Here is a 57,671-nt window from a genome sequence, read left to right as displayed (position 1 = left end):
CTTCACCTGTGCTCACGAGGAGTACACCAGTGCAGCAAACCGTTCAACGTTGGGTATTGGTCAACGTCCTGTGCGAATACACGGGATACACGGACGACGCCGTTCGCGCAAAGATTCGGCGTGGAGACTGGGCGCACGGGGCCTATTGGAAGAAGGCGCCGGACGGCCGTCTCGTTTTCAACTTGACGCGCATTCAGCAGTGGATGAGCGGCGAGTTGCCTGTTGTATAATGGTTGAGCTGCCGAGGCCCCCGGGAAGCCTGTCGCAAGCCCAGACGCAACGTCTGGATGGCAAATCCGTAATGTACGCAGCGACCCCCTTCAAGAAAGCGTTCGGCAACGCTCGCCCCGACGCTCCTGCGCCGCCTAGCGGCAGGAGCTCGTCATGGCGAAAGCCAAGCGTGCGCCTTCGGAAATCTTGCCGATTGGCGCTACCCATTTCCCCGCAAAGGGGAATGCTGACCCGCAGCCGCTGCCAGCGGGCATCACGATTCGCAGCAAGCGCAGCGTCCAAATCGAATTCATGTGGCAGGGGCGACGGTCCACGGAATCGCTGCCGGGCGCGCCTGATGTCGAGGCGGTGGCGCGCGCGGTTACCAAACGGCAGTCAGTCGTGGACGAAATCGCGCTGGGCGTATTCGACTACGCACGCCACTTTCCAAACAGCAGAAAGGTAAGGCGAGCCGAGGAACGCCAAGCGCGAGCCGAGGCGGCTACCAGCTGCACCATGGGCGAGCTGCTCGAGGAGTGGCTGCAACGGTACGCGCTCGACAACCCGCATAACCGGAACACGCTCGACACCCACAAAGAAGTGGTCGCGTCGCGGCTCGCACCATCGTTGGGATTCCTGGCTCCCAAGGACATCACCGTCGACAAGTACGTTCAATACCGAGCGTCATTGCGCGCCGAAGGCCTTTCCGATTCGCGCATCAGCAACATTCTCACGCCCCTGCGCGGCGCCCTGTCCATGGCGGTGGAACGAGGTCTCATCGCCTCCAGCCCAGCTCACAGCAGCGCCCCGACCAAGCAGAGGCGGTCCAAGAAGGTCGAGCTCAATGACAGGGGAGAGCCGTCGTTTTCCGAGCCGCTGCCGACGACGCTTGACCCGGCTTACCAGCACGCTGCAAAGAGCGCGGACCCGCTCAACGACAGCGAGCGTGCGTCAGTGCTCGCCAAGCTCGTTGGGCAGGTCAGGAACTTGTTTCTGTTTGCGTTCTGGTCCGGGCTGAGGACCGGAGAACTCATTGCACTCAGGTGGTGTGACGTCTCTGCGGACCGCAAGCGCATTCTTGTGCGGCTTTCGTACTCGAAGAGGCACTTCACGACCACCAAGGGCAGGCGCGCGCGCTGGGTCGACCTCACGCCGCCCGCCGTTGCTGCCCTGAACGCCCAGTGGGCATTGACAGGTGACGCGGGGCGATGGGTATTCAACAACCCTCGCACACGTCAGAGATGGCAGAACTCGCAGCGCCTTCGGGTTCACTGGATTCGGGCACTGGAGGCTGCCGGCGTGCGCTATCGCAAACCCTACCAGACTCGCCACACGTACGCCTCGCTGATGGTGTCGGCCGGGGAGTCCCCCGAATGGGTGGCCGAGCAAATGGGACACCTTGATGGGCGACTGGTCGCGCACGTGTACGGCCGTTGGATGGCGCCCGGCAAGGCCGTGCCCGGTCAAGCCGCAGCCGCGGTGTATCAGCAGGAATGGGCGGCCGCCGAAGGCCTGGTCGCCCGTGTCGACGAGGTCGAGTTGGCCGAAGTCGGCGAGCGCGAGGTCGAGGCGGGCGGCCCTGAGGAGGATGACGAGGAGGACTTCTGAAATTGCGACAGAAATGCGACAAATCGCCGGAACGGGCCGCAAACCCGCGCCAATCCTAGAGGCGCATGCGAGTTCGAATCCCGCCACGCCGACCAAGAGTATGAAAGCCCGTACCTGCAAAGGTACGGGCTTTTTGCTTGATGCTGTGGTGTGCATGAGGCAGCGCGTCCACGTTGTCACGGGATGCCGAAGCGCGCGCTTGGCGGTCGGGAGTTGTGCCAGCAAGCAGGCCTTCTCGCATTGGTAGTTTCGAATGGCGCCTGCTATACCAGCGCGGAACTACATGGCGGGGAGGTGACTCCGTGCAACGCGGTGCGATTCGGGTGCGACTCCTGGGATGGTGTGCGGCGCTTCTTGCGGGCGTCGCGCCGGCATCCCTGGGCCAGGCCGCCGAGGCCTGGGTCGTCCAGGAAGGAACCTCCGGCTCCGTGCGCGTGGAGCAGGCGGCGGCCGTGCAAGGCCAGGTCAGCATCCAGCAGTCCGGCAACAACCAGCGCGCGGACGCGCGCCAGTCCGGCGGGCAGGGCAACACCTTGTCCGTGCAGCAGTCCGGCTCATCCAACGTGGCGAACGCCTTGCAGTCCGGCGGCGAAGCGCAGCGGCTCGAAGTCACGCAGCAAGGCAGCGGCAACACCGTCTTCGCCACGCAAACCGGCGTGCCGCACGGCGCGTCGGCCTTGCTTTCGGTGCAGCAAGCGGGCCTCTCGGGCACCGCCACCGCCAGCCAGACCGGCTCCGGCGCGACCGGCGTGGTGCTGCAATCGGCCTCGGCCTCGCTGGCGCGAGCGAGCCTGCAGCAGACCGGTGTCGGCTCCACGGCCCTCATCGAGCAGGGCGTGGATGCGACGGACACGCGGTCGCTCACCATCGCCGCCCGCATCGCCGAAGCGCGCAGCGGCCAGGCCGTGGCCAGCCCCGCGCAGCAGGCCGTCGCCACCATCCTGCAGTTCGGCGGCGCCGGCCTGTCGGCGCTGGTCATGCAATCCGGGGCGGGCGCGAGTGCGACGGTGATGCAGACGGGCGCCTACCTCGAGGCCGAGATCCAGCAAAGCGGCGGCGCGCACAGCGCGTCCCTGTCGCAAACGGGCAGCGGCACGGCCGCGGCGCCGTACCGCGCTTCGATCTACCAGGCCGGCGCGCAGCCGCTGACGGTCAACGTGCAGCAGGTCGTGGGCAGCAGCCCGCGCGTGATCCGGGTCGTGCAGCAATGAACGCGCAGCGCGCCATCGCTGCCTGCTTCGCGGCCGTCGCGGTGCTCTGCGCGCACGGCCAGCTGGTGCGCGAGAACGAGCAGCCGATCGAACGGCACGGCCCCGTGGACCTGGCCGGCGGGCTGGTGCTGGACGCCACCGTCACGGTGCTCGGGCACGAATTCTTCAGCGCCTTCGCCGATGCCTGGCGCGAGCTCGACAGCCTGCAGCGTTACAGCGTCACCGTGCAGGAGTCGCCGACCGCGCGCTTCGGCTCGACGATCCGCATCCAGGCACAGGGGCGCACCGTCTACCAGGCCTTGCTCGGGCCCAACCGGCAGCAGGCGCGCGAGCTCGCGCCGAACCTGGCCGGCGACATCTTCCAGCAGCTGCTGCGCACCGAGGCGGAGCAGGCATTGACACGCGACCTCGACCTCGGACCGGAGGAGCTCCCATGAGACTCGCATTCCGCCTGCTGTCCATCGCGCTCGCCGCCAGCGCGAGCGGCGCGGCGCAGGCCAACCCGCTCGTCTACACGCCGGTGAACCCGACCTTCGGCGGCAGTCCGCTGAACGGGCCCTTCCTGCTCAATCGCGCCGATGCGCAGAACCAGCACAAGGACCCCAATGCGCCGACGGCCGTCAACCCGTTTTCCGCGCAGTCGCAGCTGGACCAGTTCAACAGCGCGCTGCAGCAGGCCATCCTCTCGCGCATTTCGGCGGCGGTCTCCTCCAGCGTCGTCGGAGCGGACGGCAAGCTGATCCCGGGAACGGTGCAGACGCAGAACTTCACCATCTCGATCTCCGACCTGGGCGGCGGCAAGCTGCGCATCGTCACCACGGACAAGCTCTCCGGCAGCAGTACCAGCTTCGAGATCAGCCAATGAGAGCCGCGCGCCTGGTCCTGCCGTTGGCGCTATTGCTGCTGGCGGGCTGCGCCAGCGTGCCGCCGGTGGGAACCACCACGCCGGCCGCGCCGACCCCGCGCAGCGCCGCGGCCCGCGACCTTTCGCGCCTGCCGGCGCCCAAGGGCCGCATCACCGTGGCGGTCTACAACCTGCGCGACCAGACCGGCCAATACAAGCCGGTGCCGGACAGCTCCTTCTCCACCGCCGTCACGCAAGGCGGCGCCGCTTTCCTGATCCGCGCGCTGGCCGACTCCGGCTGGTTCACGCCGGTGGAGCGCGAAGGCCTGCAGAACCTGCTGACCGAGCGGCGCATCGTGCGGTCCATCGAGAGTCCGGCCGACAAGGGCTCGCCGGCCGTGCAACTTCCCTCGCTGACGCCGGCCAGCGTGCTGGTGGAAGGCGGCATCGTGGGCTACGAGACCGACCTGCGCACCGGCGGCGCGGGCGTGGCCTACCTCGGCGTGAGCGCTTCGACCCAGTACCGCACCGACCAGGTCACCGTGATCCTGCGCGCCGTCGACGTGCGCACCGGCGCCGTGCTGGTGAGCGCGTCCACCACGAAGACGGTGCTGTCCTACCAGTTCCAGACCGGCATCTTCAAGTACGTGAGCTTCAAGAAGCTGCTGGAGTTCGAGGCCGGCTTCACGCGCAACGAGCCGATCCAGCTGTGCGTGAGCGAAGCGATCGAAGCCGCGGTGATCCAGCTGATCGGGCGCGGGCTGCAGGCCCGCGTGTGGGCCGGGTCGGCGGACGGCGCGTCCGACGACCCGGTGTTCGCTCCCTACCTATCCACGGCCGGCGAAGAACCGGCTGACGTCCCAGGCAGTTCCCATCAACCTTACGCAGCGAAAGCAGACCTATGAAAACGCACCTTCTTCCAGTCGCGATCGGTGTCCTCGCCCTTGCGGCGGCCGGCGTCGCCCGGGCGGACCATGGCGACATCACGCAGACGGGCACCGGCGACACGGCCAGCATCGACCAGGCCTCCAACGGCGGCTACTTCTACGGCAGCATCAGCCAGACCGGCGGCTCGGGCAACACGGCCACCATCGCGCAGTCGACCGGCGACTCGCCGTCCTATGCCACCGCCTATGTCACCCAGGCCGACACGTCGAACAGCACCGCGTCCGTGACCCAGTCCGGCAACGTCGACGCCACCTATGCCTACGTCACGCAGAACCCCGGCTCGTACCTGCGCAGCTACGTCACGCAGGGCCAGCTGTCGGGATATTCGCGCACCGAGATCTGGCAGGGCGGCAACAACAACGAGCTGCACTCGACCCAGAACGCCGCACACGACGCCCGGCTGTTCCTCAACCAGGGCTCCACGGCGACCTACGTGGGCTATTACTTCGACGGCTACAACTACCAGGGCGTGGACCCGTCGATGGCGACGCCCGACACGGTGAACTCGTACGCGCAGGCCGAACAGACCGGCACCGGCCTGACGGGCTACATCCTGCAGTACGGCGCGAACCAGCAGGCCTACCTGCACCAGGAAGGCAGCTACAACCTCGGCGGCATCCTGCAGACGGGCTCCTCCGACACGGCCTACGTGTCCCAGTACGGCACGAACGGGCAGGCGAGGGTGGCGCAGTACGGCGCGAACCACTACGCGTCGATCTCGCAGTACGGCGTGAACAACGTGGCGAGCATCGTCCAGCACTGATGCGCTTTGCGGTGGACCAAGGTCCAATGGGCCTTGCGTCCACCCGCCGTTACACCGGGAGCCTTCGCTTACGGAGGCTTGGATGACCGCCGAACACGACCGCCTGCAGGATGCCCGCGACCGCGCCGTGCCCTGGAGGAAGTGGGGGCCGTACCTGAGCGAGCGGCAATGGGGCACCGTGCGCGAGGACTACAGCGCCGACGGCAACGCCTGGAACTACTTCAGCCACGACCAGGCGCGCTCGCGCGCCTACCACTGGGGCGAGGACGGCCTGGCCGGCGTGTCCGACGACCAGCAGCTCCTGTGCTTCGCGCTGGCGCTGTGGAACGGCAAGGACCCCATCCTCAAGGAACGCCTGTTCGGCCTCACCAACAGCGAGGGCAACCACGGCGAGGACGTGAAGGAGTACTACTTCTACCTCGACTCGACGCCGACGCACTCGTACATGAAGTACCTGTACAAGTATCCGCAGGCCGAGTACCCGTATGCCGGGCTGGTGCAGACCAATGGCCGGCGCGGCCGCCATGATTTCGAATACGAGCTGCTCGACACCGGCGTGTTCGACGAGGACCGCTACTTCGACGTGTTCGTGGAGTACGCCAAGGGCGGGCCGGAGGACCTGCTGGTGCAGGTGACGGTGGCCAACCGCGGCCCCGAGGCCGCGGAGCTGCACGTGCTGCCCACGCTCTGGTTCCGCAACACCTGGTCCTGGGGCGGCGAGGCCGTGCAGCGGCCGCAGCTGCGCGCCACCGGCCCCGGCACGGTCACCGCGATGCATCCGGACCTGGGCACGCGCGTGCTCGAGTGCGAAGGCGCGCAGGAGCTGCTGTTCACCGAGAACGAGAGCAACGCCGAGCGCCTGTGGGGCACGCCGAGTCGCACGCCCCACGTCAAGGACGCCTTCCACGCCAGCGTGGTGGAAGGCCGCGGCGCCGCCGTGAACCCCGACCGGACCGGCACCAAGGCCGCGGCGCACTACGTCTTCGTCGTCGGCCCGGGCGAGACGCGCACGCTGCGGCTGCGCCTGCACGACGGCGCGCCCGGCGACGCCTTCACGGCGTTCGACGGGGTGCTGCGCACGCGCCAGCAGGAGGCGGACGAGTTCTATGCCACGGTGATCCCGAAGGTGCTGGACGCCGACCAGCGCAACGTGATGCGGCAGGCGCTGGCCGGCATGCTGTGGTCCAAGCAGTTCTACTACTACGACGTCGACCGCTGGCTGGACGAGCGCGGCGCCGACCCCTTCGGCCCCAATGCCGCCAAGGCGCCGCGCAACGGGCAGTGGTCGCACATGATGAACGCCGACGTCATCTCGATGCCGGACAAGTGGGAGTACCCCTGGTACGCAGCCTGGGACCTGGCCTTCCACGTGATCGCGCTGACCCTGGTCGACGAGGAATTCGGCAAGCACCAGCTGGACCTGATGCTGCAGGCGCAGTACCTGCATCCCAGCGGCCAGATTCCCGCCTACGAGTGGAACTTCGGCGACGTGAACCCGCCGGTGCATGCCTGGTCGACGGTCTTCACCTACGGGCTGCTCGCGCACAACAAGGCGCCGGACCTGGACTGGCTGGAGCGCAGCTTCCAGAAGCTGTCGCTCAACTTCGCGTGGTGGGTCAACCGCAAGGACCGCTCCGGCAGCAACGTGTTCGAGGGCGGTTTCCTGGGCCTGGACAACATCGGCGTGTTCGACCGCAGCGCGCCGCTGCCCACCGGCGGCTACCTGGAGCAGGCCGACGGCACCGCCTGGGTGGCGCTGTTCTGCCAGAACATGCTGGAAATGGCTATCACGCTGGCGCTGGAGCGGCCCGCGTACGTGGACATGGCGCTCAAGTACATCCAGCACTTCCTGTTGATCGGCACCTCGATGCTCCACACCGGCCCCGACACCGGCATGTGGGACGAGGAGGACGGCTTCTTCTACGACGTGCTGCGGCTGCCGGACGGCCGCGCCCAACGCCTGAAGGTCCGCTCGATGGTCGGCCTGCTGCCGCTGTGCGCGGTGACGGTCTTCGACGGCCAGCTGCTGGAGCGCTACCCGGACGTCGGCCCGCGGATCAAGCGCTTCATGCTTGCCCGGCCCGAGCTGAGCGAGTTCATCCACGACCCTTCGCAGGTCGGCAAGGAAGGACGGCGGCTGGCCTCGCTGCTGAATCAGGACAAGCTGCGGCGCGTGCTGGCCAAGATGCTGGACGAAAACGAGTTCTTCGGTCCCTTCGGCATCCGCTCGCTCTCGCGCTGGCATGAGCGACATCCCTACGTGCTGAACGTCGGCGGCCAGGAATACCGCGTGGACTACCTGCCCGCCGAGTCCGACAGCGGCATGTTCGGCGGCAACTCCAACTGGCGCGGGCCGGTGTGGCTGCCGGTCAACGGCCTGATCGTGCGGGCCCTGCTGCAGTACTTCCAGTTCTACGGCGACGACTTCCAGGTCGAATGCCCCACCGGCTCCGGCCGCCTGATGAACCTGTACCAGGTGGCGGAGGAGCTGTCGCGGCGCCTCTGCAGCATCTTCCTGCGCGATGCCCAGGGGCAGCGGCCGGTCTACGGCGGCACCCGCAAGTTCCAGGACGACCCGCACTGGCGCGACCTGGTCCTCTTCTACGAATACTTCCACGGCGACAACGGCGCCGGGTTGGGCGCCAGCCACCAGACCGGCTGGACCGGGCTCGTTGCGCGCGCGCTGCACCTGTTCGCGACGTCGACCGCCGAGGAGTTCATGGAACTGGGCAAGGCGGCGGCCGTCGCCGAACTCGAACCGGCGTGAGCCACATGGCCGCTGCCTTCGCCGCATACAATGGCCGTGCATGGCCTCCGTCGTATTCGCCGACCTGGTGGGAAGCACCGGGATCTTCGAGCGGCTCGGGGACGAGACCGCCGGGCGCTTCGTCACCCAGCTGACGACGGCACTCGCGAAGATCTTCGAACAGCACAATGGCCGGGTGGTCAAGCTGCTGGGGGACGGCCTGTTCGTCTTGTTTCCGCAGGAAAGCCAGGCCGTCACGGCCTGCGTCGCCATCCAGGAAAGGCTGGTCGAAAAGCCCGTGCACGCCGGCGGCACCGGCAGCCCCGTGCAGATGCAGATGGGGATCGAATCCGGCGAGGTGGTGGAGATCGAGGGCGACTGCTACGGCGACGCCGTCAACAGCGCCGCCCGCCTCGCGGACCTCGCGGGCGCCGACCAGATCCTCGCCACCCAGCGCGTGCGCGACGCCCTGCCGCAGGACCTGCAGCGCAAGCTGCGCAGCCTCGGCCCCATGTACCTGCGCGGCAAGCAGGACGTGACCGAGGTGTTCCGGGTCGAATGGCAGCCGCAGCGCGACGTCGAAGCCACCGTGATGGGCGTGTCGATGTTCAAGCCGTCCACCGAAGCCTCGCTGGTGATCACGGCCGCCGGCCACAGCATCGAATTGAAGCCGCATGGCGAGCGCCTGACGCTCGGGCGCGGCACCACCGCCAACCTCGCCATCAACGACGGCCGCGTGTCGCGCATCCACGCCACGGTGGAATGGAAGGGCGGGCACTTCATCCTCGGCGACGTCTCGAGCTTCGGCACCTGGGTCTACTTCGGCAACCAGGGCGAGCCGGTGGTGCTGCGGCGCACCGAGTGCTACCTGGTGGGCAGCGGGCAGATCGCCCTGGGCTGCGACCGCCATGCCGATGACGCGCCGCTCGCGAGCTTCGCCGTCACCGTTTAGTGCCGCTTGACCTCTTCATCGCAGGACCCGGGCTGCAAGCCAGCCGCCGCCTGGCCGTGGGCGAGCCGGCCCTGATCCTGGGCCGCGACGCCGACTGCTCCGTCTGCCTGCCCGATCCCGAGCGCAATGTTTCGCGGCGCCACCTGAGTGCGTGGAACGAAGGCGAGGCGCTGCACTTCCTCGTGGTCTCGGTGGTCAACGGCGTCGAGGTCGAGGGCGTGGAAGTGCCGCCGGCCGGCCGCGGCGTGCTGCGGCCCGGCGAGGTGCTGGCGCTGGCCGATTACCGCATCACGGTGCAGCCGGTGGCAGCCGCACCCGCGCCCGAGTCCGATCCCTGGGCCGATTTCGAGAAGGAAGCGGCGCGCCTGGTGGCCTCGGTGGCGATGCCGGCCGCGCCGGCGGAAGACGACCCGTTCGGCGACTGGGGCTTCCAGAGCACCTTCGGCCCGGGCGCCGTCAACGGCGCGCTGGAGGCCGGTGCGCTGGAGCCGGGCGGCGACCTCGAGTCCTTCTTCATCGGGCTGGGCGTGGAGCGCCGGGGCGGCTTCACCCGCGGCGAACTGGAAACCATGGGGCGCCTCACGCGCGCCGCGCTGCGGGGCCTGCTGCAGGCCCAGCGCGCCAGCGGCGGCAACCGCGAAGCCCTGCGTTCGGACGATCGCACCGTGCTGGAGCCGCGCGAAACGAACCCGCTGCGCATGGACACGCCGCTGGAAAGCAAGCTTTGGTACCTGTTCGGCGGCCAGGCCGCGGCCGCCGGCAGCATCCCGGCGGACCGCGCGGTGGGCGAGGTGGTGAACCAGCTGCTGGCCCACCAGGAGGCGCTGGCCGAGGCCGTGCGCCAGACTGTGGCGGCGGTGCTGCAGGACTTCGCGCCCGAGGCGCTGAAGGCGCGGCTGCTCGGCCCCAGCCCGAAACTGTTCGAATCGGCCCGGGCCTGGGACGCTTTTGCCAAGGATTACACGGAAAAGGGCCAGGACCTCGACGGCTGGGTGCGGCAACTGCTCGACCGGCATTTCGCCGAGGCCTATGCGCAGGCGCTGCTTCGGGCGAAACGCCACAGCGAGGGCCCGCCGCGCGGATGACTTCACTGCTGCCGAGCAGGCCCAAGGCTAGAATGTGTTTCATTGTGAACGACGGCGTGTGCTGAAGTGACTCTCAAGAAGCTGGGCCGGTACGAGCTGCTCCGGGTGCTCGGCAAGGGCGCCATGGGAGTCGTCTACGAGGGCCGCGACCCCAACCTCGACCGCCGCGTCGCCATCAAGACCGTCAAGGTGGAAAACCTGTCGGAAGAGGCGGCCGCGGAATACGAGCACCGCTTCCGGACCGAGGCGCGCTCGGCTGCGCGCCTGCAGCACCCCAACATCGTCAGCGTCTACGACTCCGACCGCGACGGCGACGTCGCCTTCCTGGTCATGGAGTACATCCAGGGCGACGACCTGAAGCACCACCTGGACCGGGGGGTTCGTTACTCGCTGGAACAATCGCTCAAGATGATCCGCGACCTGCTCAGCGCGCTCGACTACGCGCACAAGCAGGGCATCGTCCACCGCGACATCAAACCGGCCAACCTGCTGCTGGAGCCGGGCGGGCGGGTCAAGCTCACCGACTTCGGCGTGGCGCGCATCCAGGACTCGGGAGAAGCGACGCGAACCCAGGGCAGCATGGTCGGGACGCTGAAGTACATGGCGCCCGAACAGGTGCAGGGCCAGAAGATCGACGCCCGCGCCGACCTGTTCTCGGTGGGCGTGGTGCTGTACCAGTTGCTGACGGACAAGCGGCCGTTCGACGGCGACAACGACTTTTCCATCATCCACCAGATCATCGGCCACGAGCCGCCGCCGCCCAGCTCCGTCAACGGGCGGTTGCCGGGCGCGCTGGACGCGGTGGTGGCGCGGGCGCTGGCCAAGCAGCGCGAGGACCGCTTTGCCACCGCGCGCGATTTCGCCGTAGCCTTGCAGGCAGCGATCCGGCGCGCCGAGGACCAGACTGTGGTGCCGCCGGCGAACCCGTCGCGGCGCGTGGAGCAGCTCTCGCGGCCGCTCACCACGCCCGGCACGCTGCCGCCCGGCACCGTCCCCGGTGGCATGACGAATCCCAGCACCGGCTCGGGCACCTCCGTCACCCAGGAACTCGAACTGGTTTACTGGAAGGACGTCAAGGACACGACCGATCCCGAGGACCTGCACCTGTTCCTGGAGAAGTTCCCGACCGGGATCTATGCGGACCTGGCGCGCAGGCGCCTGCGCAAGCTGGCGGGCGATGGCACCAACCTCACGCAGCCGGGCGATCCCAAGCTGCTGAGCGGCAACGGCACCAGCACGCTGTTCCCCGACTACGACGCGACCCGCGTGCGGACCGAGCCTTCGCGCCCGTCGACGCCGGGCACGGAGCCGGCCAGGCTGCAGCCGTCCGACTGGGTGGACCAGGAGTACACCCGCACCGAGACCCAGGGCGGCGACACCGGTTTTGCGAAGACGCTGCCCGAGCCCTTCACGCCGAAGGCGCCGGAGCGCTACACGCCGGCGGCCGTGAAGGCGGCCGGTGAAGCGGCGGCAGCCGCGGCGGCTGCGCGCGCGCAGATGTCCGCGCCCGAGCCCACCAAGGGCTCGGCCGACGAACGCGCCGCCAACGACTCGGTGCTGGTGGAATCGACCTTCGAGCCGCCGCCCAAGCGGCGCCGTTCGAAGACGCCGCTGCTGGTTGGCGTCGGTGCGCTGGCCGCGGTCGGCCTCGTGCTGGCGATGACGATGGGGCGCGGCGACCGCAAGGCGGCCGTCGTCGAATCGCAGCCGGCAGCCTCGGCCCCGGTGGCGCAGGCGAACAAGGCGCCCGCCGCGGCGCCGGCCGACGTGCCGCCCGCACCGGTCGTTGCGGCGGCGCCTGTCGCCGCGCCGGCAGCCGCTCCCACGCTCCCGCCGGCCCCGGCCGAAGCCGTGCCTCCGGGCACGCCCACCGCGGCCGAACCGGTGCACAAGCGCAAGGAAGCGTCCAAGCCCAACGCGACGCGGACAGCGAAGAACAACGCGCAGGTCGCGCCCGAGGCGCCGCACTCGGCGAACACGTTGCCGCCGCCGGTGGTGGCGCCGGAGCCGGCCAAGCCGCCGGCAGCGCCGGTCGTGGCCGCCAACAACCCGAACTACCAGGCGGTGGACGCCTGCCGCGACCGCCTGTTCCTGGCCAAGGAAATCTGCCTCGCCGAGCACTGCGACAAGGCCGGAGCACGCAACCATCCGCTGTGCGTGAAGCGGCGCGACGAAGCACGCATGCGCGAGGAAAGCAAGGGCATGCGCGGGCCGCAACAATAAGGCGCGGCAATCGCGCCGCACGCCGGGTGCGCCGCGCGTTAGACGATGTCGAAGTTGTGCACGCCGAACTCCCCGCGTGCCCGATCCCGGAAGAAGTGCTCCAGCGTCTCCTTCACCGTGCGGAAGGCGATCTCCTCCCACGGGATCTCGTGCTCGGCGAACATGCGGGCTTCCAGCGTCTCGAAGCCGGGGTCGAACACCTCGCTCAATAGCCGTGCCCGGTAGAACAGGTGGACCTGGCCCACGCGCGGCACGCTGATCACGGTGAACAGGCCGTCGACCGCGATCTGCGCTCCGGCTTCTTCGGTGGTCTCGCGCACCGCGCCCTGCTCGGTGCTTTCACCCAGCTCCATGAAGCCGGCGGGCAGCGTCCACTTGCCCCAGCGCGGTTCGATGTTGCGCTTGCACAGCAACACCTTGTCGCCGAGGTAGGCCACGGTGCCCACCACGTTCAGGGGATTCTCGTAGTGGATGGTGTCGCACGCCGGGCAGACGGCACGCTCGTGCGTGTCGCCGTCGTCCGGAATGCGGTACACGACCGCGGTGCCGCAGTTGCGGCAATGCTTGATGGGAGTGCGGAACAAGCTGCCAGTTTACCGGCTAGGCGATCTTGACCTTCAGCTCGCCAACGCCGGCCACGCCGCCCACCAGCGTGTCGCCGGCGACCACCGCCGCCACGCCTTCGGGCGTGCCGGAGAAGATCAGGTCGCCGGGCTGCAGTTCCCAGGCGGCCGACAGGTGCTCGATGGTTTCGGCGATGTTCCAGATCAGCTTGCTGACCGTGCTGCGCTGGCGGTCCTGGCCATTGACCTGCAGCCAGATCTCGGCGTTCTCGACGTCGCCGGCCTTGGCCGCTTCGACGATCGGGCCGATGGGCGCGGAGTGGTCGAAGCCCTTGCCGATGCACCAGGGGCGGCCCTGCTTCTTCATCTCGCCCTGCAGGTCGCGGCGCGTCATGTCCAGGCCCACGGCGTAGCCGTAGATGTGGCTCTTGGCGTCGGCGGCCTTGATGTTCTTGCCGCCCTTGCCGATGCAGACCACCAGCTCGATCTCGTGGTGCAGGTCCTTGGTGAGGCTGGGGTATGGCATGGTGCCGGATTCGCCGGTGGGTACGACCAGCGCGGCGTCGGCCGGCTTCAGGAAGAAGAAGGGCGGTTCGCGGCCGGTGAAGCCCATCTCCTTGGCATGCTCCACGTAGTTGCGCCCGACGCAGTAGATGCGGTGGATCGGGAAACGCTCGGCGCGGCCGACCACCGGCACGCTGGCGGCCGGGGCGGGTTGGAAGACGTAGCTCATGACAACCTTTCTTCGGTGTGGATGCCCAGGGCCTGGTGGACCGGGCGATCGGAAAAACTGAACAGCACGCAGCCGGGGCCGGATGCCAGCCGGGCAGTGTGCCACGACGGCACCACGAAATGATCGCGCGGGCCAAAGGCGTAGCGCCATTCCTCCCCGCCGTGCGTGATGAGCACTTCGCCCGAACCTTCGACCACGCTGTAGACCGCGCCATCGGTCTGGCGCCAGGGCTTGCCGCTGAAGCCCTTGGGCAGCTTCTGCAGGAAGGTCGCCATCGTCGGCATCGGCGAGCCGCCGGTCAGCGGATTCACGTAGCGCAGCTTGACGCCATCCCATTCGTCCACCGGAGCCTGCCGCTCCAGCTGCTCCAGTGCTTCGCGGCTGCGCTCGTAGGGATAGCTGAAGATCGGCGAGGTGGCGCCATAAGGCGCCTCGTGCCGCACCGGCGCCATGTTGTGGCCGAAGCGGGAGAAGCTGGTGCCCTCGGGCCGCGCCACCTGCTGCGAGCGGCCCACGCTGTTCTGCGCGAAGCCGGCATCGAAGAAGCGGACCATCGGGATGTCCAGGCCATCGAGCCAGACCACCGGGCCGTCGGCCTCGCTGCCGTGGTCGTGCCAGGTCCACGAAGGCGTGATGATGAAGTCGCCCGGGCGCATCGTCGTGCGCTCGCCGTCCACCGCGGTCCAGGCGCCCGAGCCTTCGACGATGAAGCGCAAGGCGCTTTGCGTGTGGCGATGGCTGGGTGCGATCTCGCCCGGCAGGATCAGCTGCAGGCCGGCGTAAAGCGACTGCGTGGCGGCCGACTGGCCGCGCAGCTTCGGGTTCTCGAGGATCAGGACACGCCGCACGGCTTCTTCCGCCGTGATCGCTGCGCCGGCGCGCAGCAGGAAAGGCCGCACCTCGTCGTACTTCCACAGCGCCGGAATGCAGGGCGTGTTCGGCCGCGGCGGCACCAGGGCATGCAGCACCTCCCACAGCGGCGTGAGGTTGTGCGGGTCCATGTCGCGATACAGCTGCTGGCGCGTGTCCATCGTGTTTCCTCTTACCAGGTCCGACCGAGGTAGGCGCCTTCCTTTTCCAGGCGCTGCTGCAGCTTCGCGACGTCGATGCCGGCCGCGGTCTGCTGGTTGGCGAGCGCCAGGTCGGCGGCGATGCCGGCGGCTTCGCCCATGACGAAGCAGGCGCCGGTGACGCGCGCGGCCGATTGCGCCTCGTGGCTCATCGAAGCGCAGCGGCCCGCGACCCAGACGTTGTCCAGGCCCTGCGGTACGACCATGCGATAGGGCAGCTGGTTGAAGCCGCGGCTGCCCGGCGGGGTCCAGCGGAACTCCACGTCGCCCTTCAGGTGCAGCTCCAGCGGCCAGCCGTTGACGCCGATGGTGTCGTCGAAGTCGGCGCAACCGAGCACGTCGGCTTCGGTCAGTTCGTACAGGCCGGTGATGCGCCGCGTCTCCCGAATGCCCACCTGCGGCGCGATGTCGACGATGTAGGCGCTCTCGAAGCCGGGCACCTCGCGCAGGAAGCCGGCCACTTCGGCGATCTGCCGGCGGCCCAGGATCTCGGCGTCGGTGAGCTCGCGCGCGTCGGTGCCGTCCATGGCGTTGCCTTCGCGGTTGGCGAGCTGCGTGAGGTTGACGCGCCATTCGATGCCGCTCTTCTGCGGCCGCACGATGGGCGTCTTGCGCGGGAACTTGTAGCGGCCCTCGGCTTCGGCCTGCAGCATCAGCTTGGGAATCACTTCCCAGGCCTTGCCGGCACGCTCGGGGTTGATGCCGTTCAGACGGAACATCGTCGACGGGTACAGCATGTTGCCGTGGCCGTCGCCCTTGGCGTAGGGCGCGCCGGCCCAGGCGGCGAGGTCGCCGTCGCCGGAGGCGTCGACGAAGGCGCGCCCCAGCACCGCTTGCCGGCCGGACTTGGTTTCCACCAGCAGGCCGGTGACGCGAGGCCCGTCCATCAGCACGCCGGCGCCGAGCGCGTGGAACAGGATGTCCACGCCCGCCGACAGCATCAGGTCGTCGGCCGCGATCTTGTAGGCCGCGGTGTCGTAGGCCTGGGCCACGGTCTTGCCGAACAGGCCGTGCGGCTGGTTGAGGCCGCCGAGGCGGTCTATGCGCTGCAGCAGCTGGTCGGCCACGCCGTGCACCACCTGGCGGATGTTGCCTTCGACGTTGGCGTGCAGGCCGCAGAAGTTGGTGACGCCGGCGGCGGTGCCCATGCCGCCGAGGAAGCCGTAACGTTCCACCAGCAGGGTCTTGCGGCCGGCGCGGGCCGCGGCAACGGCGGCGGCGATGCCGGCCGGTCCGCCTCCGAGCACGACGACGTCGTACTCGCCATACACCGGCAGCTGCCGGCTGGGTTCAGTGATGTAGGTGTGGGTCATGCGAGATGCTAAGCATACATAGAAATTTGCGGGGGGCAAGCTACACTGGACTGCATGACGAAGAGCTTCGATTTCCGGACCGCGCCCGGCCACCTGATCCGGCGCGCGCACCAGCTGTCGTGGGCGATCTTCATGGAGGAAACCTCCGGCTTCGACGTGACGCCCGTGCAGTTTTCCATCCTCAACGCGCTGCTGGAAGACCCGGGCGAGGACCAGGTCACGCTGGCGCGCAAGGTGGCCTTCGATCCTGCCACCTTCGGCTCGGTGATCGGGCGGCTGGAAGCCCGCGGCTGGGTGCGGCGCGAACCGGACGCGGCCGACCGCCGCCGCAAGCTGCTGTGGGTGACGCCGCTCGGCGCGGAGACGGCGCAGAAGATGCGCCGGCCCGTGGCCAAGGTGCAGCAGCGCATCCTGGACCCGCTCGATGCGGGCGAGCGCGAACAGCTGATGGCGCTGCTCGATCGCCTGGTCGCGGGCCACCAGGAGGAGCCGGCCCCCGACGCCTGACAGCTCAGCACGGGAAAGCCCCATGCCTGCCCATTCGTGTGATCGTATGATGAATTGGCAGCCTGCCGTCCGGAGATGCGCGGGGTGCGCGGCGTAGTTCCAGCCCATGGCCGGAAGTGCCATGGAGCACATCCCACCAAGGAGACAGCATGAGCTCACGCACTGGCATCGCGGCCGCGGTTGCGGCATTCCTTGCGTCTTCGGCCGCCCTGGCGGCCGGCCCCAACGTGGTCTCCGGTCCCGGCGAGAACCCGTCCTGCTTCAAGCCCTGGGACGCCAGCACCAAGTACTTCCAGTGGCCCGCCAAGAAGGGCCCGTACCGCATCGCCCTGGCCAACGGCTTCGTCGGCAACACGTGGCGCATCCAGATGATCAAGATGGCCAAGGCCTACGCGGCCACGCCGGAGATGGCCTCGCAGATCAAGGAGTTCAAGATCGTCTCCACCGGCACCGACGTGGCGGCGCAGATCGCGGCGATCGACAACTTCATCAATTCCGGCTACGACGCCATCGTCACCATCGCGGTGAACCCCACCGCCTTCGCGCCGGTGATCAAGCGCGCCAATGCCAAGGGCGTGGTGCTGGTGCCCTTCGACAACGTCCTGGACAGCAACGAGGTGATGATGGTCAACGAGGACCAGCTCGCCATGGGCCAGCAGTCGGGCGAGTGGGTCGTGAAGAACATCCCGTCCAAGAGCGGCAAGCTGCTGGAAGTGCGCGGCGTGCCGGGCAACTCGGTGGACCGCGACCGCCACCTGGGCTTCCGCAAGGTGGTGGAGGCGCCGGGCAACAAGTTCGAGGTGGTCGAAGTGGTGGGCAACTGGGACGACGGCACGGCGCAGAAGGCCGTGGCCGACGCGGTGGCCGTGCACAAGAGCTTCGACGGCATGTTCGTGCAGGGCGGTTCCACCGGAGCGGTGCGGGCGCTGATCGACGCCAAGCACAAGATGATCCCGGTGGCGGGCGAGGCCGAGAACGGCTTCCGCAAGCTGTGCGCCGAGCGCGCCAAGGAGGGCCTGGTCTGCGCTTCGCTGGGGCAGTCGCCAGGGCTGGTGGCCATCTCGATGAAGGCCGCGGTGACGGCGCTGCAGGGCAAGGTGATGCCGCAGATGATCTCGGTGCCCATCCCGACGGCGACGCACCCGGACTTCAAGGCGGACGTCAACTACTTCCCCAAGCTCACCGACAACTTCTTCACCACCAACGATTTCCCGCCTTGCGGCGTGAACCTCAAGGCCACCGACATCATGTCGAAGGACGAGAAGAACAACTGAGGCGGGCCGGCCCTTGCAACCGGTCCTGCAGCTGGTCGAAGTCTCCAAGCGCTATGGCGGGGTCCGCGCGCTGGAGCGCGCGAGCTTCGCCTGCGACAGCGGGCGCATCCACGCGCTGCTGGGCGAGAACGGCGCCGGCAAGTCGACGCTGATCAAGGTGATGGCCGGCGTGGTGCAGCCGGACGAAGGGCGCCTCGTGCTGCAGGGGCAGGAGCGGCGCTTCGCGCATCCGCAGGATGCGGTGGCGGCGGGCATCGCCACGATCTTCCAGGAGCTTTCGCTGCTGCCGGACCTGAGCGTGGCGGACAACATCTGCATCACCAATGCGCCGCGCCGTTTCGGGCTGATCGATAGACGCGCCCAACGACGCATGGCCGAGGCGGCGCTGGCGCGCGCCGGCGCGGAGGACATCCACCCGCTGGCGCCGGTGGCTACCTTGCCGCTGTCGCGGCGGCAGCTGGTGGAGATCGCCAAGGCGCTGGCGCGCGACCCGCGCATCCTGGTGCTCGATGAAGCGACGTCCGCGCTGGCGGCCGCCGACGTTGCACGGGTGTTCGCGCTGCTGCGGCGCCTGCGTTCCGAGGGCCTGGCCATCGTCTACATCTCGCACCGCATGCACGAGATCGCGGAACTGGCCGACGACTGCTCGGTGTTCCGCAACGGCACGCGCGTCGCGACCTTCGAAGCGGGCACGCGCAGCGATGCGCAGGTGGTGGAGATGATGATCGGCCGCGACATCGCCCATGCCTTCCCGCCCAAGCCCGCGGCACCGCCGGCGGATCTGAAGCCGGCGCTCGAAACGCGAGCGCTGTCGTGGGCCGGACGGCTGCACGCCATCGACCTGGCCGTGCGGCCCGGCGAGATCGTCGGCCTGGGCGGCCTCGACGGGCAGGGCCAGCGTGAATTGTTCCTCGCCCTGTTCGGCGTGTTGCGCGGCGTGGCTGGCGAAGTGCGGGTGGCTGGCGCGCCCGTGCGCGTGCGCGGTCCCCGGCGCGCGAAATCGCGCGAACTGGGCATCGCGCTGGTGCCGGAAGACCGCAAGACCGACGGCCTGCTGCTGCCGATGTCGGTGAACGACAACCTCAGCCTGGCGGCGCTGGACCGCCTGAGCCGCGCCGGCGTGCTGGTCGCCAGCGCGGAGCGGGACGCGGTGGCCGGCATGGTGCGGCGGCTGGGCATCAAGGTGGCGGACGTGGATGACGCCGTCGGCACGCTGTCCGGCGGCAACCAGCAGAAGGTGGTGATCGGCAAGTGGCTGCTGGCCGCGCCGCGCATCCTGCTGCTGAACGATCCCACGCGCGGCATCGACGTCGGCACCAAGCAGGAGATCTATGCGCTGGTGCGCGAGCTGGCGGCGGAAGGTGCGGCAGTGCTGCTGTATTCGACCGACTACGCCGAGCTGATCGGCTGCTGCGACCGCGTCGCGGTGTTCTACGGCGGGCGCATCGTCCGCTGGCTGGAAGGCACAGCACTGACCGAACGTGCGCTCGTGGCCAGCGCGCTCAATCTGGAGGAGGCGGCCGCATGATGCAAGGCGACTGGGGGTGGCGGCTGCGAGAACAGCGCGGCACGCTGGGTGCGGTGGCGCTGTTCACCGCGCTGTTCTCGCTGTACATCGCCAAGCACCCGGTCGGCTGGGACGCCGCCGTGCTGTCGACGGCTGCGAACAAGGGCGTGTTGCTGGCGATCGTGGCCATGGCGCAGACGCTGGCGGTGCTGACCGGTGGCATCGATCTGTCCGCCGGCATGGTGTTCGTGCTGGCCAACTGCCTGGCTTCGCACCTCGTGGTGGGCAGCGGGCTGCACGCCACGCTGGGCGTCGTGGTGGTGCTGGCGGCCGGCGCGCTGTGCGGGCTGGTCAACGGCGTCATCATCGTCTACGGGCGGCTGCAGCCGATCATCACGACCCTGGCGACCGGCATCGTCTACTTCGGGCTGGCGCTGGGCCTGCGGCCGGTGCCCGGCGGCGAGGTGCATGCGGGCCTGGCCGATGCGCTGACCGGGTCCTTGCCCGGCGGCGCACCGGCGATGCTGCTGGTGCTGCTGGTCGTGGTGCTGCTGGTGTGGGTGCCGTTCCGGCGCAGCGTGACGGGCAGGGCGGCGCTGGCGATCGGCTCCTCGGAAACGGCCAGCTACATGTCCGGTGTCGCCATGGGGCGCACGATCCTCGTCACCTACACGCTGGCCGGCTTGCTGTCCGCGATCGGCGGCTTGCTGCTGACCTTCGTCACTTACTCGGGCGAGGCTTCATCGGCCATCGGCGGCGTCTACACGCTCAATTCGATCGCCGCCGTCGTCATCGGCGGCACGGCGCTGGCCGGTGGCAGCGGCAGCGCCATCGGATCGATCTTCGGCGCCTTCGTGTTGCGCACCATCGGTGACCTGCTGTTCGTGTTCGACCTGGAGCCGCTGTGGCAGCCGCTGTTCCAGGGCGTGATCCTGCTGGTGGCCGTGAGCTTCGGCTCGATCGGGCTGCTGCGCGTGGGCAACCGGCTCGCGCTGTTCCGCTGAGGCCCGCATGACCGCCATTGCTCTGAGAGTGCGAGCCTCCCGCCACCTGCCGGTCCTGGCCGGCGCACTGTGCACGCTGGCGCTGCTGCTCGTCGGCAGCCTCTATTCGCGCAACTTCCTCTCGCCGGAATACCTGCTGCTGCAACTGCAGATTGCGTCCTTCCTCGGCATCATCGCCACCGGCGCGATGCTGGTGATCCTGCTGGGCGGCATCGACCTCTCGGTGCCCTGGCTGGTGACCGTGGGCGGCATGATGTCGGCGGCCGCCGCGGGCTGGTGGCAGGGTGCGGGGGCGGCGTTTGCCATTCCCTTCGGCATCTTGTGCGGGGCGGTCTTCGGGCTGGTCAACGGCATCGGCGTGGCCTACCTGCGCGTGCCCTCGATGATCTTCACGCTGGGCATCAACGCGGTGGCGCAGGGGCTGATCGTGGTGCACACCGGTGGCTTCGCGCCGCAGGACCGCGCCACGCCGGTGATGCACCTCATCGCCACCGGCCGCTCTTTCCTGGGGATTCCCAATGCGTTGCTGGTGTGGGCCGTGGTCGGCGCGGCGACGCTGTTCCTGCTGCATCGCACGGCCTTCGGAAGGGCGGTCTATGCGGTGGGCAACCGCGAGCGGGCCGCCTACCTTTCCGGCATCGCCACGCGGCGCGTCACGATGCTGTGCTTCGTGATCGCCGGCGCCTGTTCGGCCGCGGCCGGCGTGTTGCTGACCGGCTATTCGACCAAGGCTTACCAGGCCATGGGCGATGCTTACCAGCTGCCGGCGATCGCCGCGGTGGTGCTGGGCGGCACGCACATCCTGGGCGGCCGTGGTTCCTATCCCGGCACGGTGGTTGGCGTCGTGCTGATCACGCTGCTGCAGTCCATCCTGTCCGTGATGCAGATCCCGGAGATGGGCCGCCAGGTCGCCTACGGCGTGGTGATCATCGCGATGCTGCTGGTGTACGGGCGCGGCCAGCGCCATTCCGCCTGAGGAGGTCCCCATGGCCATCGAACTCTCCGCCAGCTTCGAGGTGCTCGACGAACGCTTCGCGCGCCTGGCCTTCGGCAACGTGCACCTGGAAAAGCTCTTCACCGGCTGCCGCTGGGCCGAAGGACCGGCGTGGTTCGCGGCCGGCCGCTACCTGGTGTGGTCCGACATTCCCAATGACCGCATGCTGCGCTGGGACGAGACCGACGGCTCGGTGTCGGTGTTCCGGCAGCCGGCGATGAACACCAACGGGCACACGGTGGACCAGCAGGGCCGGCTGGTGTCCTGCGAGCACCGGGGCCGCTGCGTGTCGCGCACCGGGCACGATGGCAAGCGGGTCGTGCTGGCCGACCGCTTCGAGGGCAAGCGCTTCAATTCGCCGAACGATCTGGTGGTGAAGTCGGATGGCAGCATCTGGTTCTCCGACCCCAGCTACGGCATCGACAGCGACTATGAAGGCGACGCCGCGCCCAGTGAGCTGGGCGAGTGCTGCGTCTACCGCATCGACGGCGATTCCGGCGCGGTGAGCCGGGTGGCGAGCGGCTTCGTGCAGCCCAATGGCCTGGCCTTCTCGCCGGACGAACAGTGGCTGTACGTGGCCGACACCGGCGCGACGCACGTGGCGAACGGGCCGCGGCACATCCGCCGCTTCCGGGTGCAGGAGGGCGGACGCACGGTGGCGGGTGGGGAGCTGTGGGCGGAGTGCACGGCCGGCCTGTTCGACGGCTTCCGCGTCGACGTCGACGGCCGCGTGTGGACCAGCGCAGGCGATGGCGTGCACTGCTACGCGCCGGACGGCGCGCTGATCGGGAAGGTGAGGGTGCCGGAGACCGTGGCGAACGTCTGCTTCGGCGGGCCGAAGCTGAACCGCCTGTTCATCTGCGCGACGACGTCGCTCTACTCGGTGTTCCTGAACACCCGGGGACTCAGGACTTCGCCACCAGCGTGAAGTGTTCCACCTGCGGCGGCTGCGCGAAGAAGGGGCCCACGATGGCGCGCCAGTCGGCGAAGGCGGGGCTCTGGCGGAAGTCCACGGTGTGGTTCTCCAGCGTCTCCCAGAAGATCTGCAGGATGTAGCGCTCGGGCGACTCGACGCCCTTGTTCACCTTGAAGCCCTGGAAGCCCTTGGCCTTGGCGATGACGGTGCGCACGCCGCGCTCGATGGCTTCGTCGAAAGCGGCCTGCTGGCCGGGCTGGATGCGGATGTCGGCAAGTTCGAGAATCATGGCCGGCATCATGCCAGAGCGTTCTTGAGCTGCTGCGCGCACAGCCGCACCGCATCGTTCGCTTCGTCCAGCACCCGACCCATCAAGAGGAAGCCGTGGACCTGGCGCTCGAAGTTGACCAGCGTCGCGCGGGTGCCGGCGGCCGACAGCGCGTGCGCGTATTGCAGGCCCTCGTCGCGCAGCGGGTCGTAGCCGGCGGTGAGCACGAAGGCGGGCGGCAGGTTCGCGTGGCTCGCGGCGAGCAGCGGGGAGGCGCGCCAATCGAGATCGTGCTCGGCATCCACGAGGTAGTGGTCGTGGTAGTAGTCCATGCTGTCCTTCGTCAGCAGGTAGCCCTGGCCGTTGGTGGTGTGCGAGGGCCAGCCACGGCGCTGGTCGGTCGCGGGGTAGATCAAGAGCTGGAAGGCGAGGGGCAGGTCGCCCGCAGCGCGCGCGGCCAGCGCCACCGCGGCAGCCAGGTTGCCGCCGGCGCTGTCGCCGCCGACCGCGATGCGCTTCGGGTCGATGTTCAACGCGGCGGCGTTCTGCCGCACCCAGCGCGTGGCGGCGAACGCGTCGTCGAAGGCGGCGGGGAAGCGGTGCTCGGGCGCCAGCCGGTAGTCCACCGCGATGACGGCGCAGCCGGACAGGTTGCTCAGCTCGCGGCAAAGGACATCGTGGGTCGTGAGGTCGCCGATCACCCAGCCGCCGCCGTGGAAGTACATCAGGACGCCGAGCACGTCGCTGGCCGCGCTGCCGGCAGGCCGGTAGCTGCGCAGCGGGATCGGCCCGGCGGGGCCGCGCGCTTCCAGGTCGCGCACCGCGGCCACGGCAGGCGCGTCGGGCTGGGTGAAGGTGCGCCGCTCCAGGTAGTAGGCGCGTGCCTGGGCTGGCGTGAGGCTGTGGGTGGGCGGAACGCCCTTTTCCTCGATCAGTCGCAGCAGCGCCTGGGCCTGGGGATGCAGCATCTTGGTCTCCTGCCGTTGTCGGAAAGATTATCCTTGCAGGATCATGAAGCTGTACAACTACTTCCGCTCCTCCGCTTCGTTCCGGGTGCGCATCGCGCTCGCGCTCAAGGGCCTGTCCTATGACTACCTGCCCGTGCACCTGGTGAAGGGCGAGCACAAGCAGGAGTCGTACGCCGCCATCGCGCCATCGCGCCTGGTGCCGACCTTGGAGCTGGACGACGGCCGCCACCTGTCGCAGTCGATGGCCATCATCGAATACCTGGACGAGATGCACCCGCAGCCGCGCCTGCTGCCGCTGGACCCGTTCCGCCGCGCGCAGGTCCGCTCGCTGGCGCAGCTCATCGCCTGCGAGATCCATCCGCTGAACAACCTGCGCGTCCTGAAGTACCTGGTGCGCGACCTGAAGGTGGATGAAGAAGCCAAGAACGCCTGGTACCGGCACTGGGTGCGCGACGGGCTGGAAGCCTTCGAGCGCGAGCTGCAGCAGCTGCCGGCCTCCACCTATTGCTACGGCGACCAGCCCACGCTGGCGGACTGCTGCCTGGTGCCGCAGATCTTCAACGGGCAGCGTTTCAACGTCGACTTCGGTGGGCTCACGCGCACGATGGCTGCCTTCGACGCCTGCATGAAGCACCCGGCCTTCCAGCAGGCGCAGCCCTCCGCCTGCCCCGACAACGAGGCCTGAGTTGCTGATCCCCGACTGGCCCGCGCCACAAGGCGTGCGCGCCGCCTGCAGCACGCGCGTGGGCGGCGTCTCGCTGGCGCCTTATGACACGCTGAACCTCGGTGGCCATGTGGGCGACCGTGAGGAGGCCGTCGCCGAGAACCGTGCGCGCTATGCGCAGGAGTTGCGGGCGAAGCCGGTGTTCCTGAACCAGGTGCACGGGCAGAGCGTGGTGCGGCTGGATGCGCAGACGCCGCACGGCGCCGAGGCCGATGCTTGCTGGACCACCGAGCGCGGCCTCGCCTGCACGATGATGGTGGCCGACTGCCTGCCGGTGCTGCTGGCCGATGCGCGGGGCCGCGTGGTCGGCGCCGCGCATTGCGGCTGGCGCGGGTTGGCGGGCGGCGTGCTGGAAGCGTTGTGGCGCGCGATGGCTTCGCAAGTGCAGAGCGACCCGCAACGCATGCTCGCATGGCTGGGCCCCTGCATCGGACCCGATGCATTCGAAGTGGGACAAGAGGTGCGCAATGCCTTTCTCACGCAGGATGCCGGTGCCGGCGCCTGCTTCCGGCCGCACGCGTCACCGGGCAAGTTGCTGGCGGACCTGCCGGCTCTCGCGCGGCGGCGCTTGCAAGCGCTCGGCATCACGGCCGCGCACGGCAATGACGGCAGCACCGAATGGTGCACCGTCACGAATCCTTCAAGGTTCTTTTCGCACCGGCGCGACCGGGTCAGCGGCCGCTTCGCTGCCAGTGCCTGGCTCGCCTGAGGCGGCCTGAGCTTCGCGCTCGCGCCGCTCGCGCGCCTTGCGGCGTGCCGGCCGTCCCATCAGGTAGGCAACTAAAGCCACAGGTCCCGCGCCATAGAGTAAAAATGTGACGATGGCGCCGAGCAGGCTGCCTCGCGGACCGCTCGCTTCGGCCACCGCCATCATGAGCGCGACGTAGAGCCAGCCGACGATGGTAATCAGCAGTACCACGGCCGCTCCAGTTTCATGTTGCAGTGCAACATTTTTGGTGTGATACTTCGGGTTGACCCGAATAAGACATCAGGAGACATAGGTATGAATTCTGAAGCCAACTGGGCTGCGGCAGCCCAGCAGTTCCAGCAGGAACTCGGCAAGTACTGGGGCCAGGCGCTCCAGACCATGCAGGACGCCGCACCCACGGGCGGCGCCCTTCCCACGCTGCAATTCGCGCCGGAAAAGATGCGCGAGCTGCAGGAAGCCTATGTGCGCGAAGCCAGCGAACTGTGGAACAGCGGCCTGCAGCCGCCGCAGACCAAGGACAAGCGCTTCGGCCACGATGCCTGGGCCCGCAACCCGGTGGCGGGCTTCTCCGCCGCCGTCTATCTCCTGAATGCGCGCACCTTGCTGGGCATGGCCGAAGCGGCTGACGCCGATCCCAAGGTCAAGGCCCGCCTGCGCTTCGCGGTCGAACAGTGGCTGGCGGCTTCGGCGCCCAGCAACTTCCTGGCGCTGAACGCCGAGGCGCAGCAGAAGGCGCTGGAGACCAAGGGCGAGAGCATCGCCCGCGGCGTGCAGAACCTGCTGGCCGACCTGCAGCAAGGCTACGTTTCCATGACGGACGAAAGCGCCTTCGAGGTGGGCCGCAACGTGGCCACCACCGAGGGCGCCGTGGTGTTCGAGAACGAGCTGTTCCAGCTGGTCGAATACAAACCCCTTACCAAGCAGGTGTACGAGAAGCCCTTTCTCTTCGTGCCGCCCTGCATCAACAAGTTCTACATCCTCGACTTGCAGCCGGAGAACTCGCTGATCCGCTACGCGGTGGAGCAGGGCCACCGCACCTTCGTGGTGAGCTGGCGCAATCCCGATGCGACCATCCAGGACAAGACCTGGGACGACTACATCGAGGACGGCGCGCTGAAGGCCATCTCGGTGGTGCAGGACATCGCCGGCGCCAAGCAGATCAACGCGCTGGGATTCTGCGTGGGCGGCACCATCCTGGGGACTTCGCTGGCCGTGCTGGCTGCGCGCGGTGAAAAGCCGGTGGCTTCGGCCACCTTCCTCACCACCTTCCTCGACTTCGAGGACACCGGTGTGCTCGACGTCTTCGTCGACGACGCCTTCGTGCAGTTCCGCGAGATGCAGCTGGGGCAGGGCGGCCTGTTGAAAGGCCAGGAGCTGGCCTCCACCTTCAGTTTCCTGCGACCCAACGACCTGGTATGGAACTACGTGGTGGGCAACTACCTGAAGGGCGAGACGCCGCCGCCCTTCGACCTGCTGTACTGGAACAGCGACTCCACCAACCTGCCCGGGCCCATGTACACCTGGTACCTGCGCAACACCTACCTGGAGAACAACCTGGTCAAGCCGGGCAAGCTCACGGTGGCCGGCGCGCAGGTGGACCTGGGCAAGGTCAACCTTCCCGTGTTCCTGTACGGCTCGCGCGAGGACCACATCGTGCCGGTGACCGGTGCCTACGCTTCGGTGAAGCACCTGCCGGGCAAGAAGAAGTTCGTGATGGGCGCGTCGGGGCACATTGCCGGCGTGATCAACCCGCCGGCCAAGAACAAGCGTTCCTACTGGACCAACGACAAGCTGCCCGATGGCTTCAACGACTGGCTGGCCGGCGCCAAGGAACACGCCGGCAGCTGGTGGCCCGAGTGGTCGGGCTGGCTCAAGTCGCATGCAGGCAAGCAAATTGCTGCGCCCAAGACTTATGGCAAGGGCGCGAAATACAAGGCCATCGAGCCGGCGCCTGGGCGCTACGTGAAAGCCAAGGCCTGAGGTCCGCGCCCACAGAATTCACCTGGAGAGACACATGGAAGACATCGTCATCGTTTCCGCCGTCCGCACGCCGGTCGGCAAGTTCGGCGGCTCGCTCGCCAAGATTCCCGCCACCGAGCTCGGTGCCATCGTGATCAAGGAGGCGCTCGCCCGCGCCAAGGTCGACCCCGCGCAGGTCGGCGAAGTGATCATGGGCCAGGTGCTCGCGGCCGGCGCCGGCCAGAACCCCGCCCGCCAGGCCCTGCTGAAAGCCGGCCTGCCCAAGGAAGTGCCGGGCCTGACCATCAACGCCGTCTGCGGCTCCGGCCTCAAGGCCGTGATGCTGGCCGCGCAGGCCGTGGCCTGGGGCGATGCCGACATCGTGGTCGCCGGCGGCCAGGAGAACATGAGCGCCGCCCCGCACGTCCTGATGGGCTCGCGCGACGGCCAGCGCATGGGCGACTGGAAGATGCAGGACACGATGATCGTCGACGGCCTGTGGGACGTCTACAACCAGTACCACATGGGCGTCACGGCCGAGAACGTGGCCAAGGAACAGAACGTCGACCGCGCCGCGCAGGACGCGCTGGCGCTGGGCAGCCAGCAGAAGGCCGCCGCCGCGCAGGACGCCGGCAAGTTCAAGGACGAGATCATCCCGGTCTCCATCCCGCAGAAGAAGGGCGACCCGGTCGTCTTCGCCGCCGACGAATTCATCAACCGCAAGACCAACGCCGAAGCGCTGGCCGGCCTGAAGCCCGCCTTCGACAAGGCCGGCACCGTGACCGCCGGCAATGCGTCCGGCATCAACGACGGCGCCGCCGCCGTGGTGGTGATGAGCGCGAAGAAGGCCAAGGAACTGGGCCTGAAGCCGCTGGCCACGATTAAGGCCTTCGGCACCAGCGGCCTCGACCCCAAGACCATGGGCATGGGCCCCGTGCCGGCGACCAAGAAGGCGCTGCAGCGCGCCGGCTGGAAGGCGTCCGACGTCGACCTGTTCGAGCTGAACGAAGCCTTCGCCGCCCAGGCCTGTGCCGTCAACAAGGCGCTGGACGTCGACCCGTCCAAGGTCAACGTCAATGGCGGCGCCATCGCCATCGGCCACCCGATCGGCGCGTCCGGCGCCCGCATCCTGGTCACCCTGCTGCACGAGATGCAGCGCCGCGACGCCAAGAAGGGCGTGGCCGCCCTGTGCATCGGCGGCGGCATGGGGGTTTCCCTTGCCGTGGAGCGCGCTTGAGCGCGCAGAATGAAACGAAGGCAACAGGCAGCGAAAGGGGAATGAACATGGCCCAGAAAGTGGCATACGTGACCGGCGGCATGGGTGGCATCGGCACGGCGATCTGCCAGCGCCTCCACAAGGACGGCTTCAAGGTGATCGCCGGCTGCGGCCCGACCCGCGACTTCACCAAGTGGCTGGGCGAGCAGAAGGAGCTTGGCTACACCTTCTACGCCTCGGTGGGCAACGTCGGCGACTGGGACTCCACCGTCGGCGCCTTCGCCAAGACGAAGGCGGAGCACGGCAGCGTCGACGTGCTGGTGAACAACGCGGGCATCACCCGCGACCGCATGTTCATCAAGATGACCCGCGAGGACTGGGACGCGGTGATCGAGACCAACCTGAACTCCATGTTCAACGTCACCAAGCAGGTGGTGGGCGACATGGTCGAAAAGGGCTGGGGCCGCATCATCAACATCTCCTCGGTGAACGGCGAGAAGGGCCAGGCCGGCCAGACCAACTACTCCGCCGCCAAGGCCGGCATGCACGGCTTCACGATGGCGCTGGCGCAGGAAATGGCGACCAAGGGCGTGACGGTCAACACCGTCAGCCCGGGCTACATCGGCACCGAGATGGTCAAGGCGATCCGCCAGGACGTCCTGGACAAGATCGTCGGCACCGTGCCCGTCAAGCGCTTGGGCGAGCCGAGCGAGATCGCGTCGATCATCGCCTGGCTGGCTTCGGACGAGAGCGGCTATTCCACCGGGGCGGACTTCTCCGTCAACGGTGGCCTGCACATGGGTTAAGTCAGGTCTTCGATGATCAGGTGCCGATACTTCTGCCCATAGGAGATCGGCGCGTCCTTCAGCACTTCCATCACGTGCGCCGACTGCCTTGCGGTCGGCGCGTGCACCAGCAGCGCATGATGGCCTTGCCGTGCCAGGTGGCACAGCCGCCGCGCGGTGTCCGCTTCGGTGCCCGCCGAGGGCAGCTGGTCATCGTCGTCGCTGCCATGGCAGCCGTGCAGTTGCCGCAGGAACTCCTCCGGGCGGAGAAGGCTCAGGTCCTCTTCTTCCAGTCCATGCTCGTCGAGCCGGCGGCAGGCCGCGCGCGCGTCCTCCACGGTGGCGAACATCAGCACCATGTAGCCGGTGGGATAGAAGACGCCGCCGAACGTGGTCATGCCCGGCTCGAGGTCGAAGTTGGTCTTCATGCGAACTCCTTAAGCACGGAACCAGCATAGACCTGCGAGGCCCCGCGTGGGGCCCAAAGGATTACTCGACCACGTCTTCGATCACGAGCTTGCGGTATTTCTGGCCGTAGCTGATCGGCGCGTCCTTCAGCAGGTCCTTCGCGCGGTCCGAGTCCGCCGCATGCGGCGCGTGGACCATCAGTGCGTAATGCCCCTGGCGCCCCAGCTCGGCGAAGCGGCGCGCGGTGTCGCCCTCGCTGCCGACGGAGGGCGCCACGCCGTCGTCACCGGTCGCGCCGGCGATGTTGCGCAGCACCTCGCCGGGCGTCAGCAGCATCAAGGCGTCGCCTTCGAAGCCGTCGTCCTCCAGCCGCCGCGCCGCATCGCGCGCGGCCTGCTCGCCAGGGAACATCAGGACCATCCAGCCGGTGGGATAGAACACGCCGGTCATCGTCTTCATGTCGTTGGTGAGCTGGAAAGGCTTCATGCGTTCTCCTTTTCGTCTGCCTGTGCCATTGCAGCGCGGACGGCGCCGCTCGGCTGTAGTCGCCTGCGGTCGGTCCGGGTAGGAGGGTTCCTAGGGGAAGGCCTGAGTGCGGCAGCGCGGTACCGCAATCAATAATCGGAATCAAATTCCATTTTTTGATTTCTTCGGGGAGACGCCATGCCTTCGCGCCGCATCGTCCTGGCCCACCTCGCTGCCGCGGGCTGCGCCATGCCCTCGTTCGCGCAGGACGACAAGTCGCCCGTCAAGCTGCTGGTGGGCGCCTCGGCCGGCACGGACTTCACGGCGCGCGTGATCGCGGAGAAGCTGAAGGACAGCCTCGGCCGCCCGGTCGTGGTGATCAGCAAGCTTGGCGCCGGCCAGCAGGTCGCGCTGGGCGAGCTCAAGCGCTCGGCGCCCGACGGCAGGACGCTGATGCTGGTGACCAGCGCGCCGTTCTCCATCTATCCCCACATCTACCAGAAGCTCGATTACGAGCCGCTGAAGGACTTCACGCCGATCGCCGGCGTCTCGTCCTTCGACGTCGGCATCGCCACCGGTCCCGCGACCGCCGCGCGCGACATGCCGCAGCTGGTGCAGTGGATCCGCAGCAATCCCAAGCTCGCGATCTATGGCTCGGCGCCGGGCACCGGTTCACTGTCGCACTTCGTGGGCATCTCGCTGGGCCTGGCGATCGGGCAGGCGCTGACGCACGTGCCGTACAAGGAAAGCCCCGTCGGCCTGGTCGACGTCTCCACCGGCCGCCTTCCGATGATGATGACCGGCCTGTCGGGGATGATCGAGCTGCACAAGGCCGGCAAGCTGCGCGTCATCGCCTCCTCGGGCAGCCAGCGCTCGCCGCTGTTGCCCGACGTGCCCACCATGACGGAGGCGGGCGTGAAGGTGAACACCACGTCCACGGTCGGCATCTTCGGCCCCGCGGGCATGCCGCCCGAAGTCGTCGCCCCGCTCACCAAGGCCATCATCGCCATCGCCAGCACGCCCGAATACCGGGACAAGCTCGCCATCTACAACGTCTTCCCGAAGCCCGCCACGCCGCAGGAACTGAGCGCCGTGCTGGGCGACGAATACAAGCAGTTCGCCGCGCTGGTCAAGGCGAGCGGCTACACCCCCGAATAAAAGGAGACCGTCCCGTGAGCCTGCATGAACAGTTGGACAAGCAGAAGAGCGAGTCGGAGCAGATGACCCGCGTGGGTCCCGGCACGGCGATGGGCGACCTGATGCGGCGCTACTGGCTGCCCGCGCTGGCATCGAGCGAACTGCAGGCCGATGGCGATCCCGTGCGCCTTCTCCTGCTCGGCGAGAAGCTCATCGCCTTCCGCGACTCGCAAGGGCGCGTGGGCGTGATGGACCACCGCTGCCCGCACCGCTGCGCCTCGCTGTTCTTCGGCCGCAACGAGGCCGACGGCCTGCGCTGCGTGTACCACGGCTGGAAGTTCGACGTCGAAGGCAACTGCCTCGACATGCCCAACGTGCAGAACGGCGCGGCGATGAAGGCCAGGGTGCACGCGAAGGCCTACAAGGCGGCGGAACGCTCCGGCCTCGTGTGGGTCTACATGGGCCCCCAGGACGACGTGCCGCCGCTGCCGCGGATGGAGGCGGCGCTGATCCCCGAAGGCGAGGTCAGCGTGCGCTTCGTGCAGCGCGCCTGCAACTGGCTGCAGGCGCTGGAGGGCGACATCGACACCTCGCATTTCGGCTTCCTGCATGCGGGCCATGCGCAGCCGGAGGATTTCCAGGACGACCACCCGATGCGCCACACCGTGACCAACCGCGCGCCGGAGTACCACGTGGCCGACACGCCCTGGGGCACCAGCTATGGCGCCTACCGCCTGGAAGGGGACGGCCGCATGTCCTGGCGCGTGGCGAACTTCATGTTCCCGTTCTGGACCCAGGCGCCGAACAGCGACTTCCTCACCAACGTCGCCGTGCGCGGCTGGGTGCCGATGGACGACGAGCACACGATGGTGGTGATGCTGTCGTGGAAGAAATCGCCTGGCGCGTACACCGGCATGCCGCTGAAGAACGGCCAGCCCATCCCCGGCTTCGCGCCCGCGGTGGACTACCTGCCCAACACCACGGACTGGCACGGCCGCTGGCGGCCGCGGGCGCGCGCCGGGAACGACTACGAGATCGACCGCGACGCGCAGCGCCGCAACGAGATCTACACCGGCATCCGCATGGTGTTCATGCAGGACCAGGCGGTCACGGAGTCCATGGGACCCATCACGGACCATGCCTTCGAGCACCTGGTGCCCAGCGACCAGATGGTGGTGCGCACCCGCCGCCGCGTGCTGAAGGCGGCGCAGGCGCTGCGCGAGCAGGGCACCTTGCCGCCCGGCGTGCGCGACCCGCAGGTGATGTGGGACGCGCGCAGCGGCTCCTTCCACACGCCGGCCGCCGCGGACTGGCAGCAGGCCTACCGTGAGCAGCTGCAGGCCGCGATTCGCGTGCCTACGGCCGAGCGGGAGCACGTGCCGGGAGCGTGACGGGTTCCGGGGCAGGGTGTGTCTCCGCCGAAACGAATGTGTCGAAATGCGGAGCGCCGTTGCACTTTGACGTGCCGCCCGTGACGCGGTCCTCGCGGCCCGTTCTCTCCCCGTAATTTGCATGGATCGGGCCGCGGCGGCCGGAGGGGCCGCGCAGGCGGCCGTGTTGCATTCTTCGTCCTTAAGGCCTGTTGCGCGATCCGGCGGACGGGAGCATTTTCCCCCCGCTGCCCGCGAGGGATTTGCCAGAAGACGGGACACAGCTGCAGTTGCGACCTGGCAGGGAGTCGGCTCACCTCCGATCGCCAGGAACCGGCAGGCCGCGACGCCATGGTGGTGGCATTGCGGGGTGTGTGAGGAGAAGGCGTCATGCGCGCTTCTGCGAAGGCCTTGGTCGTTTTCCTGGTTTCCAACGCAGCCCGCAGGCGGCGCTCCCGCAGCGCTCCGAGCCGCCTGTTGCTCGCCCTGATGCGGCGCTGCCCGTCCTTCATCTCCGGCTGGATCCGCGCGCACTGGTCGGCCCTGCAGCGATGGCGCGCCGCGCGCAGCCACGACGCGCCGGTGCACATGGAGTTCGAGGCCCTCGAGCCGCGGCTGCTGCTGTCGGCGGACCTGCAGCCCGCCGCGGCTGGCGCCGTGCAATCGCAACTGCAGGCGCAGCCAGTGGCGATCGACCTCACGCTGGCCGCGGCGCCCGCGTCGGTGCAGGTCACCGGTGCCGGCAGCGCAAAGCTCACGCCGCAGGGCAGCGGCTTCACGCTGACGGTCACCGGCACCGATGCCAACAGCACGGTGTTGCTGCTGGGTGGACCGAGCGTGCACCTGACCGGCATCGCCGCGGATTCGCGGGTGGGCCACCTGGTGCTCGCCAACGCCACGCTCAACGGAATCGCCACCTTGCCGGGCGGCGTGGCCGCGATGCAGATCGGGGCGCTGGATGGTGCTTCGCTGCAGGTGGGCGGCAGCGGCAACTTCGCGCTGCTCACGGGCGCGATCCACGCGAGCAGCATCTCCGCGCCGCATGCCGTCGCGACTATCACGGCGGACAGCCTCACCACGGACACGGCGCACCCGGCCAAGCTCGAAGTGGCGGCGCTGGACAAGCTGGCGGTGCACGGCGAGGTCAGCGTGGACCTGCTGGTGAACGGCAGCAGCCCGCTGCGCGACGACCTCGGCGACGTCGCCATCGACGGCGTGGTGACGCGCGGCGTCTGGTCGGTCGATGGCCGCGGGCGGACGATCACGGTCAAGGGCACCGGCGCCGACTGGCGCATGAACCTGGCCGGCACGCTGCACGAGTTCAACACGCAGGGCGACGCCTCCGGCAGCCTGGCGGTGGGCAGCGTGCAGACGCTGCACGTCGGCGGCGACATGAAGAACATGACGGTCTACGTCGGCGCCGACCTCGGCTCCGACGCGGCGCTCGGGGGCACCGGCGATGCCGCCGACCACTTCGCCGCCGGCCGGCTGGCCCACCTGCTGGTGGACGGCCAGATCATCGCCAGCAACATCTACGTCAGCATCGACCCGGTCGACGGCATCTACGGCAACGGCAACGACGTCGACCTGGGCACCGTGGTGCAGCGCGTGCAGGAAGTGACCGTCGGCGGCGCGCAGACGCAGGACGGGATGATCTTCGCGCCGAGCTTCCCGACCCGGATCGACTGGGGGGGCCACGAGCATGCGCCGGAGGACATCCCTGCGGTGCAGGACCGCCACCACGACCACACGCCGCCGCAAGTGACGGCGGCGCTGCGCAGCGACACGGGCGCCTCGGCCTCGGATGGCATCACGCGCGACGCCACCATCGTGCTCACCGTGCGCGATCAGAGCGCGGTGTCCATCCAGGCGCGTTCCGGCACGCAGGCTTTCGAAACCATCCTGCCCGCGGTGCAGCGCGATGGCACCTTCGTCGTCTCGACCACCGTGCTGGCCAAGGTCAACGGCGGCAAGCTGCCCGATGGGCCCTACAGCTTCGAGTTCCGCGCCACCGACATCGCCGGCAACCGCTCGAGCGCCACGGTGCAGTTCACGCTGGACACGACCAAGCCGGACGCGACCCAGCTCCAGCTCGATCCGGCGGGCCACCCCATTTCCGACCTGGTGACGACGGCCGACGTGGTCAAGATCATCGGCGTCACCGAAGCTGGCGTGGCCCTCACGCTGCGCCGCGCCAACGACGGTCCCACGCTGGGCACGACCACCGCTGCGGCCAACGGCAGCTTCAGCTTCAGCGGCGTTGCGCTGCCCACGATCGGCAACAACGGCTTCACGCTGGTGATGACGGACCGCGCGGGCAACAGCCAGAACCGCGACTTCACGATCAAGCGGCAGCCGGCGAACGTGGACCAGACCCCGCCCACGCTCACCGCGGCCCTGCAGACCGATACGGGCAAGTCGGCCAGCGACGGCATCACTCGCGACGCCTCGGTCGCCGGCACCGCCAGCGACAACGTGGCTGTCACCAGGCTTGAAGCGGTGCTCGATCCGGGCAGCTCGCCGGTCTTCACGAACGTCACCACCAAGCTGCAGTCCAACGGCAGCTTCGTGCTCGATGCCGCGCAGCTGGACACGCTAGCCGGCGGCTACCTGGGCGACGGCGCGCACACGCTGCGAGTGCGCGCCTCCGACGCGGCCGGCAATGCGACGACGCGCGACGTCACTTTCACGCTGGATCGCACGGCCCCAGCCGCGGCGACGCTGGATCTTGCGGCCGCGTCCGACTCCGGCACCCAGGGCGACCACATCACCAGCGCATCCAGCGTCACCTTGAACGGCAGCGCCGAAGGCGGCGCGGCGCTGGCCTTGCTGCGGGGCGCGACCAGCCTGGGCACCACCACGGCGGCCAGCAACGGCAGCTTCAGCTTTGCCAGCGTGCAGCTCGCAGCCGGCAGCAACACCTTGACGGTCGTCGCGACCGACGCCGCGGGCAACAGCACTTCGCACGACTTCAGCTTCATTCGCGACAACGCCGCGCCTACGCTCGCGGCAGCCTTGCAGGCCGATACCGGCAGCTCCGCCAGCGATGGCCTCACGCGCAATCCGGCGGTCGCGGGCAGCGCCACCGACGCCTTGAGCGGTGTCGCCCGCCTCGAAGCGGTTCTCGATCCTGGCGGCACGCCGGTTTTCACCAACCTCACGGGCAAGCTGCAGGCCAATGGCAGCTTCGTGCTCGATGCGGCGCAGATGGACGTGCTGGCCGGCGGCCACATGGCCGACGGTGCGCACTTGCTGCGGCTGCGGGCCACCGATGGCGCCGGCAACACCACGTCCCTCGACGTGAGCTTCACCCTGGACCGCGCCGCGCCGTCCATGGCGAACTTCGACCTGGCGCCGGGCTCCGACACTGGCGCGGTGGGCGACCAGATCACCAGTTCCGCGAGCGCGAACCTCCTGGGCAGCACCGAAGCCGGTGCGGCGGTGGCCCTGATGCAGGGCACGGCCAGCCTGGCCACGACCACGGCGGCCGGCAACGGCAGCTTCAGCTTCCTCGGCGTGCCGCTGGCGGTGGGCAGCAACACCTTCACGGTGCAGGCGACCGATGCCGCCGGCAACAGCAGCTCGCAGGACTTCACGTTCAAGCGTGACAGCAGCACGCCGGCCTTGAGCGCGGCGTTGCAGAACGACAGCGGCGCGTCGGCCAGCGCCACCATCACGAGCCATCCGGAGCTGGCCGGCAGCGTCAGCGACGTGCTGGGCGTGGTGAAGCTCGAAGCGGTGCTCGACCCGGGCGGGACGCCGGTGTTCACCGAAGTCACGGGCAAGCTGCAGCCGGATGGCAGCTTCGTGCTGGCCGCCTCCGACGTTGGCGTGTCCACCCTCGCCGACGGGACGCACACCTGGCGCGTGCGGGCCAGCGATGCGGCCGGCAACAGCAGCAGCGTCGACGTGCCGTTCACGCTGGACACCACGGCGCCCGCGACGATCACGCTGCAGCTGGCTCCCGGCTTCGACAGCGGCACGGCCGGCGACGGCGTCACGAACGCCGCAACGGCGACGCTGCAAGGCAATACCGAAGCCGGCGCGCAGGTGACCCTGTCGCAGCTGGGCTCGGCGCTCGGCACGGCCACGGCGGCCGGTGACGGCAGCTTCAGCTTCGCCGGCGTGGCGCTGGCCGCGGGCGCCAATGCCTTCCACGTGTCCGCTGTCGACGCGGCGGGCAACGCCCGCAACCAGGACTTCAGCTTCACCCGCGACAGCACACCGCCGGTGCTGACCGCGCAACTGCAGAACGACACGGGCACATCGACCACGGACGGCATCACCAGCGATCCGACCCTGGTGGGCAGCGCCACCGACAACCTGCCGCTGGTCAAGCTGGAAGGCGCGGTCGACCCGGCCGGGCCGCCGGTGTTCTTCGACGTCACCAGCATCCTGCAGCCGGATGGCAGCTTCCTGCTGCGGCCGCAGGACCTGGTGCCCGGCCTCGCGGACGGCATCCACCACGTGATCGGCCGCGCCACCGACAGCGCCGGCAACCAGACCACGGCGCAAGTGGACGTGGTGCTGGACCGAGCAGCACCGGTCATCGCCAGCTTCGACCTCGCGCCGGCATCGGACACCGGCACGGCGGGCGACCACGTCACCAGCACCGCCACCGTTACGCTGCAAGGCAGCACCGAGGCCGGCGCGCAACTCACGCTGAAGCAGGGCAACACGGTGCTCGGCACCGCGACGGCCGCGAACGACGGCAGCTTCAGCTTCGCCGGCGTCTCGCTGGCGCAGGGCGACAACGCCTTCACCTTGCTGGCCACCGACGTCGCCGGCAACCAGGCCAGCCAGGACGCGACCTTCACGCGCCAGAGCGCCGACCAGAACGCGCCGACGCTTGCCGCCGCCCTGCAGACGGACACCGGCCGCTCAGCCAGCGACGCGATCACGAGCGACGCCACCATTGCCGGCAACGCGGCCGACGATGTCGGCGTGGCGGTGCTGCAGGCCGTGCTCGACCCGGGTAGCAGCCCGGTGTTCACCGACATCCTCTCGTTGCGGCAGGCGGACGGCAGCTTCGTGCTGACGCGGGCCTTCCTGGACGGGCTGGCCGGCGGCACGCTGGCGGACGGCACCCACACGCTGCGCGTCCGCGCGGCCGACGCGGCCGGCAACGCCACCTTGCGCGACGTCACCTTCACCTTGGACACGTCCGCGCCGACGCTCACCATCGGCATCGCGACGGCCGATGCCTTGCCGGGCACCAGCGACCAGACTGCCGCGGCCATCGTGCAATTGAGCGGCCTCACGGAAGCCGGCGCAACCGTGAGCCTCGCCTCGCAAAGCCTGGGCGTGGCGGCCGGTGGCGGCGGCGTCGTCGTCATGCCGGGCGTGAACCTGGCCCTGGGCGACAACCAGCTGCAGTTCACGGTGACCGATGCGGCCGGCAACACGGCCCAGGTACCGCGCACCTTGACGCGGGTGGCGCAGACCGGCACCGACGCCGTGCTCACCTGGGACGACATCGCGCTGCGCGCGATCCAGCTGGACGTCACCGACCCGCCGATCGCCACGCGCCTGCTGGCCATGGAAAGCCTGGCGGTGTACGACACGCTGGCGGCCATCGAGGGCACGCCGGCCTACATGGTGCAATTGAGCGTGAGCGGACCGGTGTCCGCCGATGCGGCCGTGGCGGTCGCCGCGCACCGCATCCTCAGCCTGCAATACCCCGCGCAGCAGGCGATCTTCGACCAGGCGCTGGTGAGCAGCCTGGCCGCGGTGCCCGATGGCGCCGCCAAGGACACGGGCATCGCGCTGGGCCTTTCGGTCGCCAATGCCATCTACCAGTTGCGCCTGAACGACGGCTTCAATGTCGACGCCGTCTTCACCGGCAGCACCGATGTCGGCAAGTGGCGGCCGGTCGGGCCGATGTTCGGCACCGCCCAGGATCCGCAGTGGGCCACCGTCACGCCCTTCGCGATGACTTCGCCCGACGAACTGCGGCGCGGGCCGCCGCCGGCGCTGGATACCGCCGCGTATGCGGACGCCGTCAACGAGATCAAGAGCCTGGGCGACGCCAACAGCACCACGCGCACCGCCGACCAGACGCAGCAGGCGCAGTTCTGGGCCGACGGCCTCGGCAGCTTCACGCCGCCCGGACACTGGAACCAGATCGCCAGCCAGATCGCCGCGGACCGCGGCAACAGCCTGAGCGCCAACGCGCGGCTGTTCGCGGAGCTGAACGTGGCGCTGGCCGATTCGGCCATCGCCTGCTGGGACACCAAGTACACCTACGACTCCTGGCGGCCCGAGACGGCCATCCAGCTGGCCGATACCGACGGCAACCCCGACACCACCGCCGATGCCGGCTGGCGGCCGCTGCTGCTGACGCCGCCGCACCCCGAGTACGTGTCCGGCCACTCCACCTTCAGCGCCGCGGCGGCCAGCATCCTGGCCGACACCTTCGGCGACAACACCAGCTTCACGACGACCAGCGCCACGCTGCCGGGCGTCACGCGCAGCTTCACCAGTTTCACGCAGGCCGCCGAAGAGGCGGGCCGCAGCCGCATCTACGGCGGCATCCACTTCGAGTTCAGCAACCAGGCCGGCCAGGCGCTGGGCCGCGACGTTGCCGCCGTGGTGCTGCAGCGATTCGCGCTGTCGCAGGACACGCAGGCGCCGACCGTGGTGATGGACGCCAGCGCGCCGGCGGTGTCGCACAACCTCACGCTGACCGGCCAGGTGCTGGACAACCTGTCCGGCGTGGCCGCGGCGCAGTTCCGCGTCGACAACGGCGCGCTGCAAGACCTGGCGCTGGACACCAACAACCGCTTCACCATCACTACCGCGCTGGCGGTGGACGGCAGCGCCGACGGCAGCCACACCATCACGCTGATCGCGCGCGATGCCGCCGGCAACATCAGCGCCGGCTTCACCCGCGGCTTCGTGCTGGACACGCAGGCGCCGGTGGTCACGCTGACCAGCATCACGGATGGCGCTTCGCTGGTGGGTGGCATGCGCCTGACCGGCGCCGCCGATGCCGGCATCTCGGGCCTGACCCTGCTGCAATACAGCTTCGACGGCGGCCCGGCGCGCAGCATGGTGTTCAACAGCAGCACCGGCAGCTTCGACGCGCCGCTGGACTTCAGCAAGGTCAGCGTCGGTGACCACCAGCTCGCCATCACCGCGCAGGACGGCGCGGGCAACCAGGCGAGCCTGCAGAGATCGGTGCACGTTGACACGCTGGCGCCTTTCCTCATCACCGGCATCACGCCGGTCGACGGCAGCCAGGACATCGGCGTGACGCAGCGGCCGCAAGTGGTGTTCTCGCGCGCCGTCAATACGGCGACGCTGGACGCCAACTCCTTCTATGCGACCGACCCGGCCGGCAACAAGCTGGCCGCGACCATCGTGCCGGCGCTGGACGGCAGCTTCGCCTGGCTGTTCTTCACGGATCCGATGCCGGGCGGCACCCTCGTCACGCTGCACGTGGAAGGCTCGCGCATCCGCGCCGCCGCCGACGGCAGCTTCCTCGACGCGGATGCCAACGGGACGGCCGGCGGCACGCGCACCATCAGCTTCACCACGGTGAGCACGACGCCGGTGGCAGGCACCAAGCTGGTCGGCAAGGTGGTGGACCCGGGCCAGGACCTGCAGCCCATGACCTTCGACGACATCCGGCGCGGGCCCGACGGCATCATCCACACCGCCGACGACGTGTTCCTGCACCCGATCGCGCATGCCAAGGTGTACATCCTCGGGCGCGAGGACCAGTTCGTCTTCACCGATGCCAACGGCAACTTCGAGCTGGACGACGTGCCCGCCGGCACGGTGAAGGTGGCCGTCGACGGCCGCACCGCGACCAACCCGCCCAGCGGCTACTTCTTCCCCGAGATGGTGATGGACGCCGAGCTGAAGGCCGGTATCACCAACACCGTCATGGAAAGCATGGGCTCGCAGCAGGAGCGGCTGGCCAACGCCGGCCGCGTGGAGGTCTACCTGCCGCGCGTGCCGAGCGACGTGCTGCAGCCGGTCAGCGACACGCAACCCACCACCATCACTGTCGACAACCCGCAGGCCGCTTCGCAGCTGACCAACGAGCAGCGCGCGCGGCTGACGCTGACGATCAACCCGGGCAGCGCCGTCGACGCGCAGGGCAACCCGGTGGCGAACGTGCAGATCGGCATCTCCACCGTGCCGCCGGAACTGGTGATGGACATGCTGCCGCCGGGCGTGCTGCAGCACACCTTCGACATCACGATCCAGGCGCCGGGCGTCGCCACCTTCACCGACCCGGTGAAGATCACCTTCCCGAACGTGTTCAATGCGGCGCCGGGCACCAAGCTGGACATCCTGAGCTTCGACCACACCACCGGCAAGCTGGTGATCAACGGCACGGGCACGGTGTCGGCCGATGGCCTGACCGTGGTGTCCGACGACGACTCCGGCGTGCGCGCGCCGGGCTGGCACGGCATGGCGCCACCCGGGCCGACCGGCCGCAAGGACAACCCGAAGCGGCCCAACCCAGGGCCACCGCCGCCGCCACCGCCGAACCCGCCCAGCCCGCCGCCGCCACCGCCGCCGCCGATCCAGACGGTGGTCGTGCCGCCGCTGATCCCCGGGCCGATCATCATCACGCCGCCGGCCCCGCCACCGACGACGACCGTGCCGCCGCCCTGGGTGCACGTGAACCCGCCCGGCTCCATCGTGGTGGTGCCCGGTTCGCCGAACGCGCCGGACTTCAACATCGAGGTGCGGCTGCCCGACACCGGCTTCACGCCGGCGCAGAAGCTGGCCATCTTCCAGGCCGCGCATTCCTGGGAACAGGTGATCACCGGCGACATCCCGGCCGACCTCACGCCCGAGGGCGTGGTGGACGACCTGCGTATCCACTTCGCCGTGGGCACCGTCGATGGCGCGGGCCACCAGCTGGCCAGCACGCAGATCCAGGACATCCGCTCCGGCGTGCTGAAGCTGCCGTCGCTGGCGACCATCACACTGGACAGCGCGGACATCGCGACGCTCACGCCCGAACAGCTGTTCAAGGTGCTGCAGCACGAGATCGGCCATGCGCTGGGCTTCGGCGAGCTGTTCGCAGCCGACGGCCTGGTGAATTCCAGCAATGCGGCCGACCCGGAATTCACCGGCGCCCACGCGGTGGCGGCTTATTCCGCGCTCACCGGCACCGCTCAGACCGGCGTGCCGCTGGACAACCGCAGCGGCGCCAACGCCACGCACTGGCGCGAGGCGCTGTTCGGCAACGAGCTGATGACGCCGCTGCTGGACCCGAACGGCCCGTACCCGCTGAGCGCGCTCAGCATCGCGGCGCTGCAGGACCTGGGCTACACGGTCAATCCGGCGGCCGCGGATGCCTTCGCGATGCCGGGAGCATCCTTCGTGTTCCATCCCAATGCCACGGACCCGGTGGGCACCGGCAATGGCGAGCTGCTGGCGCCGTCGCTGCCGGCGCCGGACCCGCACCTGTTCTTCGCCTTCGACTTCGGACCGGCCAGTGCGCCGGTGGCGCCGGGCTTTGCCGGCGTCACGGCCGCGACGACCTACAACGCGACGCTGGGCTATGGCTGGGCGCCGGGCAGCCAGGTGGTGGACAAGCTCACCGGCAACGGCACCCTGGCGCCGCTGACGGCGGACTTCGCCCAGGTGACCGACGGCACCTTCCAGGTGGACCTGCCCAATGGCACTTATGACGTGATCGTCGACATGGGGGACGACGCGGCTGACCACCAGCAGGCCAGCTACACCATCGAAGGCGTGCGGCGCGGCGCCATCACCACCGGCGTCGGCGAGCACACCGGCGTCACGCACCGCGTCGAAGTGGTCGACGGCCAGATGAACATCCACTTCACAGGCATCGGCGCCGGCGCGGCGCTGAACGCCCTGGAGATCCACCAGGTCAGCACCTATGTGACGCCGGTCTCGAACGTCGACTACACAAGCGGCACCTTCTTCCTGGCCATCGAGAACCTCGAGACCGGCTTCGTCATGCGCGACAAGGTGGAGGTCACGGCCGGTTCCGCGCTGTGCATCAACGGCGTGGTGCTGAGCCCCAATACCGCCTACCGCCAGTACGTGTACCAGGTGAACAGCAACACGGTGGGCGTGAGCGAGTTCGTCACGCCGGCCTCGGGCGTCAACTTCGACCTGCCCGAAGTGCCGCTGGGCAACCACATGGCGCCGGACACCGACGGCGACGGCCTGGACGACCTGGCCGAATTCATCGTCGGCACGCGGCCCGACCGCGCGGACACCGACGGCGACGGCATCGGCGACCGCGCCGAACTGCTGCAGGACCTGGATCCGCTGGGCGGGCAGTCGCTGCCCAGTGGGCTGATCGCCAGCCAGCCGGTGCAGGGCAGCGCCGTGGCGCTGGACGTGGTGGACGATCCGGCCGATGCGTCCAAGCTCACGGCCTATCTCGCCACCGGCACGCGCGGCCTCGCGGTGGTCGACGTGTCGCAGTACACCGCGCCCATCGTGCTGGCCGACATCGACCTGCCGGGCAATGCGCAGGACGTGGCGGTCGACGCGCAACGCGGGCGCGCGCTGGTCGCCGCGGGCGACGCCGGCCTGCTGCTGCTGGACGTGTCCAATCGCGCTTCGCCGCAGCTGCTGGACACGATCGCGCTGATCGGCGGTGCGACGCATGTGGAAGTGCGCGACGGCCTCGCCTTCGTCACCCATGGCAACTCGCTGTCGGTGGTGGACATCAACACCGGCGAGGTGCGCCAGACGCTGGCCACGGGCAGTGCCTCCAGCGAGGCGCTGGCGGTGGACGGCAACCGGCTCTTCACGCTCAATGACGGCGGCACGCTGCTGCGCAGCTACACCGTCACCGGCGGCGTGGTGGCCGCGGCGGATTCGCTGGCGCTGCCGTCGGCGGGCCGCAGCCTGTTCGTGGCCGACGGCGTCGCCTGGATCGGCGCCGAGGGCGCCTTCCTGGGCGGCGTGATGACGGCCAACGTGGCCGATGCCGCCAACCTGGCCTTGCTGAGCGGCCCGGACAGCACCTCGATCGGCGGCCGCGCCGTTGCCCTGAACGGCTCCGGCCTGGGCGTGGCGGTGGGCACGCCCGGCGGCGTGTTCGGCGCGAAGGCGCTGGACGTGATCAACACCGGCGATCCGGCGAACACCGGCGCCTTCGTCACGCGCTACCTGCTGCCGGACGCGCCGCAGGACGTGCGCATCGCCGGCGGCATGGCCTACGTGGCGGCCGGCAGCTCCGGGCTGTTCGTCGTCAACTACGCCGGCTTCGACAACCTGGGCGTGGCGCCCACGGTCACCATCTCCGCCGATGCGGTGGATGCCGACCCCGGCACGCCGGGCGTGCAGGTGCTCGAGGGCCGCAGCGTCCGCGTGCTGCCGCAGGTGACGGAGGACGTGCAGATCCGCAACCTGGAACTGCTGGTCAACGGCCAGCCGGTGGCGGCCGACGCGAGCTATCCGTACGAGCTGTTCGCGCAGGCGCCGCTGATCGCCGCCGGCGGCAGCAGCATGACCATCCAGGTGCGGGCCACCGACACCGGCGGCAATGTCGGCCTGTCCAACATCCTCACCCTGGACGTGGTGCCCGACACCTTCCCGCCGCAGCTGGGAACGGTGAGCCTGGTGGAGGGCTCGCGGATCTTCTTCCTGCGCTCGGTGGACATGGCTTTCGACGAGCCGCTGGATACCGCGCGGCTCGACCCGGCCAAGGTGCACCTGGTGCGGGCCGGCGCCGACGGCCAGTTCGATACGGCCGACGACGTGGTCGTGCCGGTGCGGCTGGACACGCGCAACGACGGCCAGACGCTCAGCGCCATCGTCGACGGCATCCTGCCGCCGGGCGACTACCGCTTCACGGTGGACGCGGCCGACATCGCCGACCGCGCCGGCAACCAGCTGGCCGCGAGCATCGTGCGCCACTTCAGCATCCGGCCGGCGAGCGACGTGCATGCGGCCGCCGGCGTGCCGGACATTCCGACCGCGCCCTCGGCCAACCCGGGCCAGCAGATCGCGCTGCAGGTGCCGTTCGACCCGAGCACGGCGCGCATGGACGTGGCCGTGACCGACCAGAACGGCAATACCACCACGCGCACGCTGCAGCCGGTGCGCTTCGATCCGGCGACCAGCGTCGCCTTCTTCACCGTGCCGGTCGACGCGGTCACCGGCGACGCGACGCTGTATTCGCTGGTGGGCAACGTCCGCACCGACTTCCCGGACGGGACCTTCCCGCTGCAGATCCTGCCGGTCATCTCCGACGTGCAGGTGCAATCCCTGTCCGGCGACGGTTCGACGGCCACCTTGTTGATCGCCGGCCTGGGCTTCGTCGAAGCCGGGGGCTCGCAGTACAACTTCGGCACCGTGCAGGTGGTGGACAGCAACGCCAGCACGGGCCCGGACGTGTTCGGCCGCAGCGACCCGGTGCTGGGCTTCGTGCCCACCGGCTTCGTGCAGCTGACCGTGCCGCTGTCCAACGGCGCTTTCGGCCCGATCACGGTCCACACGGCGGGTGGCACGAGCGCGGCCTTCAGCGTCAGCGTGGATGCCATCCAGTCCACGGCGCTGCGCGGCACGCCGGCCGATGGCACGCAAGCCTCGGCCAATCCGGGCCAGGCGATCCTGCTGCATGGCACCGGCCTCACGACCGACACCGACGTCCTGCTCCGCTGGACGGACATCAACGGCAACCCGGTCATGACGAAGCTGTCGCCGACCAATGCGGCGGCCGACGGCACCAGTGCGACCGTGATCCTGCCGCGCGACGCCAACGGCGTGTTCGGGCTGCAGGTGTTCGGCTCTGCTTCGCAGCCCTTGCTGCAGATCGTGCCGGTGCTGGACTCCTATGACGTCAGCGGCACGACCCTGACGGTGTTCGGCGGCGGCCTGGTGGAAGGCGGTAGCAGCTACGCTTTCCCGGGCTCGACCATCGTCGACGCCAGCACCGACAGCAACACCGACGTCTACTACAACAGCGACTTCAGCGCCCAGAACGGCCGGGTGAACTTCAACAACACGGTGCCGAACAGCGGCCTGGGCGGCATGACGGTGACCACCGCTGGCGGAACCTCCGCGCCCCTGAACCTGAACGTCATGCGGGTGTCGGGCACGGTTCTCAATGACGTGGCGCTGGCGAGCAATGGCGATCTCTGGACCAGCGACAACGCCAACCCGACCCACCTGCTGCGCATCGACCCGGCGACCGGGAACGTGCTGCAGTCGATCACCCTGAACGCCACCGACTTCGGCACGCAGTTCAGCTTCAGCCTCAATGGCCTGCAGTTCGTCCCGGCGATGAGCCTGGGCGGCACCGCGGTCCCGGCCGGAAGCCTGCTGGTGTTCAACGGGCAACCGAATCCGGACCGCGTGGTGGCGGTGAACCCGTCTACAGGCGCGACGATCGCCGTCCTGAGCCTGGCGGGCAACTTCGATGCGACGGCGGGCATCTTCGACGCCGCGAGCGGCCACCTGTTCGTCCTGGAGAACAACGGCCCGGGCAACCGGATGCAGGAAGTGGATCCTGCCACCGGCGCGACCATCAATACCTGGACCCTGCCGGTCAACATCCAGAACCACGCCGGCATCGCGATCGACCCGGTGACGGGCAACTTCTGGATCGGCAGCACCAGCACCGGCGGCAGCATCGTCGAAGTGGATCGCACCGGTGCGGAGATCCGCCGTGCCGACCTGAGCACGCAGGGCGTGACCGACAACGAGATCACGGGCCTGGCCTTCGCAGCTGACGGCACGCTGCGCGTGTCCTCGACCGCCGGCGTGATCTACAAGGTGCGCACGGACCTGGATACGGTGGCGGTGAAGACGGCCACGCTCCTGCAAGTGCTGGCTGCCGCCACCAATGGCACGGCCGCCAACGCTGCCCAGGCCGCCGCCAACGTCGGCCAGGTGATCGAACTGGTCGGCACCAACTTCGGCGCGGGGACTCGCGTGCTGTTCGACACGCGCGACAACAGCGGCACGGTGCAGACCATTGCCGTGACCCCGTTGGCGATCAACGGCGATGGCACGCGCATGCAGGTGTTGGTCCCCGACCAGGCAACCACGGGCAACGTGCGCGTGGTCAATGTGGGGACGCGCAACGTCGCCTTCGGCGGGCAGGCCGATTCGGTGTACCGCGACGTCACCGTGACTTTCACGGCGGGCGGTCCGACCGCGACGGTGCGCTTTGCCGACACCGGGCTGGAGGACATCAACAACGAGAGCTGGGGCCTGGACAACGTGCGGCTGGCGCAGGGCGCGACCACGCTCTTCGACGACGACTTCGAAGGAGCCGTTCCCTCGCGCTGGGGCAATGCTCCGGTCGATGCCAGCCAGCGCGCTGCGCTCACCAGGTTCCTGGGCCGCTTCAACAACGGTGGCCAGACCTTGAACCTGGATGGCCTGACCGCAGGCCAGAGCTACACGCTGACCTTCGACCTGATGATCTTCGACAGCTGGGACGGCACCAGCCGCAGCGCCGGCCCGGACGTCGTCGACGTCAGCGTGGATGGCACGAGCAAGTTCCACGAAGCCTTTACCAACAACATCGGCAGCGACCAGGTGCAGACTTTCCGGCAGACGCCGGGCGTGCGGCTGCAGGTCGTGCCGACCTTGACGGCCACCGACGGCCGCCCGGCCGAGGAGAACAGCTTCGCGCTGATCGGCAGCGGATTCATGGAAGGCGCGAGCACGGTGACCATCGGCGGGGTGGCCTTGGCCGATCCGGCGATGAACCTGTCGCCCTTCGATGTCACGGGCGGCCGCAACGACCGGCTGACGCTGGTGGCGCCGCGCACGCTGGACGGGCCGATCCGCATCACCACCGAGGGTGGCTTCGCGCAGATCCCCGCGCCGAGCATCCCGGCGCAGCCACCGAGCCAGTTCACCGGCATCGTGGCCGCCTCCAATGGCGGGCAAGCCACCGACCCCGGCCAGCCGGCGGCGACGACGGGCCAGACCATCGTCCTGCAAGGCCAGGGCTTGACCAACTCCACCCTGGTGCAGTTCCAGGGCGTGGACGACAACGGCGTGGCCGGCACGCTCACGCGCACGGGCAATGCCAGCAATGGCGGCACGCAGCTGTCGATCATCGTGCCGGCGCTGGCGAGGACCGGCGCGGTGACGGTGCTCGGGAGCGGGCAGAGCTTCAACCTGCAGGTGGTGCCCACGCTGCGTGCCGTCAGCGGCACGGTTGCAGCGGGCAACACGCTGCTGGTCGAAGGCACGGGCCTGGTGGGGACCGAACTGGTCGTGACCGTGGGCGGCCAGCCCGCGGGCAGCTTCAGCGTGCGGACCATCGTGGATGGTTTCGCCAACAACCCCGACCAGCAGTTGCTGAGCGTGGTGGTCCCGATCGGCGCCACCGGCAACGACGTCGTCGTCAGCACGGCCGGCGGCACGGCGGACAATCGCCGCGGCATCGCCATCAACGACCTCGGCGTGCTGGCGCAGCCGGCCGATACCGGCGACACGCTGGCCGGCGCGGCCAACGTCGGCCTGCTGCAGGACAGCAAGGCCGCCTTCACAGAGACGCTGGGCGACGGCACGCAGGCCACGAAGGATGTCGACCTCTACAAGCTGGTGCTGGATGCGCACGCGACGATCCGCGTGGGCGTCGCGTCGAACGACATGTCCAGCTTCGTGCGCATCTTCGACGTCAACGGCAACCAGCTGGCCACCCGCAGCTTCGGCACCGGCGATACCAGCCAGCTGGCGTTCACGGTGGACCAGGGCGGCAGCTACTTCGTCGGGGTCAGCGGCAACGGCAACTTCAGCTACGACCCGGCCACCGCGGGCAGCGGCGTGGCGGCCTCGACCGGCACCTACCGCCTGAACCTGGAAGCGCAGCGGGCCGGCTCCGGCCACCTGCTGGCCATCACGGGCGCCGCGGCCAGCGGCGCGGCGGCCAATGCCAGCCTGCCTTCGGCCAACACCGGGCAGACCATCACGCTCAACGGCGCCGGGCTGCTGAACTCCGACCGCGTGGTGTTCACCACGATCGACAGCAACGGCACGCTGGGCGAAGTCCTGGTGACGCCGAATTCCATCGACCTGGGCGCGCAGACGATCACCGTGGTCGTTCCTGACAGTGCCATCACCGGCCGGGTGCGGCTGGAGCGCGAAAGCGCGGGCGTGCTGCTGCAGGTGGTGCCGACGGTGGCCGACGTGGCCATGAGCGCCGGCAGCGCCTACATCGGCGGCAACCTGCAGTTGCGCGGCACCGGCTTTGCCGAAGGCGGCATCACGGTGTCCTTCGGAGCGCAGCAGGTGGTGGACCGCAGCACCGGCACCGGCATCGACGTGTTCGGCAACGGCGCCAACAACAACTTCCTGAACCTGACGGTGCCGGCCACCTCGCCGGTGCTGCCGTCCGGGCCGGTGCGCGTGACGACCGCCGGCGGCACCAGCGCCGTCTTCGGGCTCACCTTCACCGGCATCACCGCGACCGCCGGCTACGGCACGCCAGCCCAGGGCGGCCAGGCCTCCGCCAACCCGGGGCAGACGATCACCATCAACGGCACCGGCCTCGACGCCAGTACCGACGTGGTGTTCCAGACGGTGGACAGCAGCGGCAATCCGGGCGACATCGTGGTCCACCCGACCATCGTCGGCCCGGGCGGCACCAGCGTGCAGGTGGCGGTGCCGGTGGCGGCGGTGACCGGCCAGGTGCGGGTGGTGGGCGATGCCAACGGCAACGACGTCCCGCTGCAGATCCTGCCGGCCATCACCGACGTGCAGGTCGAATCGGTGGCAGGCGACGGCAGCTCGGCGACCGTGCTGATCGCGGGCAGCGGCTTCATCGAGGGCGGCGGCCAGTACCAGTTCGGCAGCCAGGTGGTGCTGGATGGCAGCCTGGGGACCGGTCCCGACGTGTTCGGCCGCAGCGACCCGGTGCTGGGCTTCGTGCCCAATGGCTTCGTCCGCGTCACCGTGCCGCTGTCGAACAGCGTGTTCGGGCCGATCACGACCCGGACCGCCGGCGGCACCAGCGCGGCCTTCACGGTGAGCCTCAGCTCCATCGAAGCGACCGCGGTGCGTGGCACGCCGGCCGATGCCGGCCAGGCCTCGGCCAACCCGGGCCAGGCAATCCTGCTGCATGGCACGGGTTTGACGACCGACACCGACGTGCTGCTGCGCTGGACCGACATCAACGGCAACCCGGTGATGACGAAGCTGTCGCCGACCAACGCTTCTGCCGATGGCACACGAGCAACCTTGATCCTGCCGCGCGATGCCAACGGCGTGTTCGGCCTGCAGGTGTTCGGCTCCACGACGCAACCGCTGCTGCAGATCGTGCCCGTGCTCGATTCGTATGACGTCAGCGGCACGACCCTGACGGTGTTCGGCGGCGGCCTGGTGGAAGGCGGCAGCAGCTACGCTTTCCCGGGCTCGACCATCGTCGACGCCAGCACCGACAGCAACACCGACGTCTACTACAACAGCGACTTCAGCGCCCAGAACGGCCGGGTGAACTTCAACAACACGGTGCCGAACAGCGGCCTGGGTGGCATGACGGTGACCACCGCCGGCGGAACCTCCGCGCCCCTGAACCTGAACGTCATGCGGGTGTCGGGCGGCGTCTTGAACGACGTGGCCGTCGCCCCCAATGGCGACCTCTGGACGACCGACAACGCCAACCCGACCCACCTGCTGCGCATCGATCCGAGCACCGGGAACGTGCTGCAGTCGATCACCCTGAACGGCACCGACTTCGGCACGCAGTTCACTTTCAGCCTGAACGGGCTGCAGTTCGTCCCGGCGATGAGCCTGGGCGGCACCGCGGTCCCGGCCGGCAGCCTGCTGGTGTTCAACGGGCAGCCGAATCCGGACCGGGTGGTGGCAGTGAACCCGTCGACAGGCGCGACGATCGCCGTCCTGAGCCTGGCGGCCAATTTCGATGCGACGGCGGGCATCTTCGACGCCACGAGCGGCCACCTGTTCATCCTGGAGAACAACGGGCCAGGGAACCGGATGCAGGAAGTGAATCCGGCCACTGGCGCGACGATCAACACGCTGACCTTGCCGGTCAACATCCAGAACCACGCCGGCATCGCGATCGACCCGGTGACCGGCAATTTCTGGATCGGCAGCACCAGCACCGGCGGCAGCATCGTCGAAGTGGATCGCACCGGTGCGGAGATCCGCCGTGCCGACCTCAGTACGCAAGGCGTGACCGACAACGAGATCACGGGACTGGCCTTCGCCGCCGACGGCACGCTGCGCGTTTCCTCGACCGCCGGCGTGATCTACAAGGTGCGCACGGACCTGGATACGGTGGCGGTGAAGACGGCCACGCTCCTGCAAGTGCTGGCCGCCGCCACCAATGGCACGGCCGCCAACGCTGCCCAGGCCGCGGCCAACGTCGGCCAGGTCATCGAACTGGTCGGCACCAACTTCGGCGCGGGGACTCGCGTGCTGTTCGATACGCGGGACAACAGCGGCAACGTGCAGACGATCGCGGTCGCGCCGCTGGTCATCAACGGCGACGGCACGCGCATGCAGGTGCTGGTGCCCGACCAGGCGACCACTGCCAACGTGCGGGTGGTCAACGTGGGAACGCGCAACGTCGCCTTCGGCGGGCAGGCCGATTCGGTCTACCGCGACGTCACCGTGACTTTCACGGCGGGCGGCCCGACCGCGACCGTGCGCTTTGCCGACACCGGGCTGGAGGACATCGGCAACGAGAGCTGGGGCCTGGACAACGTGCGGCTGTCGCAGGGCGCGACCACGCTCTTCGACGACGACTTCGAAAGCACCGTGCCCGCGCGCTGGGCCAGCGCACCGGTCGATGGCAGCCAGCGCGCGGCGCTGACCCGGTTCCTGGGCCGCTTCAACAATGGCGGCCAGACGCTGAACCTCGACGGCTTGACGCAAGGCCAGAGCTACACGCTGACTTTCGACCTGATGGTCTTCGACAGCTGGGACGGCACCAGCCGCAACGGCGGCCCGGACACGCTCGACGTGAGTGTGGACGGCACGAGCAAGTTCCGCGAGGCCTTCACCAACAACATCGGCAGCGACCAGGTGCAGACCTTCCGGCAGACGCCGGGCGTGCGGCTGCAGGTCGTGCCGACGCTTGCGGCCACCGATGGCCGACCGGGCGAGGAGAACACCTTCGCGCTGATCGGCAGCGGCTTCATGGAGGGCGCCAGCACGGTGACCATCGGCGGCGTGGCGCTTTCGGACCCGGCGATGAACCTGTCGCCCTTCGACGTCACGGGCGGCCGCAACGACCGCCTGGCGCTGGTGGCGCCGCGCACGCTGGATGGGCCGATCCGCATCACCACCGAAGGCGGCTTCGCGCAGATCCCCGCGCCGAGCATCCTGGCGCAAGCTCCCAGCCAGTTCACCGGCATCGTGGCGCTTGCAAGCAGTGGCCAGCCCACGGATGCGGGCCAACCGTCCGCGACGACCGGCCAGACCATCGTGCTGCAAGGCCAGGGCTTCACCAATTCCACGCTGGTGCAGTTCCAGGGCGTGGACGACAACGGCGTGGCCGGAACGCTCACGCGCACGGGCAACGTCGGCAATGGCGGCACGCAACTTTCGATCATCGTGCCGGCGCTGGCGAAGACCGGCGCGGTGACGGTGCTCGGGAGCGGCCAGAGCATCAACCTGCAGATCGTGCCCACCTTGCGCGCAGCCGCCGGCACCGTGAGTGCAGGCAACACCTTGCTGATCGAAGGCACGGGCCTGGCGGCGACCGACCTGGTCGTCACCGTCGGCGGCCAGACCGCGACGACTTTCAGCGTCAGGACCATCGTCGACGGCAACAGCACCAACCTCGACCAGCAGTTGCTGACGGTCCTGGTGCCGTCCGGCGTCTCGGGCAATGCCATCTCGGTGGCGACCACCGGCGGCTCCAGCACGCTGGCGGCCAAGCTTCTCACCGGCATCACCACGGCCGCCGCGAGCGGCACACCCGCCAACGCGAGCCTGCCATCGGCCAACGCGGGCCAGGCCATCACGCTGACCGGCACCGGCCTGCTGTCGTCGGACCGCGTGGTCTTCATGGCCACCGACAGCAGCGGCAACCTGTTCGAGACGACGGTCACGCCGACCTCCGTCAACGTGCCAGGCCAGACCATCACGGTCACCGTCCCGGACAACGCCGTCACCGGCCGCGTGCGGCTGGAGCGCGACACCAGCGGCATCGTGCTGCAGGTGGTGCCCACGTTGAACGATGCCTTCATGAGCGCAGGCAGCGGCTTCATCGGCAACAACCTGCAGCTGCACGGCAGCGGCTTCGTCGAAGCCGCCACCACCGTCACCATCGGCGGCCACGCGTTCGTGGACCGCAGCGTGAGCTTCGACCTCGACATCTTCGGGTCCGGCGGCAACAACAACTTCATCAACATGACGGTGCCGAGCACCACCCCGGCGCTGCCCACCGGGCCGATCACCGTCACCACCGCCGGTGGCACCAGTGCCGCCTTCGGGCTCACTTTCACCGGCATCTCCGCGAGCGCCACGAGTGGCACGCCCGCCAACCCCGGCCAGGCTTCGGCCAATCCGGGGCAGACGATCACCATCAACGGCAGCGGCCTCGACAGCTCGAGCGACGTGGTGTTCCAGGTCGTCGACGGCAGCGGCAACCGCAGCGACCTGGTCGTTCATCCGACGACGGCAGCGGCCGACGGTTCGAGCGCGACGGTGGTGGTGCCGGTCAATGTGTTGACGGGCAACGTGCGCGTGGTGGGCGATGCGAACGGCAGCGACGTCCTGCTGCAGATCCTGCCCACTGTCACCGACGTGCAGGTGGAATCGGTCGCGGGCGACGGCAGCTCCGCCAGCGTGCTGGTGTCCGGCATCGGCTTCGTCGAAGGAGATGGCGCCTACCAGTTCGGCAACCTGGTGCTGCTGGATGCCAGCGTCAACACCGGTCCCGACGTGTTCGGGCGCAGCGACCCGACGCTGGGCTTCCTGAACAGCGGCACCGTGCGCTTGACGGTGCCCTTGTCGGACGGCGTCTTCGGCCCGATCACGGTGCGCACGGCCGGCGGCACCAGCGCGGCCTTCACCACCAGCCTCGCTTCCGTCGAGTCCACGGCCACGCGCGGCACGCCGGCCGATGCCGGCCAGGCCTCGGCCAACCCGGGACAGACGGTCGTGCTCCATGGCACCGGACTCAGCACCAACAGCGACGTGCTGCTGCGCTGGACCGACATCAACGGCAACCGCGTGATGCAGCGGCTTTCGCCGGCGACCGCAGCCGCCGACGGCAGCAGCGCCACGCTCGTGATCCCGCGCGATGCCAACGGCGTGTTCGCGCTGCAGCTGTTCGGTTCCACGACGCAGCCGCTGCTGCAGATCGTGCCGGTGCTGGACTCCTTCGACGTGAACGGCACGACCCTGACGCTGTTCGGCGGCGGCCTGGTGGAAGGCGCGGGCAGCTACGCCTTCCCGGGCGCGACGGTGGTCGATGCCAGCACCGACGGCAACATCGACGTCTACTACAACGCCGACTTCAGCGCCCAGAACGGCCGGGTGATCTTCAACAACACGGTGCCGAACAGCGGCCTGGGCAGCGTGTCGGTGACGAACGCCGGCGGCACGTCCGACCCGCTGGCGCTGAACTTCATGCGCGTCACTTCGGGCGTGCTCAATGACGTGGCGGTGTCCGCAGCCGGCGCTCTCTGGACCGCCGACAACGGCAACCCGGGCCACCTGCTGCGCATCGACCGGGCCACGGGCAGCGTGCTGCAGTCCATCACGCTGAACGGCCCGGACTTCGGCACGCAGTTCACGTTCAGCCTCACCGGCCTGCAGTTCACCGGCGCGATGACCCTGGGCAGCACCGCGGTGCCGGCCGGCAGCCTGCTGGTGTTCAACGGCCAGCCGAACCCGGACCGGGTCACCGCCGTGGATCCGGCCACCGGCAACGCGATCGCCAGCCTCAGCCTGGGGGCGAACATCGACGCGACGGCGGGCCTGTACGACGCGACGACGGGCCACCTGTTCCTGCTGGAAAACAACGGGCCCGGCAGCCGGATGCAGGAAGTGGACCCGGTCACGGGCGCCGTCGTGAACACGCGCACCTTGCCGGTGAACATCCAGAACAACGCCGGCATCGCCATCGATCCGGTCACGGGCAACTTCTGGGTGGGCGGCAGCAACAACGCCGGCGTCGTCGTCCTGGTCGACCGCACGGGCGCCGAGGTGCGGCGGGTGAACCTGGCGAGCCAGGGCGTCGACAACAACGAGGTGTCCGGGCTGGCCTTCGACACCGACGGCAAGCTGCTGGTGGCCTCGACGGCCGGCGTGATCTACAAGGTGAGCGTCTGAAGGGAGGTAGGCCATGCGCATCGATGACGCCACCCCCTCGACCGCCGGCCCGGTGCTCGCGCGCTGGTCCGGGCTGCCGGCCGGAGCCACGCCCGAGCAGGCTTGCACCGCCTGGCTCGAACAGTTCGGGCGCGAACAGCCGGCGCCCCTGCGCAGCCTGGTGCTCTTGCGCGACACCGGCCCGGAGCTGCGCCTGGCCGCCGTGCAACCGGCGGGCGCGGCCGTGCAGGACCTGCTGCCGCTGCTGGCCCAGGCGGCGGCTTCACCGCAAGCCGAGCGCCTGCAGACGGCGGCCGGCTGGCTGCTGACGCAACCGCTGCGCGCAGGCGAGGACCTGCGCGGCCTGGCCGCCGCGGAGTTCGCGGATGCGGAGCAGGCGCAGCGCGCCGCGGCGCGCATGGCCTGGGGCGCGGGCTGGCTGCTCGCGCTGCAGTCGGCACGTCCGGCTTCGCAGCAGGCGCTGGCGGAGGCGCGCGGCCTGCTGCAGTCCATGGCCGCCGTCGTCGCCGAAGGCTCCTTCGACGCCGCTTGCCTGAGTCTCGCCAACCGGCTGGCCGCCCGCTGGAAGGCGGATGCCGTGCTGGTCAGCTGGGTCGATGGCCTGCGCGTCCACATCGTGGCGCGCTCCAACGCCTCGCACACCGATGAACGCAGCAACGTCGTCCAGGCGGCCTGCGCCGCGATGGAAGAAGCGCTCGACCTGCGCCAGTCCGTGCAGGGCCACGCAGGCAACGGCTTTCGCTGCGAAGCGGGCAGCCTGCCGGCGCACGCGGCCTATGCCGAGGCCGTGCCCTGCGAAAGCGTGGCGACGGCGCTGCTGTTCCACGAAACGGTGCCGGTCGGCATGGTGCTGCTGCAGCGGCAGGAACCGCTGTCGGACGAGGACCTGGAGACGCTGGACACCCAATGCATGATGCTGGCTCCGCTGCTGGCCCAGCGCCGCGAGGCGGACCGCAGCCTGTGGCAGCACGCCGCCGCGAGCGCCCGGCATGCGCTCGGGCGCGCCGGTGACGATTCGCTTCTGGGCTGGAAGCTGGGCGCCATCGCTGTCGCCACGGCCGTCGTGGTCGCAGCCGTCGTGCCCGTGCCTTTCCGCGTCACCGCCCCCGCGATGGTGGAAGGCGAGGTGCAGCGGGCCATCGTCGCGCCTTTCCAGGGCTTCGTGCAGAACGCGCGCCTGCGGGCCGGCGACACCGTGCGGGCCGGCGAGCTGATCGCGACCCTGGACGACACCGACCTCAAGCTCGATGCCGAGAAGGCGCGCGCCGAACTGGACCTGGCCGAGCGCAAGGAGCGCGAAGCGGTGGCCGGCGGCAAGCGGGTGGAGATGCGGCTGGCGGCGGCGCAGGCCGCGCAGGCGCGGGCGCAGCTCGATCTGGCGCAGGAGAAGCTGGGCCGGGTGCAGTTGCTGGCGCCTTTCGACGGCGTCATCGTGCGCGGCGACCTGTCGCAGCAGCGCGGCTCGCCGGTGGAGCAGGGCAAGGTGCTGTTCGAAGTGGCGCCGCTGACCGCCTGGCGCCTGATCCTGAAGGTGGACGAACGCGACATCGCCTGGGTCGAGCCGCACCGCCAGGGCGAGCTGGCCCTGGCCGGCCTGGCGGGCCAGCACCAGGCCTTCGAAGTGAAGCGCGTGACCTCCATCGCCTCGGCCGAAGGCGGCGTCAACCATTTCCGCGCCGAGGCCGACCTGCGTGACGCCGGCGCCAGCCTGCGCCCGGGCATGGAAGGCGTGGCCAAGATCGAGTGCGGCAGCGCCTCGGCGCTGTGGGTCGCCACGCGGCGGCTCGCGGACTGGGTGCGGCTCACCGCCTGGGAATGGCTGCCATGAGCGCCGCGCTGCTGTCCGGCCACTGGTTCCGCGTCGCCGCGCTGAAGCCGGCGTTGCGGCCGCAGGTGCGCATCCAGCGGCACGTCTACCGCGGCCAGGTCTGGTACCTGCTGCACGACCTGGCCTCGGGCGAGAACTTCCGCCTGAACCCCGCAGGCTATGCCTTCGTGCGGGAGCTGGATGGGAAGCGCAGCCTGCAGCAGCTGTGGGACGCGCTGGTGGCGCGCCGGCAGGAGAACACGCCGACGCAGGCCGAGATCGTGCAGGTGCTGGGGCAGCTCAATGCCGCCGACCTGGTGCAGGTGGACGGCACGCCCGACGTCGCGGAGCTGCTGCAGCGCGGCGGCCGCCGCAAGCGCCGGCAGCGGCTCTCGCGTTGGCTCAATCCGATGTCGATCAAGCTGCCGCTATGGGACCCGGACGCCGCGCTGGCGGCCGCCGCGGCCTGGGTGCCGCGCCTGCCGCCCGCGCTGTGGCTGCTGGCTTCGCTGCTTGGCGGAGCCGTCGCCATCGTGCTGGCCGCCGAGAACTGGAGCGAGCTCACGCGCGACTTCGGCCAGCGGCTGCTGGCCACCAGCAACCTGTGGCTGCTCGCGCTGGTGTTCCCGCTGCTGAAGGCCGTGCACGAACTGGCGCACGGCTTCGCCGTCAAGCGCGGGGGCGGCGAGGTGCACGACATGGGGCTGATGTTCCTGGTCTTCTATCCCGTGCCCTATGTCGATGCCTCGGCGGCGCATGCTTTCCCCGGCAAGTGGCAGCGCGCCTGGGTCTGCGCGGCCGGCATGGTGGCGGAGCTGTGGCTGGCCATGCTGGCCCTGTTCGCCTGGCTGGCCCTGGAGCCGGGACCGCTGCGCGCCGTGGCCTACAACATCGCGGTGCTGGGCAGCGTGACCACGCTGGTGTTCAACGCCAACCCGCTGCTGCGCTACGACGGCTACTACATGCTGGCCGACCTGCTGGAGATCCCGAACCTCGGCGCGCGCTCCACGCGCTATTGGCAGTACCTGGCCACGCGCTACGTGTTCGGTGTCCGCGACGCGAAGCCGTTCCCGGCCACCCGGGGCGAGAAGCGCTGGTTTCTCGTCTATGCGTCGCTGGCCCTGGTCTACCGGCTGGCGGTCACGCTGGCCATC

At 69.2% G+C, this 57,671-nt stretch carries 35 protein-coding genes (1 of these 35 only partly in view); 26 read left to right on the top strand and 9 right to left on the bottom strand.

All coding sequences use genetic code 11. From position 1 onward, the window contains the following. Positions 1-384 precede the first annotated feature (384 nt). The 10 genes from HHL11_RS19320 (at position 385) to HHL11_RS19275 (ending at position 12,590) form a co-directional block, all read left to right on the top strand. Positions 385-1,818, top strand: a complete 1,434-nt coding sequence (locus HHL11_RS19320) for a tyrosine-type recombinase/integrase (RefSeq protein ID WP_169420212.1) — start codon at positions 385-387, stop codon at positions 1,816-1,818. Positions 1,819-2,141: 323 nt separating this feature from the next. Next, positions 2,142-3,029, top strand: coding sequence for a hypothetical protein (locus HHL11_RS19315; protein ID WP_169420211.1), 888 nt, complete (start codon positions 2,142-2,144; stop codon positions 3,027-3,029). After that, positions 3,026-3,466 carry a CsgE family curli-type amyloid fiber assembly protein gene (locus HHL11_RS19310; RefSeq protein WP_169420210.1) on the top strand — a complete coding sequence of 147 codons (441 nt, stop codon included), beginning with the start codon at positions 3,026-3,028 and terminating at the stop codon, positions 3,464-3,466. The genes HHL11_RS19315 and HHL11_RS19310 overlap by 4 nt, the downstream gene beginning before the upstream one ends. Next, positions 3,463-3,894, top strand: coding sequence for a curli assembly protein CsgF (locus tag HHL11_RS19305; RefSeq protein ID WP_169420209.1), 432 nt, complete (start codon positions 3,463-3,465; stop codon positions 3,892-3,894). The genes HHL11_RS19310 and HHL11_RS19305 overlap by 4 nt, the downstream gene beginning before the upstream one ends. Beyond that, positions 3,891-4,778, top strand: coding sequence for a CsgG/HfaB family protein (locus tag HHL11_RS19300; RefSeq protein WP_169420208.1), 888 nt, complete (start codon positions 3,891-3,893; stop codon positions 4,776-4,778). Before HHL11_RS19305 ends, HHL11_RS19300 begins: the two co-directional genes overlap by 4 nt. Continuing rightward, a complete protein-coding gene (locus HHL11_RS19295; protein ID WP_169420207.1) occupies positions 4,775-5,584 on the top strand; it encodes a hypothetical protein in 810 nt (269 codons plus the stop codon). Before HHL11_RS19300 ends, HHL11_RS19295 begins: the two co-directional genes overlap by 4 nt. Positions 5,585-5,666: 82 nt before the next feature. Further along, complete coding sequence (locus HHL11_RS19290) at positions 5,667-8,351, top strand: MGH1-like glycoside hydrolase domain-containing protein (RefSeq protein ID WP_169420206.1); 2,685 nt, start codon at positions 5,667-5,669, stop codon at positions 8,349-8,351. A 40-nt stretch (positions 8,352-8,391) separates the two neighbouring features. Then, the gene (locus HHL11_RS19285) at positions 8,392-9,282 is read left to right on the top strand and encodes an adenylate/guanylate cyclase domain-containing protein (protein ID WP_169420205.1); all 891 of its coding nucleotides are present in this window, start codon (positions 8,392-8,394) and stop codon (positions 9,280-9,282) included. Next, positions 9,282-10,367, top strand: a complete 1,086-nt coding sequence (locus HHL11_RS19280) for a type VI secretion system-associated FHA domain protein (RefSeq protein ID WP_169420204.1) — start codon at positions 9,282-9,284, stop codon at positions 10,365-10,367. The genes HHL11_RS19285 and HHL11_RS19280 overlap by 1 nt, the downstream gene beginning before the upstream one ends. Before the next feature lie 66 nt (positions 10,368-10,433). Next, positions 10,434-12,590 carry a protein kinase domain-containing protein gene (locus tag HHL11_RS19275; protein ID WP_169420203.1) on the top strand — a complete coding sequence of 719 codons (2,157 nt, stop codon included), beginning with the start codon at positions 10,434-10,436 and terminating at the stop codon, positions 12,588-12,590. A 38-nt stretch (positions 12,591-12,628) separates the two neighbouring features. Here the strand turns inward: HHL11_RS19275 and HHL11_RS19270 are convergent, their stop codons facing one another. From HHL11_RS19270 to HHL11_RS19255, 4 genes are read right to left on the bottom strand one after another with little or no spacing between them, the layout of a single operon-like run. Next, positions 12,629-13,174: an NUDIX hydrolase gene (locus HHL11_RS19270; RefSeq protein ID WP_169420202.1), complete on the bottom strand. Its 546-nt coding sequence runs from the start codon at positions 13,172-13,174 to the stop codon at positions 12,629-12,631. A 16-nt stretch (positions 13,175-13,190) separates the two neighbouring features. Continuing rightward, a complete protein-coding gene (locus HHL11_RS19265) occupies positions 13,191-13,886 on the bottom strand; it encodes a fumarylacetoacetate hydrolase family protein (protein WP_169420201.1) in 696 nt (231 codons plus the stop codon). Beyond that, a complete protein-coding gene (gene gtdA, locus HHL11_RS19260) occupies positions 13,883-14,917 on the bottom strand; it encodes a gentisate 1,2-dioxygenase (protein WP_169420200.1) in 1,035 nt (344 codons plus the stop codon). The genes HHL11_RS19265 and gtdA overlap by 4 nt, the downstream gene beginning before the upstream one ends. An 11-nt stretch (positions 14,918-14,928) precedes the next feature. Then, positions 14,929-16,269 (bottom strand): FAD-dependent oxidoreductase, encoded by a 1,341-nt coding sequence (locus tag HHL11_RS19255; RefSeq protein ID WP_169420199.1) that lies wholly within the window; start codon positions 16,267-16,269, stop codon positions 14,929-14,931. A 54-nt stretch (positions 16,270-16,323) separates the two neighbouring features. Here HHL11_RS19255 and HHL11_RS19250 point away from each other — a divergent pair, with 54 nt between their 5' ends. From HHL11_RS19250 to HHL11_RS19225, 6 genes are all read left to right on the top strand, one after another. Next, positions 16,324-16,776, top strand: coding sequence for a MarR family winged helix-turn-helix transcriptional regulator (locus HHL11_RS19250; protein WP_169420198.1), 453 nt, complete (start codon positions 16,324-16,326; stop codon positions 16,774-16,776). Between the two features lie 149 nt (positions 16,777-16,925). Further along, a complete protein-coding gene (locus tag HHL11_RS19245) occupies positions 16,926-18,050 on the top strand; it encodes a sugar ABC transporter substrate-binding protein (RefSeq protein WP_169420197.1) in 1,125 nt (374 codons plus the stop codon). 13 nt (positions 18,051-18,063) lie between these two features. Next, positions 18,064-19,578, top strand: a complete 1,515-nt coding sequence (locus HHL11_RS19240) for a sugar ABC transporter ATP-binding protein (protein ID WP_169420196.1) — start codon at positions 18,064-18,066, stop codon at positions 19,576-19,578. Beyond that, a complete protein-coding gene (locus HHL11_RS19235; RefSeq protein ID WP_240980340.1) occupies positions 19,575-20,561 on the top strand; it encodes an ABC transporter permease in 987 nt (328 codons plus the stop codon). Before HHL11_RS19240 ends, HHL11_RS19235 begins: the two co-directional genes overlap by 4 nt. Positions 20,562-20,568: 7 nt before the next feature. Continuing rightward, entirely contained in the window at positions 20,569-21,537 is a 969-nt protein-coding gene (locus HHL11_RS19230; RefSeq protein WP_169420195.1) for an ABC transporter permease, read from the top strand. Positions 21,538-21,547: 10 nt separating this feature from the next. Continuing rightward, the gene (locus tag HHL11_RS19225) at positions 21,548-22,483 is read left to right on the top strand and encodes an SMP-30/gluconolactonase/LRE family protein (RefSeq protein WP_169420194.1); all 936 of its coding nucleotides are present in this window, start codon (positions 21,548-21,550) and stop codon (positions 22,481-22,483) included. Here the strand turns inward: HHL11_RS19225 and HHL11_RS19220 are convergent. Beyond that, entirely contained in the window at positions 22,461-22,760 is a 300-nt protein-coding gene (locus tag HHL11_RS19220) for an antibiotic biosynthesis monooxygenase family protein (protein WP_169420193.1), read from the bottom strand. The genes HHL11_RS19225 and HHL11_RS19220 overlap by 23 nt on opposite strands. Before the next feature lie 8 nt (positions 22,761-22,768). Beyond that, on the bottom strand, positions 22,769-23,707 hold the full coding sequence (locus tag HHL11_RS19215; RefSeq protein ID WP_169420192.1) for an alpha/beta hydrolase: 939 nt from the start codon (positions 23,705-23,707) through the stop codon (positions 22,769-22,771). A 43-nt stretch (positions 23,708-23,750) separates the two neighbouring features. Between HHL11_RS19215 and maiA the strand changes: the two genes are divergently transcribed. Further along, complete coding sequence (maiA, locus tag HHL11_RS19210; RefSeq protein WP_169420191.1) at positions 23,751-24,392, top strand: maleylacetoacetate isomerase; 642 nt, start codon at positions 23,751-23,753, stop codon at positions 24,390-24,392. Between the two features lies 1 nt (position 24,393). Then, positions 24,394-25,140, top strand: coding sequence for a peptidoglycan editing factor PgeF (pgeF, locus tag HHL11_RS19205; protein ID WP_205964491.1), 747 nt, complete (start codon positions 24,394-24,396; stop codon positions 25,138-25,140). On the opposite strand, the gene HHL11_RS19200 is transcribed toward pgeF, so the two are convergent. Further along, positions 25,072-25,344 (bottom strand): hypothetical protein, encoded by a 273-nt coding sequence (locus HHL11_RS19200; RefSeq protein WP_169421180.1) that lies wholly within the window; start codon positions 25,342-25,344, stop codon positions 25,072-25,074. The genes pgeF and HHL11_RS19200 overlap by 69 nt on opposite strands. Positions 25,345-25,434: 90 nt before the next feature. Between HHL11_RS19200 and phaC the strand changes: the two genes are divergently transcribed. Genes phaC through phbB form a run of 3 tightly spaced genes read left to right on the top strand, consistent with a single transcriptional unit; the run spans position 25,435 to position 29,121 of the window. Then, positions 25,435-27,120 (top strand): class I poly(R)-hydroxyalkanoic acid synthase, encoded by a 1,686-nt coding sequence (gene phaC / locus HHL11_RS19195; protein WP_169420190.1) that lies wholly within the window; start codon positions 25,435-25,437, stop codon positions 27,118-27,120. 34 nt (positions 27,121-27,154) lie between these two features. Next, on the top strand, positions 27,155-28,336 hold the full coding sequence (locus HHL11_RS19190) for an acetyl-CoA C-acetyltransferase (protein ID WP_169420189.1): 1,182 nt from the start codon (positions 27,155-27,157) through the stop codon (positions 28,334-28,336). A gap of 47 nt (positions 28,337-28,383) precedes the next feature. Next, a complete protein-coding gene (phbB, locus tag HHL11_RS19185; RefSeq protein WP_169420188.1) occupies positions 28,384-29,121 on the top strand; it encodes an acetoacetyl-CoA reductase in 738 nt (245 codons plus the stop codon). On the opposite strand, the gene HHL11_RS19180 is transcribed toward phbB, so the two are convergent. Both HHL11_RS19180 and HHL11_RS19175 read right to left on the bottom strand, forming a co-directional pair. Next, entirely contained in the window at positions 29,118-29,528 is a 411-nt protein-coding gene (locus HHL11_RS19180) for an RNA-binding protein (RefSeq protein ID WP_169420187.1), read from the bottom strand. The two genes, phbB and HHL11_RS19180, sit on opposite strands and share 4 nt — an antisense overlap. A gap of 61 nt (positions 29,529-29,589) precedes the next feature. Further along, entirely contained in the window at positions 29,590-29,994 is a 405-nt protein-coding gene (locus HHL11_RS19175) for an RNA-binding protein (RefSeq protein ID WP_169420186.1), read from the bottom strand. Positions 29,995-30,171: 177 nt separating this feature from the next. Between HHL11_RS19175 and HHL11_RS19170 the strand changes: the two genes are divergently transcribed. From HHL11_RS19170 to HHL11_RS19150, 5 genes are all read left to right on the top strand, one after another. After that, positions 30,172-31,131, top strand: a complete 960-nt coding sequence (locus HHL11_RS19170; RefSeq protein WP_169420185.1) for a Bug family tripartite tricarboxylate transporter substrate binding protein — start codon at positions 30,172-30,174, stop codon at positions 31,129-31,131. A gap of 14 nt (positions 31,132-31,145) precedes the next feature. Continuing rightward, positions 31,146-32,501 (top strand): Rieske 2Fe-2S domain-containing protein, encoded by a 1,356-nt coding sequence (locus HHL11_RS19165; RefSeq protein ID WP_342593247.1) that lies wholly within the window; start codon positions 31,146-31,148, stop codon positions 32,499-32,501. Positions 32,502-32,870: 369 nt separating this feature from the next. Beyond that, entirely contained in the window at positions 32,871-54,710 is a 21,840-nt protein-coding gene (locus tag HHL11_RS19160; RefSeq protein WP_169420184.1) for an Ig-like domain-containing protein, read from the top strand. A gap of 13 nt (positions 54,711-54,723) precedes the next feature. Beyond that, a complete protein-coding gene (locus HHL11_RS19155) occupies positions 54,724-56,538 on the top strand; it encodes an RND family efflux transporter (protein WP_169420183.1) in 1,815 nt (604 codons plus the stop codon). Beyond that, positions 56,535-57,671 carry the 5' portion of a PqqD family peptide modification chaperone gene (locus tag HHL11_RS19150; RefSeq protein WP_169420182.1) on the top strand. 1,008 nt of this gene lie beyond the right edge of the window, so 1,137 of the gene's 2,145 nt are visible here — the first part of the coding sequence; it begins with the start codon at positions 56,535-56,537; its stop codon lies beyond the right edge, outside the window. The genes HHL11_RS19155 and HHL11_RS19150 overlap by 4 nt, the downstream gene beginning before the upstream one ends.

It is taken from the genome of Ramlibacter agri, assembly GCF_012927085.1.
Lineage (GTDB): Bacteria > Pseudomonadota > Gammaproteobacteria > Burkholderiales > Burkholderiaceae_C > Ramlibacter > Ramlibacter agri.
The sequence above is the reverse complement of the archived record's forward strand: the minus strand, read 5'-3'. Positions and strand labels throughout refer to the sequence as shown.

Coding starts and splice junctions, on each gene's coding strand:
- HHL11_RS19320 (WP_169420212.1), top strand. CDS start 385: ATGGCGAAAGCCAAGCGTGCGCCTTCGGAAATCTTGCCGATTGGCGCT.
- HHL11_RS19310 (WP_169420210.1), top strand. CDS start 3,026: ATGAACGCGCAGCGCGCCATCGCTGCCTGCTTCGCGGCCGTCGCGGTG.
- HHL11_RS19305 (WP_169420209.1), top strand. CDS start 3,463: ATGAGACTCGCATTCCGCCTGCTGTCCATCGCGCTCGCCGCCAGCGCG.
- HHL11_RS19300 (WP_169420208.1), top strand. CDS start 3,891: ATGAGAGCCGCGCGCCTGGTCCTGCCGTTGGCGCTATTGCTGCTGGCG.
- HHL11_RS19295 (WP_169420207.1), top strand. CDS start 4,775: ATGAAAACGCACCTTCTTCCAGTCGCGATCGGTGTCCTCGCCCTTGCG.
- HHL11_RS19290 (WP_169420206.1), top strand. CDS start 5,667: ATGACCGCCGAACACGACCGCCTGCAGGATGCCCGCGACCGCGCCGTG.
- HHL11_RS19285 (WP_169420205.1), top strand. CDS start 8,392: ATGGCCTCCGTCGTATTCGCCGACCTGGTGGGAAGCACCGGGATCTTC.
- HHL11_RS19265 (WP_169420201.1), bottom strand. CDS start 13,886: ATGAGCTACGTCTTCCAACCCGCCCCGGCCGCCAGCGTGCCGGTGGTC.
- gtdA (WP_169420200.1), bottom strand. CDS start 14,917: ATGGACACGCGCCAGCAGCTGTATCGCGACATGGACCCGCACAACCTC.
- HHL11_RS19255 (WP_169420199.1), bottom strand. CDS start 16,269: ATGACCCACACCTACATCACTGAACCCAGCCGGCAGCTGCCGGTGTAT.
- HHL11_RS19250 (WP_169420198.1), top strand. CDS start 16,324: ATGACGAAGAGCTTCGATTTCCGGACCGCGCCCGGCCACCTGATCCGG.
- HHL11_RS19245 (WP_169420197.1), top strand. CDS start 16,926: ATGAGCTCACGCACTGGCATCGCGGCCGCGGTTGCGGCATTCCTTGCG.
- HHL11_RS19235 (WP_240980340.1), top strand. CDS start 19,575: ATGATGCAAGGCGACTGGGGGTGGCGGCTGCGAGAACAGCGCGGCACG.
- HHL11_RS19230 (WP_169420195.1), top strand. CDS start 20,569: ATGACCGCCATTGCTCTGAGAGTGCGAGCCTCCCGCCACCTGCCGGTC.
- HHL11_RS19225 (WP_169420194.1), top strand. CDS start 21,548: ATGGCCATCGAACTCTCCGCCAGCTTCGAGGTGCTCGACGAACGCTTC.
- HHL11_RS19220 (WP_169420193.1), bottom strand. CDS start 22,760: ATGATTCTCGAACTTGCCGACATCCGCATCCAGCCCGGCCAGCAGGCC.
- HHL11_RS19215 (WP_169420192.1), bottom strand. CDS start 23,707: ATGCTGCATCCCCAGGCCCAGGCGCTGCTGCGACTGATCGAGGAAAAG.
- maiA (WP_169420191.1), top strand. CDS start 23,751: ATGAAGCTGTACAACTACTTCCGCTCCTCCGCTTCGTTCCGGGTGCGC.
- phaC (WP_169420190.1), top strand. CDS start 25,435: ATGAATTCTGAAGCCAACTGGGCTGCGGCAGCCCAGCAGTTCCAGCAG.
- HHL11_RS19190 (WP_169420189.1), top strand. CDS start 27,155: ATGGAAGACATCGTCATCGTTTCCGCCGTCCGCACGCCGGTCGGCAAG.
- phbB (WP_169420188.1), top strand. CDS start 28,384: ATGGCCCAGAAAGTGGCATACGTGACCGGCGGCATGGGTGGCATCGGC.
- HHL11_RS19180 (WP_169420187.1), bottom strand. CDS start 29,528: ATGAAGACCAACTTCGACCTCGAGCCGGGCATGACCACGTTCGGCGGC.
- HHL11_RS19175 (WP_169420186.1), bottom strand. CDS start 29,994: ATGAAGCCTTTCCAGCTCACCAACGACATGAAGACGATGACCGGCGTG.
- HHL11_RS19170 (WP_169420185.1), top strand. CDS start 30,172: ATGCCTTCGCGCCGCATCGTCCTGGCCCACCTCGCTGCCGCGGGCTGC.
- HHL11_RS19160 (WP_169420184.1), top strand. CDS start 32,871: ATGCGCGCTTCTGCGAAGGCCTTGGTCGTTTTCCTGGTTTCCAACGCA.
- HHL11_RS19155 (WP_169420183.1), top strand. CDS start 54,724: ATGCGCATCGATGACGCCACCCCCTCGACCGCCGGCCCGGTGCTCGCG.